Here is a 55535-nt window from a genome sequence, read left to right as displayed (position 1 = left end):
CGAACCCCGTGACCGTACGCCGCTCGAAGACCCCGCCCGCGGCCTCGAACCGGCCACGCAGCCAGCTGAGATGGACCGGCATGTCGATGAGCGGAAGCCGCGCCGCGAGACCCGTGCCGTACGGCCCCGGCACCTCCTCCGGGGCCAGCTGCCGCAGGCCAGGGACCTCCTTCGCCCACGGGCCCAACGTGTCCAGGACGGTGTCCGCGTGGACCCCGGCCACCCACCGCACCCCCGTCCGCTCCGGATCGGCGGCCAGCTCCCCGTACACCCGGAGCGAGGCGAGCGCCCAGGCCCCGGCCTGCGCCGCAGGCTCTATCCGGTACGGCCACCACAGGGCACCCGCCACGGCCGAGGTCGTCGCCGTCACCTCCTCCCGCGACCAGACCCGTACGCGCAGTCCGCGCTCCGCCAGGGTCACCGCCGTCGTCAGCCCGACGACCCCGCCGCCCACCACGATCACGTCGCTGTCCATGGCGGGGACCGTACCGGGACCGGGACATTTCCGGGACCGCACAGCCATGGATCGGGACCGGGGGCGGCGAAATACTTCAGGCATGCCGTCCGCGTACACGAACCTCGACCTCACCGGCCCTCACCGCGACACCCCCGATCTCGTGGTCGACGGCAGGCCTCTGCTCCACCGGCTCGACGACGTCGACGGTGTCGACGCCGTCTCGCCCCTGGCCTCGGACCTCCCGCCGGTGCTCCGTGCCGACACCGTCCGCACGCTGCTCCACGCCACCGGCCGCCGGATCGTCCACTCCTGCCCCGACTGCGAGGACCCGGGCTGCGGCGCCGTCACCGCCGTCGTCGAGCACGACGGCGAGGACGTCGTCTGGCGCGACTTCGTCTGGCAGACCGGCGACCTCGCCGACCCCGTAGACCTGACCCGCGACGGCTACCCGGGCATCGGCCCGTACCGCTTCCGCGGCGACACCTACCGGTCGGTGCTGCTCCGCCTCCTCGACGGGACGACGACGGAACCCCACGGCGACACACGACTCGCCGCGGCCTGACCACGGCCCGCGAGACGGGAGCCCACCCGGCCGGAGCCCGTCAGACGCGAGCCCGCCCGCCCGGCCGGAGCCGGTCCGGCCCGAGGCCGCCTGACCGGAGCGCCGTCCGGACGGAGCCCAGCTGAGCGGAGCCCGCCCCCCCCGAGGCTGCCTGACGGCAGCGCCGTCCGGACGGAGCCTGTCCGGCCTGGGCTCGGCTGAGTGGATCCCTGCCCGGCTGGAGCCAGTCCGGCTGGAGCCCGTCCGGCCCGAGCCCGTCCGGCCCGAGGCCGCGCGGCCGGAGGTGCGTCGCCCGGCCCGGGCCCGCCCCAGCTCGCCCGGGCCCGCCCGAGCCGCGTACCTTCGGCCCGGCGGACCCGGGCCCGCACGGTCGCCTAGGATTCGTACCCTCATGACTGCAACCCTCGTCGCCAAGGACCTCGCCGCCGGCCACGGCGAACGCACCCTCTTCGCCGGGCTCGACCTCGTCGTCGCCCCCGGTGACGTCATCGGCCTCGTCGGCGTCAACGGCGCCGGGAAGTCGACGCTGCTCCGGCTGCTCGCCGGGCTCGACACCCCGGAGGAGGGCGAGCTGCGGCTCTCCCCGCCCACCGCGAGCGTCGGCCACCTCCCGCAGGAGCCCGAGCGGCGCGCCGGGGAGACCGTGCGCGAGTTCCTCGCCCGGCGCACCGGCGTCCTCGCCGCCCAGACCGCCATGGACGAGGCCACCCAGGGCCTCGTCGACGGCACGCCCGGCGCCGACGACGCGTACGCCACGACGCTGGAGCGCTGGCTGAACCTCGGCGGCGCCGACCTCGACGAGCGCGCCGAGGAGGTCGCCGACTCCCTCGGCCTCACCGTCGGCCTCGACCAGCCGATGACCTCGCTCTCCGGCGGCCAGGCCGCCCGCGCCGGCCTCGCCTCGCTCCTCCTCTCCCGCTACGACGTCTTCCTCCTCGACGAGCCCACCAACGACCTGGACCTCGACGGTCTGGAGCGCCTGGAGGCCTTCGTGAAGGGGCTGCGCGCCGGGACGGTCGTCATCAGCCACGACCGCGAGTTCCTCACCCGCACCGTCACCAAGGTCCTCGAACTCGACCTCGCCCAGCAGCAGATCACCCTGTACGGCGGCGGTTACGACGCGTACCTCGACGAGCGCGACACGGCCCGGCGGCACGCCCGCGAGGACTTCGAGGAGTACGCGGGCAAGAAGGCCGCCCTCGAAGCGCGCGGCCACATGCAGCGGTCCTGGATGACCCAGGGCGTCAAGAACGCCCGCCGCAAGGCCACCGACGGCGACAAGCTCGGCCGCAACGCCCGCAGCGAGGCCAGCGAGAAGCAGGCCTCCAAGGCCCGGCAGACCCAGCGCATGATCGAACGCCTCGACGTCGTCGAGGAGCCCCGCAAGGAGTGGGAGCTGCGCATGGAGATCGCCGCCGCCCCGCGCTCCGGCTCGGTCGTGGCGACCCTGCGCGAGGCCGAGGTCCGCCGCGGCGACTTCGCCTTCGGTCCCGTCACGCTCCAGATCGACTGGGCCGACCGGGTCGCCGTCACCGGAGCCAACGGCGCCGGGAAGTCGACGCTGCTCGCCGCCCTGCTCGGCCGCCTCCCGCTGGACTCCGGCGACACGGTCGTCGGCTCGGGCGTCGTCGTCGGCGAGGTCGACCAGGCCCGCAAGCTCTTCCACGGCACCGAGAAGCTCCTGGAGGCGTTCTGCGCGGCCGTGCCCGACACCGAGCCGGCCGAGGTCCGCACCCTGCTCGCCAAGTTCGGCCTGAAGGCGGAGCACGTCCTGCGGCCCGCGACCACGCTCTCCCCGGGCGAGCGGACCCGTGCCGCGCTCGCGCTGCTCCAGGGCCGGGGAGTGAACCTGCTCGTGCTCGACGAGCCGACCAACCACCTGGACCTGCCGGCCATCGAGCAGCTGGAGTCCGCCCTCGACACGTACACCGGCACTCTGCTCCTGGTCACCCACGACCGGCGCATGCTCGACGCCGTCCGCACCACCCGCCGCATCGAGGTCGCCGACGGCAAGGTGACCGAGCTCTGATGGCGACCGCATGACGATCTCCTTCGGCTGGGGGCCCGTCGAGGCACGGGCCCTCGCCCAGGCGGCCGCCTGCGTCGTCGTGGTCGACGTCCTCTCCTTCACCACCTCCGTCGGCGTCGCCGTCGAGGCCGGCGCGGCCGTCCACCCCTACCGCTGGCGGGACGCCACGGCCGCCGCGTACGCGGACCGCGTGGGCGCCACCCTGGCCGTCGGCCGCGGCGAGGCGACCCCGGACCACCCGTGGACGCTCTCCCCGGCCGCCCTGCGCGCCGCGCCGATGCCGCCGCGTCTGGTCCTGCCCTCCCCGAACGGCTCCACGATCGCGGCGGAGGCCGAGGGGTACGGCGCCACCGTCGTCGCCGCCTCCCTGCGGAACCGCACGGCCGTCGCCCGCTGGCTCGCCGACCGGGGGTACGGCTCCGCGGACCGCCCGCTCGCCGTCATCGCCTCCGGCGAGCGGTGGCCCGACGGCTCGCTGCGCCCCGCGCTCGAAGACCTGCTCGGCGCGGGAGCGGTGCTCTCCGCCCTCGCGGGTACGGGCACCCCGACCCCCGAGGCGAGCGCGGCGGCCACGCTGTGGACGGCGACGGAGGACCCGGTCGCCGCCTTGCACGGCTGCGACTCGGGTCGTGAACTGTACGAGTACGGCTTTCCGCAGGACGTGGCCGTGGCCGCCGAGACCGATAGCTCGACGACCGTCCCCGTCCTCGTGGACGGTGCATTCCAGGAGGCATCAGCACCATGACCGACCTACTGACCCGGCTGACCGAGATGCTGGACGATCTCGACGCGGACGTCGACGAGACGATCGACCTCGCCGACGAGATCGCCGCCTCGGGTGACGCCGGCCTCCTGCCCCGCCTCCAGGCGGAGCTGGACCGCGCCCTCACCGACCGGAACGCCTACGCCCGCGAGCTCCTCGGGGGAGTCCTCGCGGCCATCGGCGGCCCGGACGCCCTTCCGGCCCTGATCCGCGCCTCCGCGGTCGACCTGGGCGACGACCAGGACGGTCTGGCCGCCGAGATCGTCGACCTGGTCCAGGCGGACCCGAACTCGGCCGCCGCTGTCCTGCGGCCCCTGACGGAGGACGACGACCTCTCCGTCGCCAACCGCGCCGAGTGGGCGCTGCGCTTCGTGCCGTAGCCCCGAACAGGTGTGACGTACGACGAGGTCGCGACCCGATGGGGTCGCGGCCTCGTCGTGCACTCAGGGCCGATGCCTACTTGCGCTTGCCGCCCTCGCCCAGGAGACCGGCCTTGCGCAGGGCGTCCGCCATCGCGCTGTTGCCCGGCGCCGGGGCCGACGAGCGGTCGCGACCGCCCCTGTCGTCCCGGCCGCCGCGCTCGCTCCGGCGGCCACCACCGCCACCGGCCCCTCCGCCCTGCCGCTGCTGCGGCGGACGGCCACCCCGGTCGGCGCGGTCGCCGCCCCGCTCGCCACGCTTGGGCGCGCCGCCCTGCGCGTCCGCGCCCGCCTCGTCGTCCAGGCGCAGGGTCAGCGAGATCCGCTTGCGCGGGATGTCGACGTCCATGACCTTGACCTTGACCACGTCACCGGGCTTCACGACATCGCGCGGGTCCTTGACGAAGGTCCTCGACATCGCCGACACGTGCACCAGACCGTCCTGGTGCACACCGATGTCGACGAACGCCCCGAAGGCGGCCACGTTCGTGACGACCCCCTCCAGGATCATCCCCGAGGCCAGGTCGCCGATCTTCTCGACGCCCTCCTTGAAGGTGGCCGTCTTGAACGCCGGGCGCGGGTCGCGGCCGGGCTTCTCCAGTTCGCGCAGGATGTCCGTCACCGTCGGGAGACCGAAGGTCTCGTCGACGAAGTCGCCGGCGCGCAGCGAGCGCAGGGTGCCCGTGTCACCGATCAGCGCCGCGACCTGGCCGCCCGTGGACTTCGCCATCCGGCGCACCACCGGGTAGGCCTCCGGGTGCACGGACGAGGAGTCGAGCGGGTCGTCACCGCCCCGGATCCGCAGGAAGCCCGCGCACTGCTCGTACGCCTTCGGGCCGAGCCGGGCCACGTCCTTCAGCGCCTTGCGGGAGCGGAAGGGGCCGTTGGCGTCCCGGTGCGCGACGATGTTCTCCGCGAGACCGGAGCTGATGCCGGAGACCCGTGAAAGCAGCGGCGTGGAGGCGGTGTTGACGTCGACGCCGACGCCGTTCACACAGTCCTCGACCACGGCGTCCAGCGAGCGCGAGAGCTTCACCTCGGCCAGGTCGTGCTGGTACTGGCCGACGCCGATCGACTTCGGGTCGATCTTCACGAGCTCCGCCAGCGGGTCCTGGAGCCGCCGCGCGATCGACACGGCGCCGCGCAACGACACGTCGAGGTCGGGGAGTTCCTGCGAGGCGAAGGCGGAGGCCGAGTAGACCGAGGCGCCGGCCTCCGAGACCATCACCTTCGTCAGGTTCAACTCGGGGTGCTTGGCGAGGAGTTCGGCCGCGAGCTTGTCGGTCTCCCGGGAGGCCGTGCCGTTGCCGATCGCGACCAGCTCGACCGCGTGCTGCTTCGCGAGGCGCGCCAACCTGTCGAGCGCCTGGTCCCACTTGTTGGCGGGGACGTGCGGGTAGATCGTGTCGGTGGCCACGACCTTGCCGGTCGCGTCGACGACGGCGACCTTCACGCCCGTACGGAAACCGGGGTCGAGGCCGAGCGTCGCCCGGGTGCCGGCCGGTGCGGCGAGCAGCAGGTCGCGCAGGTTGGCCGCGAAGACCCGGACCGCCTCGTCCTCGGCGGCCGTCCGCAGCCGCAGCCGCAGGTCGATCCCGAGGTGGACCAGGATGCGGGTCCGCCAGGCCCAGCGGACCGTGTCCTGGAGCCACTTGTCGCCGGGGCGCCCCCGGTCGGCCACGCCGAAGCGGTGCGCGACGATCCCCTCGTACGAGGACGGGCCGGGCGTCTCGGACGGCTCCTCCGGTTCGAGGTCCAGGCTGAGCACGTCCTCCTTCTCGCCGCGCAGCATGGCGAGCACCCGGTGCGAGGGCAGCGCGGTGAACGGCTCGGCGAAGTCGAAGTAGTCGGCGAACTTCGACCCCGCCTCCTCCTGGCCCTCGCGGACCTTGGCGGCCAGCCGGCCCCGGCCCCACATGCGCTCGCGCAGTTCGCCGATGAGGTCGGCGTCCTCGGAGAACTTCTCGGTGAGGATCGCCCGCGCGCCCTCCAGGGCGGCGCCGGCGTCCGCGACGCCCTTGTCGGCGTCCACGAAGGCGGCCGCGGCGGCCGTCGGCTCCACCGAGGGGTCGCTGAGCAGCCCCTCCGCGAGGGGCGTCAGACCGGCCTCGCGGGCGATCTGGGCCTTCGTCCTGCGCTTCGGCTTGAAGGGCAGGTAGATGTCCTCCAGGCGCGCTTTGGTGTCGGCGGCCCGGATCCGGGCCTCGAGCTCCTCCGTCAGCTTGCCCTGCTCGCGTACCGAGTCGAGGATCGCCGCCCGGCGGTCCTCCAGCTCGCGCAGATAGCGCAGCCGCTCCTCCAGGGTGCGGAGCTGCGCGTCGTCGAGCATCTCGGTCGCTTCCTTGCGGTAGCGCGCGATGAACGGCACGGTCGAACCGCCGTCGAGCAGCTCGACGGCCGCCTTCACCTGTCGCTCGCGTACGCCGAGTTCCTCGGCGATCCTTGCTTCGATGGACGTCGTCACGGTGTCCCGACTCGCCTTCTCGTGCCTCAAGCTTGCTAGGGGGGTGTCTCGCCGATCAGGCCGGGCTCGCGACGCCTGGCACGGCACCTCGCCGCGTTGCCGAAGCGCCCCCATAGCTCCGCTATGGGGACCCCTCCGGCGCCTTGCGATGCACCGCACCAGACGCCGCTCCCTGATCCGGCCTGATCGGCGAGACACCCCCGTGCATTGTGCCGGGTCGGTCACCCGGATGCGGCAACCGACCCGTCCCGCGCGCGTCCCCGCGCCCTCGTCGGGCGTTTGTCAGCCCTTGCCGACCAGGTCCGCGGGGAAGGCGCCGGCGACCGCCGCCGTCACGAGGAAGCCGCGCCCCAGCTCGGTGAGCCGCTCGACCCCGGTCGCGCCGAGGTGCTCGTACGGGGCGGAGTCCAGCAGGTCGGTCCGCTCCTCCAGCTCGTCTCGGAGCGCCGTGCCCGCCTCGGTGAGCTCGCCCTCGGCGTCGAGGAGGCCCCGCCCGCGCAGCCGCTCCGTCGCCGCCTCCCAGTCGGCACGCTTCCAGCCGCGCGAGCCGAGCACCCAGCGCGGAGCCATGCCCTTGCCGGTGGCGGTGTGCGAGACGAGGGCCTCGACGGGGTCGAGCCCGACGGTGAGCAGCGCCGCGAGGTGCCCGTCGCCCCGGTGCTCGCGCAGCAGGGTGGCGGCGTACCAGTAGGCGAGGTGCGGGGCCTCCGGCACCGGCAGGTCCGCGTGGGCCGAGTAGAGCGGCCGGGCGTGCCGGGTGCAGGCCTCCGTGGCGCGCAGGGCGAGCATCGCGGCCTCGGCCATCTCCGGGGAGGAGACGGTGTCCTCGCCCAGGAGCCGGCGCAGGGTCGCGTCGACGGTACGCAGCCGCGCGGCCAGGACGTCGGCGGGGGAGGCGATGTCCCAGACGGCCGGGAGGTGCCGGGAGAGCAGCTCGTGGTTGTAGTTGTAGAAGGTCGCGGCGACCGTGCCCGCGCCCACCGCGCCGAGGGCGGCGCTGCGCGCGGCGAGCCGCATCGCGCTCTGGTCGGTGAAGCCGAGGGCGCCGAACTCGCGGTCCAGGTCGGGCGAGAAGTAGAGCGTGGAGTGCAGCGGGTTGAGGGCGTTGTGGCAGCGGCGGCCGGCGCGCGGCGGCAGGGCAGTCGTCGTCATGGACAGAAGGTTACCGACTGGTCGGTACGACGGGAACAGTCGGGCGCTCCGGGGACCGGCGACGCGGTCCCTCCCGCCCATGGCAGGAAAGGTGGGGTGCGCGTCGTTGCGGACATCGCGGGGGCCGCCAAGGATGGAGGCATGACGCAGCGATCCGTTCTCGTCGTCCTCTTCGACGGCGTGCAGAGCCTCGACGTCACCGGTCCCTTCGAGGTGTTCGCCGGTGCCGCCCGCGCCGCCGGCGACCCGGACGCGTACCTCATCAGGACCGCCTCCCTGGACGGCGGCCCGGTCCGCACCCACAGCGGGCTGCGGCTGCTCCCCGACACCACCCTCGAAGAGGCGGTCGCCGAGGGTCCGCCGCACACCCTCGTCGTCCCCGGCGGCGAGGGCACCCGGGAGCCCGCCCCGGCCCTCCTCGACTGGCTGCGCACCCACGCCCCGCGCGCCGGACGCCTGGTCTCCGTCTGCACCGGGGCGCTGCTCCTCGCCGAGGCCGGGCTCCTCGACGGGCACCGGGCGACGACCCACTGGATCGCCTGCGACCACCTCGCCCGCCACTACCCCGAGGTCGACGTCGAACCGGACCCCATCTTCGTCCGGGACGGCCGCCTCTCCACCTCCGCAGGTGTCACCGCCGGCATCGACCTCGCGCTCGCCCTCGTCGAGGAGGACCTCGGCCGGGACGTCGCCCTCACCGTCGCCCGCCACCTGGTCGTCTTCCTGCGCCGCCCGGGCAACCAGGCCCAGTTCAGCGTCCAGCTGTCCGCGCAGACGGCCCACCGTGAGCCGCTGCGCGACCTCCAGCAGTGGATCACCGAGCATCCCGGCGGCGACCTCTCCGTCGAGGCCCTCGCCGCCCGCGCCCGCCTCTCGCCCCGCCACTTCGCCCGCGCCTTCCAGGCCGAGACCGGCACGACGCCGGGCCGCTACGTCGACCTGGTCCGGCTCGAACACGCCCGCCGCCTCCTGGAGGAGACCTCGCGCGGCGTCGAGGAGGTCTCCCGCACCTCCGGCTACGGCACCCCCGAGGCGATGCGCCGGGCCTTCGTCAAGGCGCTCGGCACCGCCCCGGCGGAGTACCGCCGCCGCTTCCACGTACCTGCCACCTGACCGACGAACACGACCGACACGACCGACACGAGCCGCCCAAGCCGTCCGAGTCACCGAAAGGAACCACCGTGCAGATCGCCATCCTGCTCTACGACCGCTTCACCACCCTCGACGCCGTCGGGCCGTACGAGCTCCTCGCCCGTCTCCCCGGCGCCGAGACCGTCTTCGTGGCCAAGGAGGCCGGGCCGGTCCGCAACGACCAGGGCAGCCTGGCCCTCGTAGCCGACAAGAGCCTCGCCGAGGTCCCGAGCCCGGACATCGTGCTGGTCCCCGGCGGACCCGACGCGCGTGTGGCCATGCACGACCCGGAGACCCTGGACTGGCTGCGCGCGGCCGACGCCACCAGCACCTGGACCACCTCGGTGTGCACCGGCTCGCTGATCCTCGCCGCGGCCGGCCTGCTCCAGGACCGCCGGGCGACCACCCACTGGCTCGCCTTCGACGAACTGCGCGCCCAGGGCGTCGAGCCGACCGGCGAGCGGGTCGTCTTCGACGGCAAGTACGTCACGGCCGCCGGGGTCTCCTCCGGCATCGACATGGCGCTGCACCTGCTCGGCCGGATCGCCGGCGACGAGGTCGCCCAGACGATCCAGCTGCTCACCGAGTACGACCCCCAGCCGCCCTACGACGCGGGCTCCCCGGAGAAGGCCCCGGCGGCGATCGTCGCGCACTGGCGGGGCACGGACACCAGGGACCTCGTCAAGGAGGGCTGAGGCCCCGACCCCGTACTCAGACCCCGTACGTGAAGCGGGGCGCGCGGCGCTCCAGGAAGGCGGCGACCCCCTCCGCGGTGTCGCCGCTGCCGCGTGCCTGCTCCGCCCAGTGGGCGTCCCGGTCGGCCCGCCCGTCGGCGAACTCCTTGGCGGCGGCCTGGGTCAGCAGCGAGCGGGACACGAGGACCCGGGCGAACTCGGCCACCCGCTTGTCCAGTTCGCCCGCCGGGTGGACCTCGTCCACGAACCCGGTCCGCAGCGCCCGCTCGGTGTCCATCAACTCACCGGAGAACAGCAGGTACTTGGCGGTGGAGGGGCCCACGAGGGCGGTCAGCCTGCGGGTCGACGAGGACGGGTAGACGATGCCGAGCTTCGAGGGGGTGATCCCGAAGCGGGCGCCCTCCTCGGCGAAGCGCAGATCGCAGGCGGCGGCGAGCTGGCTGCCGCCCCCGACGCAGAAGCCCCGGACGGCCGCGAGCGTCGGCTTCGGGAAGGCCGCGAGGGCCTCCTCGGCCCGTACGGCGAGGCTCTGCTGCTCGTCACCGGGCTCCCGCAGGGTCGAGATGTCCGCCCCGGCGCAGAACGTGTCGCCCTCGCCGGTCAGGACCAGGGCCCGCACCGCGCGGTCGGCGGCCAACCGGTCCAGCACGCCGGGCAGCGCGCGCCACATGGCGGCGCTCATCGCGTTGCGCTTGGCGGGGTTGGCGATGACGACGGTGGCGATCCCGTCCGTGACGCTGTCCTTCAGCTGCGGCTCCATGGGCCGGATGCTATCCGCCGTACCCGAACGTACGATCAGGAAGGGGCCGCCCCGTCTGATCGCGATCGGCGTCGGCGGCAGGCGGATCGTCGGTATGGTGACGCCGCCGGCAGAGGTACCGGGCACCGCGCCGGAGCCATCGGATCCGGGGCCTTCAGAAAGCGGACACGATCAGTCGAACAACTGACGTTGGCATACCCACCCGATCAGAAGGTGGCCGATAAGTGTCGACTTCTGGTCAGTAGGCCGGTCTGCCCGCGCGCATTGCCAAGACTCGATCCGTGGCGAGAATCGAGCACGAGGGTGGGAACCGGACCGTGGACACCCACGGGGGTGTACCCACCCGGTCACCGTCCTACGAAGGAGTCTGGCGCTTCACCGCACCCGCGGTCGACGTCTCCGTCCCGCAGGCCCGGCACGCCGTACGCGACCTGTTGGTCCGCCAGCGAGTCCCCGTCCACGACGAGATCATGGACGGCCTGCTGCTGATCGTCTCCGAGCTGGTCACCAACGCCGTGCGGCACGCGGCGCTGCTGTCGCCGGAGATAGCGGTGGAGGTCGCGATCGGCCCCGAGTGGATCCGGGTGTCGGTCGAGGACAACCACCCGTACCGCCCCAAGGCGCTGGAGGCGGACTACGGGCAGACCGGGGGCCGCGGACTGCTCCTGGTCCGGGAGGTCGCCCAGGAAGCCGGCGGAGCCTGCGACGTGGAGCACACGGCGAGCGGCGGCAAGATCATCTGGGCGGCGCTGCCCCTGGCCCCGATGGCACCGGGGCCGGGGGGCACACCTCACGTGCCGATGGTCACCAGCCCCCGGACGGACCCGTCAGCTCCCTGACGGCGGGACGCGCCGCGTCGAGCACCGTCATGAACCAGGCGGAGAACGGCGCGGCGGCGTGCCGCTCGGCCAGCTCGGCGGCGGTCACGAAGGCGGTGTCCTCGATCTCCTCCGGGTCCGGCTTCGGCTCGGCCTGCACCAGGCCGACGAAGAGGTGGTTGAACTCCTGCTCCACCAGGCCCGAAGCCGGGTCCGGGTGGTTGTAGCGGACGGTGCCCGCCTCGGCGAGCAGCGTCGGCGAGACGCCGAGCTCCTCGAAGGTCCGCCGGGCGGCCGCCGCGAACGGCGCCTCGCCCGGGTAGGGGTGGCCGCAGCAGGTGTTCGACCAGACACCGGGGGAGTGGTACTTGCCGAGCGCCCGGCGCTGGAGCAGCAGCCGGCCGGACTCGTCGAAGAGGAAGACCGAGAAGGCGCGGTGCAGCTGACCCGGCGCCTGGTGGGCGGCGAGCTTCTCCGCCGTGCCGATGGTCGTCCCGTTCTCGTCGACCAGTTCGAGCATGATCGGCGCCGGGGCTCCGGACGGCTGGACACCGTTCGACGTGATCTCCGGCGAGATCTGAGCCACTGTGGCTGGTGTGGTCGGCATACCCGTCCTTCGCTTCGGTCCTCGGCCCGGTGGGGCCACCCCAGTCTGCCGTACAAAAGCGGCTTGTCCGCACTTCGTCGGCCGGACGTCGCCGCTCCCACCGCACCGGAGTACACCGGTGTGGTGGGAGCGGAGGGACCTTCAGGAGGCCGTCAGACCCCGAAAGCCGCCGGATAGACGAGCGTGCCCGAGGGGACGGGTGCGGCGGCGTCCAGCACGAGCGCCATCATGACCTCGTCCGGAACCTCGAAACCTGGCTTGATTCCATACTCGGACGCCCGTACGAACCCGAACCGTGGGTAGTACTCCGGATGCCCCATGACGAGGACGAGGGGCTCTCCCCGGAGCCGGGCCGCGTCGAGCACTGCCCGGACGACGGCCTGTCCGGCCCCCGTCCGCTGGTACTCGGGAGCCACCGAGACCGGCGCGAGCGCCGCAGCGGGGGCGCCGTTCACCCGGCAGCGGGTGATCAGGGCGTGCGCCGCGATCGTGCCGTCCGGGGCCTCCGCCACGTACGACAGACCGGGCAGCCAGGCTTCGGCGTCCAGCCGCAGGTTGTCGACCAGATCGGCCTCCGTCTCCGACGGTGCCTCCACCGACCCGAAGGCCGTGGAGACGACCCGCCACACCCTCGGGGCGTCCTCGGCGGACTCCTCGCGGACCCTCCCCCTACGCCCGGGGGCGTGGGGGGACCCCCAGCGCGGATCGGCCGGCTTCAGGACGAAACCGGCGTAGCCGTAGTCGGAGCCGTGCTCGCGTCGCAGCGCGATCTCGGCGCGCGCCCCGGCCACGGCCTCCGCCATGCCGGGCACGGTGGTGTCGGCCGCGTCGGCGTGCTCGGCGAGCGGGACGTAGTACTCGTCCCAGTCGCTCTGCGGCTGCGGGACGGTCCCGAGGACGTGGTAGCCGGCCTCGACCGCCGCCGCCGCGTTCCCGGCGACGGTACGGAGCGTGTAGTGGTCCTCCCAGAAGGCCCGGGCCACCGGGCCCGGCTCCTCGGTGGTCCACACGCACTCGGTCAGCACGAGCGTGCCGCCGGGCGCGAGCAGCCTGCGCCACTCGGCCAGGGCCCGGTCGAAGCCGAGCACGAAGACCGAGCTCTCGGCCCAGACCAGGTCGAAGGAGCCGTCGGGGAAAGGCAGTGCGCCCATGTCGGCGCGGAGGGTGCGGATCGAGCCGTCGAGCCCGCGCGCGGCCGCGGTCTGCCGCAGTTCGGCGAGGAACGGCTCGTGGGTGTCGACGGCGGTCACCTCGGCGTTCGCCTCGGCGGCCAGGAGCAGCGCGGAACGCCCCGGACCGCAGCCCAGGTCGAGCACACGCGGACGCTCCGGCAGCTGCCCCGCGAGCGCGAGGAGCCGACGGGTGGTGGAGTCGGAGCCCGGGCCCTGCCGCGGAAGACCGTGGTGCAGGGCGAAGAAGGAGTCGTGCAATGCGTTGTCGGACAACGTGGGAAACCCTTGTGTGAGAGGGCCCCGGCCGACGACGTGACGTACCGGTGGGAAAACCGGGATCAGGTCAGCCGGTGACCCGGAAGCTGAAGCTGGACCGGGCGCTGCCGCACTGGGCAGCCTCCATCGCGACGGTCATCAACCTCAGCTCCTCTCCACACGTGTACGTACGAGGAGACTAACAGGCCGGGTGTCTCAGAGGCAGAGCTTCGCCTCGTGCTGCGCATGGCCGGCCGGCTCCAGCTGGAAGGTGCAGTGCTCCACGTCGAAGTGGGAGCCCAGGCATCCCTGGAGGTCGTGCAGCATCTTCTCGTGCCCGACCGAGTCCAGCGCGCCCTGGTCCACCACCACGTGGGCGGAGAGCACCGGCATCCCCGAGGTGATCGTCCAGGCGTGCAGGTCGTGGACGTCCTCGACGCCCGGCAGGGCCAGGATGTGGGCCCGTACCTCCGCCATGTCGACGCCCTTGGGCGCCGCCTCCAGGAGGACGTCCAGCGTCTCGCGCAACAGCTTGATCGTGCGGGGCACGATCATCAGGCCGATCACGATCGAGGCGATCGGGTCGGCGTACTGCCAGCCCGTGGCCAGGATGATGCCGGCCGCGACGATCACCGTCACGGAGCCGAGGGCGTCCGCGAGCACCTCCAGATACGCCCCGCGTACGTTGAGGCTGTCCTTCTGGCCGCGTGCGAGCAGCGAGAGGGAGATCATGTTCGCCACCAGGCCGACCACGGCGAAGGCGATGGTCAGGCCGCCCTTGGTCTCGGCCGGCTCCATGAAGCGCTGGATCGCCTCGTACAGCACGTATCCGCCGACGACGAGCAGCAGCAGACAGTTGGCCAGCGCCGCCAGGATCTCGGCCCGGGCGAAACCGAAGGTGCGGTTCCCGCTCGGCGGCCGGTTGGCGAAGTGGATCGCGAGCAGCGCCATCGCGAGGCCGACGGCGTCCGTCGCCATGTGGGCCGCGTCGGCGATCAGCGCGAGCGAGTCGGCGACCACACCGCCGATGATCTCGATCACCATCACGGAGAGCGTGATGCCGAGCGCGATCCGCAGCCGGTTCTTGTACGCGGCCCCCGCGGTGCCCGTGGGAGGGGCTCCGCCGTGGCTGTGTCCGTGGTCGTGTCCAGCCCCCATGAGATGGCCTCCCGATCGAGTCGTTCCGTCTGCCCCAGACGGCAAGTGAACTACGGGTGGGGGGTATGTGCAACACGGTACTGAACACCGTTGTCATATGCTCTGACCTGCGATGATGCCGTCAGGACCGGCCATGGCGAGAACTGGTCGGCAGGGGCCCCGCACGGCGGGCGCCGCCAGGGACCCCCAGGCCGGACCACCACTCGTCCGGGCCGATCTCCCCAGGGCCTCTCGTACCCGTGAGGCCGCGGGTGGGCCCGGGGGAGTCCTGCCCGCGAAGCCTCGGTGAACTCACGCTCCGTTCATCCGATAGCCTCAGCCGACGTGCCGCCGCCCGGCGCCGGGCCGCACCGCCGCGCCCCGGGCCGCCACGGCCCGCAGGCCCCTCGTCAGCTCCAAGGAGTGAGTTCGTCTGTCGACCGCCATCCTCACCGGCCCGCCGGCACCCGGATCCTCGCTCGACGCTGATCTGCGGTCGCTCGGCTTCGACGTCCGGATCGCCAGCGGCACCGAGGAGACCGGCACCCTGCTGGCATCCGTTCCGGCGGGCGAGCGCGTCGCGCTCGTCGACCCCCGGTTCGTCGGTCACCTCCACGCCCTGCGCCTCGCCCTCACCGACCCCCGGTTCCCGGCCGAGGCCGTGCCCGGCGCGCTCACCGCGCAGAGCGAGGCCCGCCCCGCGCTCAGCCGAGCGCTGGCCGCCGCGACGGCCGTGACCGTGCCCGCCGGGGCCTCCGGCTCCGAGGGCCCCGCCGACGACCTGACCGGCACCCTCGCCGAGGCCCTCGACGCCGAGGGCGTCGCCGTGCACCGGCCCCAGCTCGGCACCCTCGTCGCCACCGTGCCCTCCGACGCCGAGGCCCGCCGCGAGGCGCGCGCCGCCGTCGAGGCGGTCGACGAGGAGGCCGTACGCCTCCGCTCGGCCGTCAAGGCCCAGGACGGCTTCTTCACCACCTTCTGCATCAGCCCGTACTCGCGCTACATCGCCCGCTGGTGCGCGCGCCGCGGCCTGACCCCCAACCAGGTCACCACCGCCTCGCTGCTCACCGCGCTGATCGCGGCCGGCTGCGCGGCGACCGGCGAGCGCGGCGGCTACATCGCCGCCGGCGTCCTCCTCCTCGTCTCCTTCGTCCTCGACTGCACCGACGGGCAGCTCGCCCGCTACTCGCTGCAGTACTCGACGCTGGGCGCCTGGCTCGACGCGACCTTCGACCGCGCCAAGGAGTACGCCTTCTACGCGGGCCTCGCCCTCGGCGCCGCCCGCAACGGCGACGACGTCTGGGCCCTCGCGCTCGGCGCCATGGTCCTCATGACCTGCCGGCACGTCGTGGACTTCGCCTTCTACGAGGCCACCTACGACGCCACGGCGGGCAAGAGCGCCACCGCCGCGCTCTCCGGCCGGCTCGACAGCGTCGGCTGGACCGTCTGGGCCCGCCGCATAATCATCCTGCCGATCGGTGAGCGCTGGGCGATGATCGCCGTCCTCACCGCCGCCACCAGTCCCCGGATCGTCTTCTGGGCGCTGCTCGTCGGCTGCGCGTTCGCCGCCTGCTACACCACCGCGGGCCGCGTCCTGCGCTCCGTGATCCGTAAGGCGAAGAGGACCGACCGGGCCGCGCAGGCGCTGGCGGACCTCGCCGACTCCGGCCCGGTGGCGAGCCTGGTGGCCCGCGTCCTCGGCCGTCCGGGCGCCCGGGGCGCCGGGGTCGTCTTCGCCGCCGTCGCGACCGGCGGGCTGCTCTTCGCCGTGCTCGACCGGCCGTTCGGCGACCGGCAGACCGTGATCGCCGCCCTCGGCTACGCGGTCCTCGCCGGCGCGGCCGTCGCCCGCCCCCTCAAGGGCGCCCTCGACTGGCTCGTGCCCCCGCTCTTCCGCGCCGCCGAGTACACCACCGTTCTCGTGCTCGCCGCCCGCTCCGACTCCGCGCACGCCCTCCCGGCGGCGTTCGGCCTGGTCGCGGCGGTCGCCTACCATCACTACGACACGGTCTACCGCATACGCGGTGGCACCGGCGCGCCGCCCGCGTGGCTGGTGCGCGTCACCGGCGGACACGAGGGGCGCACGCTCCTGGTGGTCGCTCTCGCCGCCCTCCTGGCGGACCGCGGTGACGACTTCACCCTGGCACTGACCGCCCTCGCGGTCGCCGTCGCGCTCGTGGTGCTCGTGGAGTCCATCCGTTTCTGGGTCTCCTCCGGAGCACCCGCCGTTCACGACGAAGGAGAAACAGCATGATCGGCCTCGTACTGGCAGCCGGTGCCGGACGCCGTCTGCGCCCCTACACCGAGACGCTTCCGAAGGCCCTCGTGCCCGTGTCCGGCGAGGGCACCGAGAACGAGCTGACCATCCTCGACGGGACGCTGAAGAACTTCGCCGAGATCGGCCTCACCGAGGTCGCGATCGTCGTCGGCTACCGCAAGGAGGCCGTCTACGACCGCAAGGACGCGCTGGAGGCCAAGTACGGCCTCAAGATCACCCTCGTCGACAACGACAAGGCCGAGGAGTGGAACAACGCCTACTCCCTGTGGTGCGCCCGTGAGGTCCTCAAGCGCGGTGTGATCCTCGCCAACGGCGACACCGTCCACCCGGTCTCCGTCGAGAAGACCCTCCTCGCCGCCCGCGGCAAGGGCCAGAAGATCATCCTCGCCCTCGACACGGTGAAGAAGCTCGCCGACGAGGAGATGAAGGTCATCGTCGAGGAGGGCAAGGGCGTCCAGCGCATCACCAAGCTCATGGACCCGGCCACCGCCACCGGCGAGTACATCGGTGTCACCCTCATCGAGGCCGAAGCGGCCGAGGAGCTCGCCGACGCCCTCAAGGCCACCTTCGAGCGCGACCCCGACCTCTACTACGAGGACGGCTACCAGGAGCTCGTCAACCGCGGCTTCACCGTCGACGTCGAGCCCATCGGCGACGTCAAGTGGGTCGAGATCGACAACCACGACGACCTCGCGAAGGGCCGTGAGATCGCGTGCCAGTACTGACCCGGCTGATCCCGTCGCCGGTCGTCGTCGACATCCGCCGAGGAGCGCTGGACGACCTGTCCGCGCTCCTCGCGGACCAGCGGATCTCCAGCAACGGCAAGATCGCCGTGGCCATCAGCGGCGGCTCGGGCCTGAAGCTGCGTGACCGGTTCGCGCCCGAGCTGCCGGGCGCGGACTGGTACCCGGTCTCCGGCGGCACCATCGACGAGGCCGTGAAGCTCGCCGACGCCATGCGCGGCAAGCGGTACGACGCCGTGGTCGCCCTCGGCGGCGGCAAGATCATCGACGTGACGAAGTACGCGGCGGCCCGTGTGGGCCTGCCGTTGGTGGCCATCGCCACCAACCTGTCGCACGACGGGATCTGCTCCCCGATCTCGACCCTGGACAACGACAACGGCCGGGGTTCGTACGGTGTGCCCACCCCGATCGCCCTCGTCATCGACCTGGACGTGATCCGGGACGCGCCGATCCGCTTCGTGCGCTCCGGCATCGGCGACGCGATCTCCAACATCTCCGCCCTCGCCGACTGGGAGCTGTCCCACCAGGTGAACGGGGAGCCCGTCGACGGCCTCGCGGCCGCCATGGCCCGCAGCGCCGGCGAGGCTGTGCTCCGCCACCCCGGCGGGGTCGGCGACGACGACTTCCTCGTCACGCTCTCCGAGGGCCTGGTGATGTCCGGCATCGCCATGTCGATCAGCGGGGACAGCCGTCCCTCCTCGGGCGCCTGCCACGAGATCAGCCACGCCTTCGACCTGCTCTTCCCGACGCGGGCCGCGAGCCACGGCGAGCAGTGCGGTCTCGGCGCGGCCTTCGCCATGCACCTGCGCGGCGCCCACGAGGGCACCGCCCAGATGGTCGAGACCCTGCGCCGGCACGGGCTGCCCGTGCTGCCGGAGGAGATGGGCTTCACCGTGGACGAGTTCGTCCAGGCGGTGTCCTTCGCCCCGCAGACCCGGCCGGGCCGCTTCACCATCCTGGAACACCTCGACCTGTCCGACGACGAGATCAGGGACGCGTACGCCGACTATGCAAAAGCCATCGGTAGCTGAGCTCCGCCCGGTCGTCCACCCTCCGGGTGTGAAGGACCGGCGGAGCGGTGAGCACTGGGGTGGCCGCCTGTACATGCGGGAGATCTCGCTGCGGATCACCCGGCGGCTCGTGGCCACGAAGGTCACGCCCAACCAGCTGACCTACCTGATGACCGTCTTCGGCGTGCTCGCCGCCCCGGCCCTCCTCGTGCCGGGCATCGCGGGCGCCGTCCTCGGCGTCCTGATGGTCCAGCTCTACCTGCTGCTCGACTGCGTCGACGGCGAGGTGGCCCGCTGGAAGCAGCAGTTCTCGCTGCAGGGCGTCTGGCTGGACCGGGTCGGCGCGTACCTGTGCGACGCGGCGGTCCTCGTCGGCTTCGGCCTGCGCGCCGCCGACCTGTGGGGCTCGGGCCGCATCGACTGGCTGTGGGCCTTCCTGGGCACCCTGGCCGCCCTCGGCGCGATCCTGATCAAGGCGGAGACCGACCTCGTCGGCGTCGCCCGGCACCAGGGCGGACTCCCGCCGGTCAAGGAGTCGGCCTCCGAGCCGCGCTCCTCCGGCATGGCGCTGGCCCGCAAGGCCGCCGCCGCGCTCAAGTTCCACCGGCTGATCCTGGGGATCGAGGCCTCCCTCCTGATCCTGGTCCTCGCGATCGCGGATCAGATCCGGGGCGACCTCTTCTTCTCCCGGCTCGGTGTCGCCGTCCTCTGCGGCATCGCGCTGCTCCAGACCGTGCTGCACCTGGTGTCGATCCTGGTCTCCAGCAGGCTGAAGTGAGGCCGGCCGTGAGTTCTCCGCTCAAGGTGGGAGCCGTCGTCATCACGATGGGCAACCGCCCCGACGACCTGCGCGCGCTGATCGACTCGGTCGCCAAGCAGGAGGGCGACCCCGTCGAGGTCGTCGTCGTCGGGCAGGGCACCCCGGTCACCGGGGTGCCCGAAGGGGTCCGCACCGTCGACCTGCCGGAGAACATCGGCATCCCCGCCGGCCGCAACGTCGGCATCGAGGCCTTCGGCCCCGGCGGCACCGACGTCGACGTCCTGCTCTTCCTCGACGACGACGGGCTGCTCGCCCACGCGGACACCGCCGAGCTCGTCCGCCAGGCCTTCACGGCGGACCCGCGCCTCGGCATCATCAGCTTCCGCATCGCCGATCCGGAGACCGGGGCCACCCAGCGCCGGCACGTGCCGCGGCTGCGCGCCTCCGACCCGATGCGTTCCTCGCGGGTGACGACCTTCCTCGGCGGCGCCAACGCCGTCCGTACGAAGGTCTTCGCCGAAGTGGGCGCTCTCCCGGGGGAGTTCTTCTACGCGCACGAGGAGACCGATCTCGCCTGGCGCGCGCTCGACGCCGACTGGATGATCGACTACCGTTCCGACATGGTGCTGTTGCACCCCACTACGGCACCTTCCCGCCACGCCTCGTACCACTTCAACGTGGCCCGTAACCGAGTGTGGCTGGCACGTCGCAATCTGCCCGCGCCCCTGGTGCCGGTGTATCTCGGCGTCTGGCTGCTGCTCACCCTGGCACGTCGGCCCTCGCTCTCCGCGCTCAAGGCGTGGTTCGGCGGTTTCCGCGAGGGGTGGACGACTCCCTGCGGGCCGCGCCGCCCGATGAGGTGGCGTACGGTGTGGCGGCTGACCCGGCTGGGTCGCCCCCCGGTCGTCTGACATCGTGGTACCCGACGTGCCGCGCATCTTGAACACGAAAGTTTCGACTGTGAGTGACACACACCAGGGCGGGGCGGTCGCGACGAGCGCGCCCCCGTCCGTCGACGAGGGCCTGGCCCCGGCCGAGCTGGCCGCGAAGTACGGTCTCTCGGTCAGCGGCGCCCGGCCCGGGCTGTTCGAGTACGTACGCGAGCTGTGGAGCCGCCGCCACTTCATCCTGGCCTTCTCCTCGGCCAAGCTGACCGCCCAGTACAGCCAGGCCAAGCTCGGCCAGGTGTGGCAGGTGGCGACCCCGCTGCTCAACGCCCTGGTCTACTACCTGATCTTCGGGCTGATCCTGGGCGCCGGGCAGGGGATGACCAAGGAGGTCTACATCCCCTTCCTGGTCACCGGCATCTTCGTGTTCACCTTCACCCAGAGCTCGGTCATGGCCGGCGTGCGGGCGATCTCGGGCAACCTCGGACTGGTCCGGGCCCTGCACTTCCCGCGGGCCAGCCTCCCGATCTCCTTCTCGCTCCAGCAGCTCCAGCAGCTGCTGTTCTCGATGATCGTCCTCGTGGCGATCGTGCTCTCCTTCGGCAGCTACCCCACGCTCCGGTGGCTGCTGGTGATCCCGGCGCTCTTCCTGCACTTCGTGTTCAACGTGGGACTCGCCATGATCGTGGCCAGGATGGGCTCCAAGACGCCCGACCTCGCCCAGCTGATGCCGTTCATCATGCGGACCTGGATGTACGCGTCCGGCGTCATGTTCTCGATCCCGGTGATGCTCGCCGACAAGCCGGCCTGGATCGCCGACATCCTCATGTACAACCCGGCGGCCGTCTACATGGATCTGATCCGCTTCGCCCTCATCGACGGCTACGGCGCGCAGAACCTTCCGGACCACGTCTGGATGACCGCCCTCGCCTGGGCGCTGGTCGTCGGCGCCGGCGGTTTCGTCTACTTCTGGAAGGCCGAGGAGAGGTACGGCCGTGGCTGACCCGAACCCGAGCAACGTCCCCACCGTCATCTGCGACGACGTCCACATCGTCTACCGGGTCAACACCGGTGGCGGAGGCAAGGGCAGCGCCACCGCGGCCCTCAGCCGGATCGTCGGCCGCGGCAAGGCCGAGGTCAGCCGTGGCGTCCGCAAGGTCCACGCCGTCCGCGGCGTCACCTTCACCGCCTACCGGGGCGAGGCCATCGGCCTCATCGGCTCCAACGGCTCCGGCAAGTCCACCCTGCTGCGTGCCGTCGCCGGACTGCTCCCCACCGAGAGCGGCAAGGTCTTCACCGACGGTCAGCCCTCGCTCCTGGGTGTCAACGCGGCCCTCATGAACGACCTCACGGGCGAGCGCAACGTCATCCTCGGTGGCCTCGCCATGGGCATGAGCCGCGAGGAGGTGCGCGAGCGGTACGACGGCATCGTCGACTTCTCCGGCATCAACGAGAAGGGCGACTTCATCAGCCTGCCGATGCGCACGTACTCCTCCGGCATGGGCGCCCGGCTCCGCTTCGCCATCGCGGCCGCCAAGAACCACGACGTCCTCCTCATCGACGAGGCGCTCGCGACGGGCGACCGCAAGTTCCAGATCCGCTCCGAGGAGCGCATCCGCGAGCTGCGCAAGGAGGCCGGCACGGTCTTCCTCGTCAGCCACAGCAACAAGTCCATCCGGGACACCTGCGACCGGGTGCTCTGGCTGGAGAAGGGGCAGCTCCTGATGGACGGCCCCACGGACGAGGTCCTCAAGGCGTACGAGCGGGAGACCGCCCGCTGACCGCGCCCGATGTCTCGCGTTCCGCCCCCACCCCCGGTGGGGGCGGTTCCGTTTTCCGCGCGTCGCGTGTCCACCTGGAATGTTCATGTGGTCAACATCGGGCAGGATGAGTCCATGGCAGCGATCTCGGGGGGAAAGACCTATCATCACGGCGACCTGCGCAACGCGCTGATCTGCGCCGCCGTCGACCTGGCCACCGACGGGGGCCCCGAGCGGGTCGTCCTGCGCGAGGCCGCCCGCAGGGTCGGCGTCTCGCCCACCGCCGCCTACCGGCACTTCGACGGGCGGGGCGAACTCCTCCGTACCGTCAAAATCCTCGCCCAGTGCCGGCTCGCCGACTCCATGGAGCGGGCCGCCGCCCGCGAGCCCGGCGCCGACGACCCCGCCCTGGCCGCCGAGCGCAGGCTCGTCGCCCTCTGCCGGGGATACGTCGGCTTCGCCGTGGACCAGCCCGGCCTCTACCGGGCCGCCTTCTGCGTGCCCCGCCCCGCCGAGGCCGACGAGCCCGCCGGCGGCCGGGTGTCGCCCGAGCCGGAGATCCGTGCGTTCACCCTGCTCAGGGAGGCCCTGGAGGGCCTCGCCAAGGTCGGTGGCCCCCGGCCCGACAGCCGGCCCGCGGCCGGCGCCGCCGCGTGGTCGGCCGTCCACGGACTGTCACTCCTGCTGCTCGACGGCCCCCTGAGGCGACTTCCCGCGCAGCGCAGGGACGACGTCGTCGAATCCACCCTGGCCATGGTCGTCTCCGGCACGCGCGGACTCTGAACCCCGCCGGTCTCGAACTCCCTTGCAATGCAGGAGGGTTGGCGACCCGTACGGATGAAGTCCCGGCTCCCCGCCACCCCGGAACGACGACTGCCGTCGTACAACGTAAGCTGGACCGGTCTGTTTCGAGGCAAGTAGGGCGATACCCCACGGCCATCGGGTCGCCGGGAGACGGCCCGGCGGGCAGGAGTAGGCGGCGTGTCCGAAATAGGATGGATTGGATCGGCAGTGTAGAACGGGAGTCGTGACGGCCATGACGCAGAATCTCCAGCTCCACGAGGGTCTCGCCGTCCCTCCGGCGGGCAGTGACCTGTGACGGACACCCGGCAGGCGCGCCCCGACGCCTCCTCGCGCGCCACCCTCGGCAAGGCCGCGGACGAGAACTTCCCCGTGGCCCCCTTCTTCCTGCCCCGGGCCTGGCGTGACGACCTGATGGCCGCCTACGGCTTCGCCCGACTCGTCGACGACATCGGCGACGGCGACCTGGCCCCCGGCGGCGCCGACGCCCGGCACCTCGGCCTCGACCCCGAGGAGGCGGAGGACCGGCTCGCCTTCCTCGACGCCTTCGAGGCGGACCTCCGTCGCGTCTTCGACGGCACCCCCCGCCACCCCCTCCTCCAGGGACTTCAGCCGACCGTCCGGCGCCGCGGCCTCACCCCCGAACCCTTCCTCGGGCTGATCGCCGCCAACCGCCAGGACCAGCTGGTCACCCGCTACGAGACGTACGACGACCTCCTCGCGTACTGCGAGCTCTCCGCCAACCCCGTCGGCCGCCTCGTCCTCGCCATCACCGGCACCGACACCCCCGAGCGGATCCGGCGCTCCGACGAGATCTGCACCGCCCTGCAGATCGTCGAGCACCTCCAGGACGTCGCCGAGGACCTCGGGAACGACCGCGTCTACCTGCCGGCCGAGGACCTCAAGCGCTTCCACGTCACCGAGAACGACCTCGCCCGGCCCACCGCGGGCGCCTCCGTGCGCGCCCTGATCGCCTTCGAGGCCGGGCGGGCCCGCGACCTGCTGCACGCGGGCGCCCCGCTCGTCGGCAGCGTCCACGGCCGGCTCCGCCTGCTCCTCGCGGGCTTCGCCGGCGGGGGCCTCTCGGCGCTCGACGCCATCACCGACGCCGGATACGACGTGCTGACCGGCCCACCGAAGGCCACCAAGCCGAGCCTGATGCGCCACGTGGGAGCGGTTCTGCTCCGGGCGCGGAGAGAGGGGTGAACGCGACCGTGGAGGGACAGCCCCAGTCGTCCGCACCGGTCCTGGCCGCCTACAGCTACTGCGAGGCGGTCACCGGGCAGCAGGCCCGTAACTTCGCGTACGGGATCCGGCTGCTGCCGACCGACAAGCGTCAGGCGATGTCCGCGCTGTACGCCTTCTCGCGGCGCGTCGACGACATCGGCGACGGCACGCTCCCCGTCGAGGCCAAGCGGGAGCGGCTCGAAGCCACCCGCGCGCTGCTCGACCGGGTCCGCGCGGGCGAGGTCGAGGAGGACGACACCGACCCCGTCGCCGTCGCCCTCGCCGACACAGCCCGCCGCTTCCCGATCCCGCTCGGCGGTCTCGACGAGCTCATCGACGGCGTCCTCATGGACGTCCGCGGCGCGACCTACGAGAGCTGGGACGACCTCAAGGTCTACTGCCGCTGCGTCGCCGGCGCGATCGGCCGGATCTCGCTCGGCGTCTTCGGCACCCAGCCCGGCGCCCAGGGGGCCGACCGCGCCCCCGAGTACGCCGACACCCTCGGCCTCGCGCTCCAACTCACCAACATCCTCAGGGACGTCCGTGAGGACGCCGGCAACGGCCGCACCTACCTGCCGGCCGACGACCTCGCCAAGTTCGGCTGCGGGGAAGGCTTCGGGAGCGCGACCCCGCCGCCCGGCTCCGACTTCGACGGGCTCGTCCACTTCGAAGTCCGGCGCGCCCGTGCCCTGTTCGCCGAGGGCTACCGGCTGCTGCCGATGCTCGACCGGCGCAGCGGCGCGTGCGTCGCGGCCATGGCGGGCATCTACCGGCGGCTGCTCGACCGCATCGAGCGCGACCCCGAGGCCGTGCTGCGCGGCCGGGTCTCGCTGCCGGGCCGGGAGAAGGCGTACGTCGCCGTGCGCGGGCTCTCCGGGCTCGACACCCGCCACATCGCCCGCCGTACGGTCAGGAGGCGTGCCTGATGCGCCCGTACGCCTCCGCCCGCAGGGCAACCCGGAGCGCCGCTCCGGCGTCCCTGCCTGCGGTGCCCCTGCCCGGGGCGCTCCTCGCCGAGGTCCCCAACAGCGCGGCGTCCCTGTCCGTGGCGTTCCCGCCGACCGCCCCGACCCGAACGGAGGCCGTGTGACGACCGACGGAACCGAGCGGAACTCCCGGCAGCCCCACGCCGTCGTCGTCGGCGGCGGGCTCGCCGGCATCACGGCCGCGCTCCAGCTCGCCGAGTCCGGCGTCCGCGTCACGCTGCTCGAAGGCCGGCCCCGCCTCGGCGGCCTCGCCTTCTCCTTCCGCCGCGGCGACCTCACCGTCGACAACGGCCAGCACGTGTACCTCCGCTGCTGCACCGCCTACCGCTGGTTCCTCGACCGCGTCGACGGCGCCCGGCTCGCCCCCCTCCAGGACCGCCTCGACGTCCCCGTCCTGGACGTCGCCCACCCCCGCGGCCCCCGCCTCGGCCGGATCCGCCGCGACGCCCTCCCCGTACCGCTGCACCTCGCGCGCAGCCTCGCCACGTACCCCCACCTCTCCCTCGCCGAGCGGGCCTCCGTCGGGCGGGCCGCGCTCGCCCTGAAGAAGCTCGACCCCGCCGACCCGGCGCTCGACGGCATCGACTTCGCCACCTGGCTCGGCCGCCACGGACAGTCCCCCCGGGCCATCGAGGCCCTCTGGGATCTGGTCGGCATCCCCACCCTCAACGCCCCCGCCCCGCAGGCCTCCATGGGGCTCGCCGCGATGGTCTTCAAGACCGGACTCCTCTCCGAGCCCGGCGCCGCCGACATCGGCTGGGCCCACGTCCCGCTCGGCGAACTCCACGACACCCGGGCCGCGAAGGAGCTCGACGCCCTCGGCGTCCGCACCGCGCTGCGCACCAAGGCCGAGCGGATCTCCCGTACCGACGACGGGCGTTGGACCGTCGAGGTGCCGGGGGAGACGATCGAGGCGGACGCCGTCGTCCTCGCCGTACCGCAGGCCGAGACGCACGCCCTGCTGCCCGAAGGCGCCCTCGACGACCCCGACCGGCTCCTCGATATCGACACCGCGCCCATCCTCAACCTCCATGTCGTCTACGACCGCAAGGTGCTGAAGCAGCCCTTCTTCACCGCGCTCGGCTCCCCGGTCCAGTGGGTCTTCGACCGCACCGACTCCTCCGGACTGAAGGGCGGCGGCCAGTACCTCGCCGTCTCCCAGTCCGCCGCCCAGGACGAGATCGACGAGCCCGTCGCCGCCCTGCGCGAGCGCTACCTCCCGGAGCTGGAGCGGCTGCTGCCCGCCGCCCGAGGCGCCGGGATCCGCGACTTCTTCGTCACCAGGGAGCGGACGGCCACGTTCGCCCCCTCCCCGGGCGTCGGCCGGCTCCGCCCCGGCGCCCGCACCCGGGTCCCCGGCCTCTACCTGGCCGGATCCTGGACCGCCACCGGCTGGCCCGCGACCATGGAGGGCGCCGTCCGCAGCGGATTCAGCGCAGCGGGCGCAGTGCTCTCCACCCTCGGCCGCCGTCATGACCATCCGCTGCAGGAGGCGGCATGACTGTGAGTACCGGAACTAGAGGAGAGACCGTGCCGACTGTGCCGCCGGGTAATCCGGCCGTCGACACCGCGGACGTGTCCGCACTGCTGGAGCGGGGGCGGACCATGTCCACTCCCGTACTGCGGGCGGCCGTCGACCGCCTCGCCGCGCCCATGGACACCGTGGCCGCCTACCACTTCGGCTGGATCGACGCCGGCGGCAACCCCGCCGACGGCGACGGCGGCAAGGCGGTCCGGCCCGCGCTGGCCCTGCTGTCCGCCGAGGCCGCGGGCGCCGCGCCCGAGGTCGGCATCCCCGGCGCCGTCGCCGTGGAGCTCGTCCACAACTTCTCGCTGCTCCACGACGACCTGATGGACGGCGACGAGCAGCGCCGCCACCGCGACACCGTGTGGAAGGTGCACGGCCCCGCCCAGGCCATCCTGGTCGGCGACGCGCTGTTCGCCCTGGCCAACGAGATCCTGCTGGAGCTCGGCACCGTCGAGGCCGGGCGCGCGACCCGCAGGCTCACCACCGCCAGCCGCAAGCTCATCGACGGGCAGGCCCAGGACATCTCCTACGAGCACCGCGAGCGGGTCACCGTCGAGGAGTGCCTGGAGATGGAGGGCAACAAGACGGGCGCCCTGCTCGCCTGCGCCGTCTCCATCGGCGCCGTCCTCGGCGGCGCCGACGACCGCACCGCCGACAAGCTGGAGGAGTACGGGTACCACCTCGGGCTCGCCTTCCAGGCCGTCGACGACCTCCTCGGCATCTGGGGCGACCCGGAGGCCACCGGCAAGCAGACCTGGAGCGACCTGCGCCAGCGCAAGAAGTCGCTGCCGGTCGTCGCGGCCCTCGCCGCGGGCGGACAGGCCTCCGAGCGGCTCGGCGAGCTGCTCGCCGAGGACGCCAAGTCCAATGACTTCGACACCTTCTCCGAGGAGGAGTTCGCCTTCCGGGCGGCCCTCATCGAGGAGGCCGGAGGACGCGAGTGGACCTCCCAGGAGGCCCGCCGCCAGCACGCCGTCGCGATCGCGGCCCTGCACGAGGTGGACATGCCCGCCCACGTGCGGGAACAGCTCACCGCGCTGGCCGACTTCGTGGTCGTACGGAAGAGATGATCACCATCACCCTGATATGAGTTCGCGGTCGCCGGCCGGTGCCATCCGGCGCCGGCCGACGGCAGACCCGTAGAAGCAGAAGTAGCCGACTGCCGCAAAGGGGAAGCCATGACAGCGACGACCGACGGAAGCGCCGGGGCCGTGGGCCCCAGGGCGGCCGCGGCCAGCACCGCGCACGACACCGACGCCTCCGCGTCGGACCTCGACGAAGCCGCCGCACGGGCCGCGGAGCGCGCCGTCGAGCACCTGCTAGCCCGCCAGGACTCGGAAGGCTGGTGGAAGGGCGACCTGGAGACCAACGTCACCATGGACGCCGAGGACCTCCTCCTCCGCCAGTTCCTCGGCATCCTCGACGCCGACACTCTGCGCGCGGCGGCCCACCACATCCGCCGCGAACAGCGGGAGGACGGCGCCTGGGCCACCTTCTACGGCGGACCCGGCGAGGTCTCCGCCACCGTCGAGGCCTATGTCGCCCTGCGGCTCGCCGGGGACGCGCCCGAGGCCCCGCACATGGCCCGCGCCTCCGCCTGGGTGCGCGCCCGGGGCGGTATCGCCGCCGCCCGGGTCTTCACCCGGATCTGGCTGGCCCTCTTCGGCTGGTGGCGCTGGGAGGACCTGCCCGAGCTGCCCCCCGAGCTGCTCTTTTTGCCGAAGTGGTTCCCGCTCAACATCTACGACTTCGGCTGCTGGGCCCGGCAGACGATCGTGCCGCTCACCGTGGTCTCCGCGAAGCGCCCGGTCCGCCCCGCGCCCTTCCCGCTCGACGAGCTGCACACCGACCCGGCCCGGCCCAACCCGTCCCGGCCGCTCGCCCCGGCCACCGGCTGGGACGGGATCTTCCAGCGGCTCGACAAGGCGCTGCACGCCTACCACCGGATCGCTCCGCGCGCGCTGCGCGGGACCGCGATGAACGTGGCCGCGCGGTGGATCGTCGAGCGCCAGGAGAACGACGGCTGCTGGGGCGGCATCCAGCCCCCCGCCGTCTACTCGATCATCGCCCTCCACCTCCTCGGCTACGACCTCGACCACCCGGTCATGCGCGCGGGTCTGGAGTCCCTCGACCGCTTCGCGGTCTGGCGCGAGGACGGTCCCCCCGGGCCCGACGGCCAGGGAAGTGCCCCCACCCGCATGATCGAGGCCTGCCAGTCGCCGGTCTGGGACACCTGCCTCGCCGCCATCGCGCTCGCCGACGGAGGGCTCCCGCCCGACCATCCGGCCCTGGTCAAGGCCGTCGACTGGATGCTCGACGAGGAGATCACCCGGACCGGGGACTGGGCGGTGCGGCGCCCGGGGCTGCCTCCGGGCGGCTGGGCGTTCGAGTTCCACAACGACAACTACCCCGACATCGACGACACCGCCGAGGTGCTGCTCGCCCTGCGCCGGGTCAGGCACCCCGACCCCGCGCGGGTGGACGCGGCCGTCGCCCGGGGCGCCCGCTGGACCCTCGGCATGCAGTCGCGCAACGGCGCCTGGGCCGCCTTCGACGCCGACAACACCAGCCCCTTCCCGAACAAGCTCCCCTTCTGCGACTTCGGGGAGGTCGTCGACCCGCCCTCCGCCGACGTCACCGCCCATGTGGTGGAGATGCTGGCCTACGAGGGGCTGGCCCAGGACCCCCGTACCCGCAGGGGCATCGAGTGGCTGATCGCGAACCAGGAGCCGAACGGCGCCTGGTTCGGCCGCTGGGGCGTCAACCACGTGTACGGCACCGGCTCGGTGCTCCCCGCGCTCACCGCCGCCGGACTGCCCGTCTCCCATCCGGCGGTACGCCGGGCCGTCCGCTGGCTCGGGACCGTGCAGAACGAGGACGGGGGCTGGGGCGAGGACCTCCGCTCGTACGAGGACGAGGCGTGGATCGGGCGCGGTGCCTCCACCGCCTCCCAGACCGCGTGGGCGCTCATCGCCCTCCTCGCGGCCGGCGAGCGCGACTCGGAGCCCGTCCGCCGGGGTGTCGCCTGGCTGGCCGAGACGCAGCGCGAGGACGGCTCCTGGGACGAGCCGTACTTCACCGGGACCGGCTTCCCCTGGGACTTCTCCATCAACTACCACCTGTACCGGCAGGTCTTCCCCCTCACGGCGCTCGGGCGCTACGTGTACGGGGAGCCCTCGCCCGGCAAGGAGCGCTGATGGGTCACGAGCCGGGCCCGGGCCCGGTCTCCCGCCCCGCCACCGCGCCACCGCTGCTGATCGCCTGCGCGCTCGGCATCGAGCAGTTCGCCCTGCGCAGCGGGGACCGCGGCGGCGCCCCGGGCCCGGTGACCGTGGTGCGTACGGGCATGGGACCCGCCCATGCCCGCCGGACCGTCGCCCGGGTGCTCGGCGAGGAGCGGTGGGCGGACGCCGCCGTCATCGCCTCCGGGTTCTGCGCGGGACTCGCCCCGGGCATGCATCCGGGGGACCTGATCGTCGCGGAGGAGACCCGCGGCCCCGACGGCACGACCCCCTGCGTCGGCACCGAGCTCCTGGTGAAGGCGCTGGTCAGGGCGGTGCCCGGGCGGACCGTCCACACCGGCCCGCTGAGCGGCTCCGACCATGTGGTGCGCGGCCCCGAGCGGGCCGCGCTGCGGGCCACCGGCGCGATCGCCGTCGACATGGAGTCCGCGGCGACCCTGCGGACCGCGCGGGAGGCCGGCCGGCTCGGGAGCGGGCCGGACGCGCGCCCGGTTGCGGCCGTCCGGGTGGTCGTGGACGCTCCAGAACATGAACTGGTCCGGATCGGCACGGTACGCGGGGGAATATCAGCCTTCCGTGTCCTTCGCGCCGTCCTTCCCGCGTTCTTCGAATGGCACCGTTCTTTGCTGCTCCCCAGGAGGTGAACGAGTTATGGCCATGCCGCTCCGTCAGTCCATCAGGGTCGGGACCTACCTCTTCGAACAGAAGCTCCGCAAGCGGGACAAGTTCCCGCTGATCGTCGAGCTGGAGCCGCTCTACGCCTGCAACCTCGCGTGCGAGGGCTGCGGAAAGATCCAGCACCCGGCGGGTGTTCTCAAGCAGCGCATGCCGGTCGCGCAGGCGGTCGGCGCGGTCCTGGAATCCGGTGCGCCCATGGTGTCCATCGCGGGTGGCGAGCCCCTGATGCACCCGCAGATCCACGAGATCGTGCGCCAGTTGGTGGCGAGGAGGAAGTACGTCTTCCTCTGCACCAACGCGATGCTGCTCCGTAAGAAGCTGGACAAGTTCACGCCCTCGCCGTACTTCGCCTTCGCCGTGCACATCGACGGCCTGCGCGAGCGCCACGACGAATCCGTCGCCAAGGAGGGCGTGTTCGACGAGGCGGTGGCGGCCATCAAGGAGGCCAAGCGGCGCGGCTTCCGCGTCACCACCAATTCGACCTTCTTCAACACGGACACCCCGCAGACCATCATCGAGGTGCTCAATTTCCTCAACGACGACCTCCAGGTCGACGAAATGATGATCTCGCCCGCCTACGCCTACGAGAAGGCACCCGACCAGGAGCACTTCCTCGGCGTCGAGCAGACCCGCGAACTCTTCAAGAAGGCCTTCGCGGGCGGAAACCGGCGCCGCTGGCGCCTCAACCACTCGCCGCTCTTCCTGGACTTCCTCGAAGGAAAGGCCGATTTCCCCTGCACGGCCTGGGCCATTCCCAACTACTCGCTCTTCGGCTGGCAGCGCCCCTGCTATCTGATGAGCGACGGTTACGTCCCCACGTACCGCGAACTCGTCGAGGACACCGACTGGGACAAGTACGGCCGCGGAAAGGACCCGCGCTGCGCCAATTGCATGGCGCACTGCGGCTACGAGCCCACCGCCGTCCTCGCCACCATGGGGTCCCTCAAGGAGTCCCTGCGCGCGATCAGGGAGACCGTCTCCGGGAACAGCGCGTGAGGCGGTCGGCATGAGCGGGGAGTTCGACCTGCGGGCGCTGCTCGCCGAGCGCGGCGGCGAGCGCTACGAGCTGCACGCCAAGTACCTCAACCACCAGCTGCCACGCATGCTCCACACCATCGGCTTCGACAAGGTGTACGAGCGGGCCGAGGGCGCCCATTTCTGGGACGCCGACGGCGTCGACCACCTCGACATGCTCGCCGGCTTCGGCGTGATGGGCCTCGGACGGCACCACCCCGTCGTCCGCAAGGCCCTCCACGACGTCCTGGACGCCCAGCTCGCCGACCTCACCCGCTTCGACTGCCAGCCGCTCCCCGGTCTGCTCGCCGAGCGGCTGCTCGCGCACAGCCCGCACCTCGACCGCGTCTTCTTCGGTAACAGCGGCACGGAGGCCGTGGAGACCGCCCTGAAGTTCGCCCGGTACGCCACCGGGCGGCCCAGGGTCCTCTACTGCTCCCACGCCTTCCACGGGCTCACCACGGGCTCGCTCTCCGTCAATGGCGAGCGGGGCTTCCGGGAGGGCTTCGACCCGCTCCTGCCGGACACCGCGATCACCCTCGGTGACCTCGAAGCCCTGGAGCGGGAGCTGCTCCGGGGCGACGTGGCCGCCTTCGTCGTGGAGCCGATCCAGGGCAAGGGGGTCCACGAGGCGCCGCCCGGTTTCCTGCGTGCCGCGCAGGAGCTGCTGCACCGGCACGGCGCTCTGCTGATCGCGGACGAGGTGCAGACCGGCCTCGGCAGGACCGGCGACTTCTACGCGTACCAGCACGAGGACGGGGTCGAACCGGACCTCGTCTGCGTCGCCAAGGCGCTCTCCGGCGGCTATGTGCCGGTCGGCGCCACCCTCGGCAAGGACTGGATCTTCAAGAAGGTCTACTCGTCGATGGACCGGGTCCTCGTCCACTCGGCGAGCTTCGGATCGAACGCGCAGGCCATGGCGGCCGGGCTCGCCGTCCTGTCGGTCATGGAGGACGAGGGCACGGTCGCCCACGCCCGCCGGATCGGCGACCTGCTCTCCGGACGCCTCAAGGAGCTCGTGCCCCGCTACGAGCTGCTGCACGAGATCCGCGGGCGCGGTCTGATGATCGGGATCGAGTTCGGCCGGCCGTCCTCGCTGGGGCTGCGCGGGCGCTGGACGATGCTGCAGGCGGCCCGCAAGGGACTCTTCGCCCAGATGGTCGTCGTGCCGCTGCTCCAGCGGCACCACATCCTCACCCAGGTCTCCGGGGACCACCTGGAGGTGATCAAACTGATCCCGCCGCTGATCATCGACGAGACGGACGTGGACCGGTTCGTCACCGCCTTCACGGCGGTCATGGACGAGGCCCACGGGGGCGGCGGGCTGATGTGGGACTTCGGGAAGACCCTGGTGAAGCAGGCCGTGGCACAGCGCTGAACCGGACGGATCACCGATCCTTTGCCTCTGAGGCAAGAAACTTGCCTCAGAGGCACGATCCTGGCGGAATAGACGCATGGACCACGTCCCCGGGGAGACCTCCCCGGACCCCGCCACCCTCGACGTCCTGCCCGACGTCGCCCCACAGCTGCGCGCCCTGCGCCGCCGCCGGGGACTCACCCTGGAGGCCGCCGCCCAGCGGGCCGGCCTCTCGCCGGCCCACCTCTCCCGTCTGGAGACGGGGAACCGGCAGCCTTCGCTGCCGATGCTGCTCGGCCTCGCCCGTATCTACGGTACGACGGTCTCCGAGCTTCTCGGCGAGGCGCCGCCCGAGCGGGACCCCGTCGTCCGGGCCGGCCGCTCCGAGCCCGTCGAGGCCGACGGCTGGATCTACCGGCAGGCCGGCGGCGCCGGGCGCGCGCTCCAGTGCCTGCGCGTCCACGTGCCTTACGCCACCCGGGCCGACATCGTGCGAGTCCATCCCGGTGAGGAGTGGATCCACGTCCTGGAGGGGCGGGTGCGGCTCGCGCTCGGCGAGGCCGTCCACGTCCTCGATCCCGGGGACAGCGCGCATTTCGACTCGCTGACCCCGCACCGCATCGGCGCCGCCACCTCCGGCGGGGCCGAGCTGCTCTTCGTGCACACCCTGATGCAGAGTCCCGTCGCCGAGCTGTGCCTCGGTGACGGAACCCCGCACCGGCGCTGAAACCGCGTGATCCCGTTCGAGAAGAAAGGACCGACATGTCCGAGAAGTCCGCACCGGTCACCGGCGAAGAGCGCGGTGAAGGCAAGTTCCCCAAGGGGCTCGTGCTCCGCCTCTTCGCCTATCTGATCGCCGGTCACCTCTTCGCCGGCTTCCTCTACCTGCTCTTCATGCTGGGTGGTCAGAACCAGTAGGGGTCAGGGCCGGGAGAGGCCCTGACCCGGCGGGGTCACGCCTCGGTGAGCAGGCTCTCCCGCAGCCGCTCGCGGGTCTCGGGGGCCAGCTTGAGCCCCTCCGTCAGGTAGGTCTCCACCGAGCCCCAGGTCGCCTCGATCGTCTCCAGGGCGGCTCGCAGATACTCCACCCGCGCGTCGAAGAGCGGGCTCAGCAGCTCCATTACCTCGGGCGACATCGCGTCCGCGGCGGTGGAGCTGCGGCGTACCTTGTAGCGGCGGTGCGGGTCGTTCGACTTCACGTAGTCCGCCTCGATCGCCTCGCGCTCGACGCCGACGGCGAGCAGCGTGATCGCGATGGAGAGACCGGCGCGGTCCTTGCCCGCCGCGCAGTGCATCAGGGCCGGGACGCTCTCCTCGGCCATGGAGTGCAGGATCCGGCTGTGCTCCGAGGTCCGCTCGACCACCATCTTCCGGTACGAGTCGGACATTCGGGTCGCCGCCTTGCCGTCGCCCAGGATCTCCCGCAGCTGCGCTATGTCGCCGTCGCGCACCAGCTTCCAGAACTCCTTGCCGTCGGCCGGGTCGTTGAGGGGGATGTTCACGTTCCGTACGCCGGGGAGCTCGACGTCCGCGCCCTCGACCTTGCGGTCGGCCTCGTTGCGGAAGTCGAAGACGGTGTGCAGGCCCAGTGAGGTGAGGAAGGCGGCGTCGGTCTCGGTGGCGTGGGCGAGGTGGCCGCTGCGGAAGAGGCGGCCCGGTCGCACGGCACGCCCGTCCGTCGTCGGCAGGCCGCCCACGTCCCGGAAGTTGCGGACCTCGGCCAGCTCGGGTTCGTTCGCTTCGGTGGGCGGGACCTGCGGCAGCTGCTGCGTCACGGATGCTCCTGGGGGGTCGTCGTTCGGGGGCCCGATGCGAGATCGGTTCCTAGGGCAATCATCCAGGTGGGGCGGGTTCGGCGCACCCCCTCGGACGGGAATGGGCGATCTGTCCGAAATGGACCGTTAGGCGGAACGCGCCCTGTTTGCAGGTGAGATGGGGGGTGCCGCGTGAGCAGGGTCATAGAAGTGACGGACCGTGGCCGACGGCCCGGACCAATTGCCGTACGGAAAAAGGAATTCGAGGGACCGTCATCGACGGAGGGTGACTGGAATTCCGTGCGGAATGCGGCCCGTGTAATGCCGGGGGAAATCTGCGGCTTGTTCGCTCCGACCCGGCTCGTCTAGCGTCACCGTCAATCCGGTCGGACCGCCGAATCCTGCCACCGTCCGGAATCCGCACTCATCCCATGCGTGGCAGGAGCGGGGGACCCAGGAAGTACGCCGGTCCCGCGACAACAGGACGGCTCGGGGTGAAGCCGCGTGAGAACGCGGCCGGGCATCTCCAGTCCGAACCCGACAGCTCACCTCGTAGGCGCCGGAGAGGAATTCGCCATGCCCGCGAAGGGTAAGCACCGCCGTCCCAGGATCAACCCGCTCACGCGTGGACTCGTCGCCGCCGGAACGGGAGGCGCCGTCGTCGCGCTGCCGCTCCTCGGCGCCACCGGAGCCCACGCCGCCGAGCTGGCCGCCCCGGCCGCCGTCCCCGCTCAGGCCGTCGCCGCCGCTCAGGCGAAGGCGCCCGCTGCCCTCCAGGCCGCGCCCGCCGCCGTGAAGGCCGCGCCGAAGACGTACTCCGTCGTCAGCGGCGACTACCTGTCGAAGATCGCCACCGAGCACCACCTCGCCGGCGGCTGGCAGAAGCTCTACGCGGACAACCGCCAGGTCGTCGGCGAGAACCCCTCGCTGATCCTGCCCGGCATGAAGCTCACTCTCGGCGCGAAGAACACCGCCGCCCCGAAGAGCGCCGCGCCCAAGGCCGCCGCCCCGAAGGCGGCTCCGAAGGCCGCCGCCAAGGCCGCCCCGAAGGCCGCGAAGCAGAGCGACTCCTCGCAGGGCTCCGCCGACGAGACCCGCGCCTCCCGCAGCAGCCAGCGCTCCTCCGCCCCGGCCGCCGCCGCGCAGTCGGACGCCGGCTCCTCTTCCGCCGCCCAGTCCACCGGCTCCTCGGCCGGCTGGGTCGCCCCCGTCAGCGGCGGCATCTCCACCCCGTACCGCGCCTCCGGCTCCATGTGGTCCTCCGGCTACCACACGGGTGTCGACTTCATCGCCTCCTCCGGCACGACCGTCCGCGCCGTCGGCGCCGGCAACGTCGTCTCGGCCGGCTGGAGCGGCGCCTACGGCAACGAGGTCGTCATCCAGCACGCCGACGGCAGCTACTCGCAGTACGCCCACCTCTCCTCCCTCTCCGTCTCCTCCGGCCAGTCCGTGAGCGGCGGCCAGCAGATCGGCCTGTCCGGCTCCACCGGCAACTCCACCGGCCCGCACCTGCACTTCGAGATCCGCAGCTCGCCGAGCTACGGCTCGGACCTGGACCCGCTGGCCTACCTGCGCCAGCACGGCGTCTCCATCTGACGCACCCCGTCACCCGAGTGGCCCGGCACGCCTGTGCCGGGCCACCGGTGTACCCCGGTCTATTCCGGCTTGGCACATTCTTTATCGGTGGCATATGTCACCCGTCGTCAACCCCTCCTTACGGTCGCGTAGGTCACATCCGAAAGGGAAGGATGTGCTCCCGTGGCAGACGATTCGAGATCAAGAGACAAGAACGCATTCGGGTCGTACGCGGCGATCGGTGACAGCTTCACCGAGGGCGTCGGAGACCCCGGGCCCGACGGGACGTACGTCGGCTGGGCGGATCGCTTCGCGGTCCTGCTCGCCGACCAGCTGCCGGAGCACGACGACTTCCGCTACGCCAACCTGGCCGTACGCGGACGCCTGCTCGACCAGATCGTGGCGGAACAGGTCCCCCGGGCGAAGGAACTCGCCCCCGACCTGGTGACCTTCTGTGCCGGCGGCAACGACATCATCCGGCCCGGCACCGACCCCGACGACGTGGCCGAGCGCTTCGAGCGCGCCGTCGCGGACCTGACCTCCGCCGTCGGCACCGTGATGGTGACCACCGGCTTCGACACCCGCGACATCCCCGTGCTCAAGCACCTGCGCGGGAAGATCGCCACCTACACCGCCCACGTCCGGTCCATCGCGGACCGCTACGACTGCCCGGTCCTCGACCTGTGGTCCCTCAAGTCCGTGCAGGACCTGCGGGCCTGGGACGACGACCGACTGCACCTCTCGCCCGACGGCCACACCCGGGTCGCCCTGCGCGCCGCCCAGGTCATCGGCCTGCCGGTGCCCGCCGACCCGGACCAGCCGTGGCCGCCGCGCCCCCCGCGCGGCACGCTGGAGGTGCGCCGCGACGACATCCACTGGGCCAAGGAGTACCTCGTGCCCTGGATCGGGCGCAGGCTGCGCGGCGAGAGCTCGGGCGACCACGTCGAGGCGAAGCGCCCCGACCTCATGCCCCTCTGAGGAGCATCCCTCCGGGGGACGGCGGGCCGCCGGCCGGGATCCGCTCCAGGACCCCGCCGGCGAACACGTCGTACAGCGGCAGTGTCTCCAGGTGGACGTAGCCGATGTGGCAGTCGCAGACGGCGAGGGGGCAGGCCCGGGGGCGCAGCGCGGAGCGGTAGGAACCGTCGTAGAGGTTGCCCAGCTCGGCCTTGACGAAGTGGCAGCGCCGCACCGTCCCCTCGCCGTCCACCGAGATCACCGACTCGCCGGTACGGCACGGCAGCCCAGCCGAGCGGTGCGGCCGTCTGCTGTACGGGAAGAGCGGATCGATCCCCGTCCACTCCTCGGCCTCCGCGTCCGTGTACGTGTGGCCCTCGGCGGCGTTCACCCAGAGGTAGACGTGCGCCGGCAGCGCGGCGCGGAGCCGGCGGGCGTCCTCCCGGTGCTCGGGCAGGCCGACCACGCCCACGCTGAACCGGATGCCCCGGTCCGCCAGCTCGCGGCACTTGCCGAGGAACCGCTCGTACGGTGTCTGGCCCGGGTGGTACGTGCACCAGAGGGCGACGGTCTCCGGGTCGGCCTCCGCCAGCCAGTCGGTCCGGCAGCTCAGATTGGTCTGGATCGCCACCCGCTCGACATGCGGCAGCCGTGACAGGTCGACGAGCGCCCGCCGGTACCAGGAGCGCACCAGGCCCTCGCCCCACGGGGTGAAGAGGATCCGCAGCCGGTCGCCGGTCTGCCCGGTGGCCCACTCGGTGAACCGGTCGAGCGCGGCCCGGTCCGCGCGCAGCTGCTCACCGCTGTCCCGGCGCTTGGCGAAGGGACAGTAGGGGCAGTCGAAGTCGCAGGAGGCGAGCGGGCCGCGGTAGAGCAGCGTCAGATCCACGGCAGCCCCCTACTTCGGCTCGTACGCGGCCATGGCGGCCCGCACGTCCGGCGAGAACAGCTCCGGGCCGAGCCCGTCCGAGTACGCGAGCCCCTCCGGCGACAGCCGCAGCAGCCCCGCCGGTGCGTCCGCGTCGAGCCAGCCGAGGGCCTCGAACCGGGCCAGCTCCGCGGGGAAGTCCGCGAACGGCGAGGAGCCGAACCGCTCCTCGTAACCGGCGACCGGCATGCCCTCGGCCTGGAGGAGCGACTGGAGCAGATGGCGGCGGCGGGCCTCCTCCGCGTCGACCCACCGGCCCACCTCGACGCGGGAGAAGTCCTCGCTCTCCGTGTAGGCGTCGATGATCGAGCGGATCTCGCGCATGTCGACGGCGTAGTCGAAGGAGTAGTGCAGCGCCGAGGTGTACGAGCGGGCGCCGCAGCCCAGGCCGATCATCCCGTCCGTCTGGCACGCGTAGTCGTCGGGGCCGAGGGGAGCGGCGTCCGTCCGCCGGAACATCCGCATCGACACCTGCTCGTAGCCATGGGCCAGGAGGTGGTCCCGGCCGTACCGGTAGAGGCGCAGTCGCCGCTCGTCCCACTCGCGGTCGGCCCGCTCCCGGTCCGCCGGGGAGATCCGGCCGAGGCCGGTGAGCGGCCGGACGTACAGCGGGTAGAGGTACAGCTCCTCGGGGCGCCAGGTGAGCGCCGCGTCGAGCGAGGAGCGCCAGGACCGCTCGGTCTGCCCGTCGATCCCGTAGATGAGGTCGATGTTGAGGACGGGGACTCCGGTGTCCCGGATCCGACCGAGGGCCGACTCGACGTCCGCGCGGCGCTGCGGCCGGACCGCTGCCCGTGCCTCCGCCTCCACGAAGCTCTGCACCCCGATGCTGAGGCGCGTCGCTCCCCGCTCGGAGAGGACCGCGAGCCGGTCGGCGGTCGCGGTCGCGGGGGAGGTCTCGACGGAGAGCGGCACCGCCCGCAGATCGACCCCCATCCGTTTCTCGGCGATGTCGCACAGGCGTGACAGCTCGTCGGCGGTGAGGAAGGTGGGCGTGCCACCGCCGAACGCGGCCGTGGCGAACCGCACCGGGGCCGCGTCGCCGAGCGCCTCGCGGACCGTCGTGGCCTGGCGGTCGAGGGCGTCGAGGTAGCGGGTGGTCAGCTCGTCGGGCGCGCCGATGCGGGTGAAGAGGTTGCAGAAGCCGCAGCGGACCTCGCAGAACGGTATGTGCGCGTAGAGGGACAGTGCGTCCTTCGGCTCGTCCCGCCAGAGCGCGGAGAGGGAGGGCGCGGGGTCGGGGAGCGGGCGGTACGCCGTCTTGTGCGGGTAGGCGTAGACGTAGCTGCGGTACGGCCGCGGGGTGGTGAGGTCGCTCATGCCGAGGCCTTCCGCTCCGGGCCCGCCAGCTCGAACTGCGCGTACGGCACGGTCCACACGACCTCGTGGCCGAGCCGGTGCCCGGTGTGGCCGTCCTCCCCGTACGCGGTGCCGTGGTCCGAGCAGACGATCGCGAAGCAGGGGCGCCGGCTGCTCATCGCGCCGAAGAGCCGTCCGATGTGCCGGTCGACGTATTCGAGGGCCGCCGCGTGGGTGGCCCGGGAGTCCCCGGTCTCACGGGTCGCCCCCGGCAGGTGGAACCAGTTGGGCTGGTGCAGCGCGGAGACGTTGACGAAGAGGAAGAGCCGCCGGTCGTGGGGGAGCGCGGCGACGACCTCCTCGGCGCGGGTCACCTGGGACTCGAAGGAGGTCGGGGAGGCGACGCCGAAGGACGGCTCCCAGTGGCTCTCCTGGAAGAGGCCGGGAAGCACGGAGCCGAGGGGCGGCTGGTTGTTGAAGAAGCCCACCCCGCCGACGCAGACCGTCCGGTAACCCTCGCCGGCGAGCGCCGAGACCAGGTCCGGGGTGTCGTGGACGTAGGTCCCGTCGGCGGTCGACTCGCTGCCCGCGAAGCGGGCCGCGAACAGCCGTGGGTGCGGTCCCGGGGCGTCCGGCGTCGGCAGGAAGCCGGCGAAGATCGCCTGGTGGGAGGCGTACGTGAAGCTGCCGGGCGCGTGCCGCCGCTCCCAGACCCCGCCGGGCAGATGCCGGGCCAGATGCGGGATGCGCCCCTCGGCCGCCAGCTCGGCCGCCACGTCGTACCGCAGCGTGTCGAGGGTGACCAGGAGCAGATCGTGGCTGCCGACGATCGCGTTCATGTCGGGCTGGTTCACGTGGTGCTCGTTCCTGTGGTGCTCGTTCGTTTCGTGGGGGAGACCGCGGGGGAGACCGCGGGTGCGGTGCGGGCTTCGGGGAACTGCGCGGCGACCTGCGCCGCGTAGGTGTCGAGGCCCTCGGCGGTGCCGCCCGGCAGACCCGTGAGCCCGGGCAGCAGATCGCCGAAGGCGTTGACCTCGCCCACCGCGAAGCGGCGCCAGCCGGTGGCCGGAAGCAGGTCGACGCCCACGCACCGGGTGCCGGGGAAGGCGGCGGCGGCCCGCTCGCACACGCCGAGCGCGTCCTCCCACCGCCCGCCCGCCGAGCCGATCGCGGCCCGGGCGGCGGCCAGGTCGCCCCGGGCGCCCCCCAGGTGCAGATTGGTCATCGGGGAGCGGCTGGTACGCACGACGGCATGGGTGGCCCGACCGTCGATCACCACCACCCGCAGGTCGGCGGCCCGGCCGTCCTGCGTGGCCTTCGGCAGCCAGCGCTCGACGTGCAGCCCGTCGGGGGCGAGCGCGTCCACGATCGCGGCGACCTCCCGCTCGCCCGTGTAGCGCCGTACCCGCAGGGAGTTGAAGAGGCGCCCGTCCGGGCCGCGCTCCACCGAGGTCGTCGCCTGGATCCTGCCCGCGCCGTTCGTCTCCACCGCGAGCACTCCCGAGGCGGAGGAGCCGTGCGCGAGCTTCACGAACACCCGCCGGAGACCGGCCGCGTCGAGCAGCGACCGGAGGTCCGCCCAGCCGCCCACGGCCGGGGCGGCGGGCCCCGAGGTCGGCGACTCGGGCACCGGCACACCGGCCGCCCGCAGCCGGCCGTGGCTCAGCCGCTTGTCGAAGAGGACCGCCAGCTCGCGGGGGTCGTCGACGAGCGCGGCTCCCGCGTCCCCGACGGTCTGCGCGAGTCCCGCGACGGCGGCGGTGAACCGGGCGTACCAGCGACCGGAGCCCTCGACCCGGGCCGGGTCGTCGACCCCGCGCAGCAGCCGGTCGGCCTCCGGGTCCTCGCCGGGCGAGTCCAGCCGCACGGTCTCGCCGGCGGTGAACCGCGCCCGGCCGCACAGGACGTCCGGCCAGGACACCACCCGCGCCCCGGGCAGCCCGGCGGCCCGCAGCGCGTCCTGGAAGAACGCGACGCGGCGGCCCGCCGGATCACCGACGACGACAAGGCGCGGGCGGTCGGTCATTCGGCTACCGCGACGTACCGGTAGACCTCGCCGTCACCGTCGTCGTCCGGCTCCTGGGCGTCGTCGAGGACGACCGTCACGCCGTGCGGGACGAGCGCGGCGCGCACCCGCTCGCTCATCGCCTCCGACAGGTAGTGGTGGGAGAGGTCGAGGTGGGTGAGGTGGGTCAGCGGCTGCCCGTCGAGCAGGGCGGCCGCGCCCTCGTCCGTGAGCACGCCCATGGAGAGGTCGAGCCGCTCGATCCGGGCGACGACCGGGGCACCGGCCACGGCCGCGGCGATCGCGTCCTGGATGACGCTGTTGCACAGGCCCAGGCGGCGCAGGGCGGGGAAGCCCGTCCCGGCGAGCAGCGGCGCCAGGTCCTCGGTGGTCGCGTCGCCGCCGTACTCGTCGGTTCCGAGCCAGAGTTCGAGGTTCTCCAGGGCGGGCAGCTCGCTGCCGACGATCCCGCGTACGACCGCGGCGGGCAGGCCGCCCGTCTCGACCGCCAGGGTCTCCAGACCCTCGTGCCGGATCGGGGGGAAGAGCAGGTCGGTGCCCCCGCGCACCCCGAACTCCCGCAGCGCCGGGTAGGCGGCGAGCAGCGGCGTCACATCGGACTGCACGATCCACGAGATCTCGCAGTCCTCACCCGTCATGTCCCCGAGGAACACCGCCCGCAGGCCCGTGAGCCGGTCGCGGGCGGCGACCAGCGCCGCGACGACGAAGGCGGACGAGGTCTCGTACGGCTCGTCCCAGCCCCCGACGACCAGCGCGCGCACCCGCTCCGCGTCGACCGTCTTGAGGAACCGCTCGAAGAGCGGCTCCCAGTGCTCGTCCCCGGGGTCGCTGTACGTCGGGGCGGAGATCCGCCAGGCGACCGCTTCCGCGTCGGGCAGCCCGGTGGACGCGGTCGTGCCCTCGTCGGGGTCTGCGAGCACGCCCGGGAAGTCGAACACGGGAAGGCCGTGGAACTCGTGCTGGTATTTCCCGATGGTCATGACAGTGCTCCAGACAACGGATGACGTTGAGTCGGCTGATGCCAAGAGTTGTACCAAGCGGCACCGACAACGCCCTTCGCCGGGGCCGCTCCACCGGGCCAGGGGCGATTGTCAGACCCTGCCCCTAGCGTCGTTCTCGTGTTCGGCCGATCGATGCCGAACGGGGAGGGGAGAGCCATGTACCGGCAGGGAGACGTGCTGATCGCGCCCGTCGACGAGACGGCCGTACCGGCCCGGGCGAAGGCCGCGGCGGGGGAGCCGAGAGACGCCAGGGGCCGCCTGGTCCTCGCCCTCGGCGAGGTGACCGGACATGCCCACGCGATTCCGGGGCCCGGCCGACTCGTGCGGGAGCCGGGGCCCTTCGGCCCGCTGCTCCTCGAACTGCCCGAGGGCGGCCGGGTGGTGCACGAGGAACACGCTCCGATCCCGCTGCCCAAGGGCTGGTACCGGGTGGTGCGCCAGCGGGAGTACGTGCCCGGCGCCTACCGGATCGTCGCGGACTGACCGAGAGAGAGACCTGGGGGACACCGACATGAACCACACCACCGCACAGGACAAGTGGCGGGCCGTCGCCGCGGCCACCGGACCGGCCGACCGCGCCGCCGCCGAGGCCGGGGTCCGGCTCGCCTACCGCACGGCGGGGCTCGCCGAGCCCGGACGCGTGCTCTGGGCGGACTCGCCGCTCGCGGCCGTCGCGCTCGTCAGAGGGCTCACGGACCCGGGCCGTTCGGTACGGGACGAGGTGCGCACCCGGCCCTGGGCCGAGGAGCGGCGACGCCTCCACGACGCGCTCGGCCCCGCCGGCTGGGCGGCGCACTGGCAGGCGACCGGCGCGGGCCTCTGGGACCTCACGCGGGCGCTCGCCGAGCGGATCCGGGCCGGGGTGACGGAGGCCGCCACGGTCGACAGAGCCACGGCGGAGGAGACCGCCGCGGGTACGGGGGCCGGCGCGTCCGGGCCGGAGGCGACCGCCGTGCGGCTCGTGCTGCTCGACGCGGTGCTCGGCCAGCACGACGCCGCCTGGCTGGCCGCCTTCGACGGGCGGGGCGAGCGGCTCGCGGGGCTCGCCGCCGTCGCCGAGCACGCGGGCTGGTGGTGGCCCTTCGAGAACGTCGCGGTGGTCTGCGAACGTCCCGTCGAGCTCCACCGGGACGAGGCCGGCCGCCTCGACCGCGGCGACGGACCGGCCCTCGCCTACGCCGACGGCTTCGCCCTCCACGCCTGGCGGGGCATGCCGGTCGCCGCCGACTTCCTGGCCGGTCTCGCCGACCTCACCCCCGAGCGGATACGGGCGGAGGAGAACGCCGAACTGCGGCGCGTGATGCTGGAGTACTACGGCTACGACCGCTACCTCGCGGTGTCCGGCGCCCGGCACGAGCACCGCGACGAGACGGGCGTCCTGTGGCGCGTCGAACTCGCCGACGACGAGGACGTGGTGATGGTCGAGGTGGTCAACTCCACGCCCGAACCGGACGGCAGCCACCGCACGTACTGGCTGCGGGTGCCGCCCTCGACCCGGACCGCCCGGGAGGGCGTGGCCTGGACCTTCGGACTCGCCGCCGAGGCGTACGAGCCGCTCGTCCAGACCTGAGCGGGCACGGGGCCAGGGCACGGCTGGTACGGAGAGGTGAAGGGCGCGGCCGGTCAGGAGTGGCGTGCGGGAGGCGGCGGTGTCGGGTGCTGGGATGTGCCCGCCGGAGCCCCGGCACCCACCCCCGAAGGGACCGCCTGTGACGACCAGCCAGCCCCGGACCGCCTGCACTTCCACGACCGCCCATGCCCCGACGACCGCCCGCACCTCCACCGCTCGTCCCTCGACGACCGCCCGTGCCTCGACGACCGCCCGCGCCGCCCGTCTGTTCGCCGCCACCGCCGTGCTCGGCGGGCTGCTCGTCGGTACGGCCGGCCCCGCCCTGGCCGCCGCGCCCGAGCGGACCGCCCTCCGCACCACCGCCCAGGAGGCCGCGCCCGCCACCGTGAGTGTCACCGGGAGCGGCCGGGCGGCCGCCGCACCGGATCTGGCGATCCTGTCCGTCGGGGTCGAGGCGACCCGTAAGACGGCGAAGGAGGCCATGGCCGCGCAGAGCACCGCTGCCAAGGCCCTGCTGGAGGTGGTGCGCAAGGAGGGGATCGCCGACCGGGACATCCGGACCGACAGCCTCTCGCTGTCTCCGGTGTACACGCAGAACACGCAGGGGGAGAGCAAGGTGACCGGGTACCAGGCCGGTCAGTCCTTCTCCGTGAAGGTCCGCGACCTCGACAGGACCGGGCAGGTCATCGGCGCGGTCAACGACGCCACGGGGGACGCGGGCCGGACCAACGGCGTCGTCTTCGACGTCGCCGACCCCTCGGCGCTGCGGGTGAAGGCGCGTGAGGCCGCCTTCCAGGACGCGTACGAGAAGGCCTCGCAGCACGCGCGGCTCAGCGGACACCGACTCGGCCGGCTGGTCTCGCTCAGCGAGGGCGACTCGGTACGCCCCGGCCACGGCGCCGTCCCCTCGATGCCCGCGGACGAGCCGGGTGTCCCGCTGGCTCCCGGCGAGATCGAGGAGCAGGTCACCGTCTCGGCGGTCTTCGAGCTGGTCTGAGGCTAGGAGCCGGGCGGTCCCGCCGCCCCGTCCTGGCCGTTCTCCCCGGTTCCCCCGTTCGCCTCGTCCTCGTCGTCCTCGCCGTTCTCCTCGTGTGGACCGGCCGCGCCCGGCGCGGCCGCGAGGGCGCCGCCCACCGTCTCCTCGGGCAGGCCGAGTTCCCGGGCGAGGGCGGCGTCCGCCCAGCGCAGCAGCGTGGCGCGCGGGAGGGAGCCGGTGTACGCCGTCGTCTGCACGGCGAGCCCGTCGAGGAACGCGGTGAGCCGCCAGGCCGCCGCGGTCGGGTCGGCACAGCGGAACTCGCCGGCCTCCACCCCCTCCGCGATCACCCGGGCCAGTGCCGCCTTCCACTCCCGGTCCAGCGAGGCGGCGACCTCGCGCAGCCCGGGGTCGCGCAGCGAGGCGGCCCACCCCTCGATCCACAGCCGCCAGCCCTTGGCCTGCCCCGTCGGCGCGTACCAGCGGACGGCTGCGCGCAGTCGGCGTTCCGCCGTGGAGCGCCGGCCGAGCAGTTGGCGCAGGCGGGCGAGGTCGCCCTCGGCCGCATGCGAGAAGGCGGCTGCCACCAGCTGTTCCTTGGTGGAGAAGTGGTAGAGCACCAGGGCGTTGCTCACGCCGAGTGCCGAAGCCACGTCGGAGATCCGGACGGCGGTGACGCCCCGGGCCTCGATCTGGTCGACGGCGGCCCGCAGCAGCTCCTCCCGCCGCTCCGCCACGCTCAACCGCACTCTCGCCACGCGGAGCAGCCTACACAGCACATGACAAAGGCATGATCATCTACGGCCGGGCCGAACACCGGCCGGAGCGCTCAGTACCAGCCGTAGCGCTCGGCGATCACCGGCAGCCGCTCCGCGACCAGCGCGTGCGCCGCCGCGCGGGGGCTCGTGCCGTCCGTCGCGGCCCGGTCGAGCATGCCGCCCACCAGCTCGCGCATGGACCGGCGTACCCGGTCGAAGGCCTGCTCGGCGTCGGCCTCGATGTCACCGAAGAGTGTCCACCACCACCAGGCGTTGGTGCACGAGTTCACGACCACGTCGGGCAGCACGGTCACCCCGCGCGCGGCGAGTGCCTCCTCGGCCTCCGGCAGGACCGGCATGTTGGCCGCCTCTGCGATCCAGCGGGCCGTGATCCTCTCCTGGTTCCCGGCGCCGATCGCGTACGAGACGGCCGCCGGGACCAGGACCTCCGCGTCGACCGCGAGCCAGGCGTCCCGCGGTTCCTTCCGGTCGCCGGGCCGCAGCGCCGCGCGGTCGACCGTGCCGTGGTCGTCGCGCGCGGCGAGCAGTGCCTCGACGTCCAGGCCGTCGGGGTTCACGATCGTGCCCCGGACGTCGGCGACGGCCACCACGCGCAGCCCGGCCCGGGCCAGGAACCGGGCGGTCGCCCCACCCATCGTGCCCATCCCCTGCACCGACACCCGGGTCCCGGCGCGCTCCCGACCGGCCCGGTCGAGGGCGACGAGCACGGACTCCGCCACTCCGAGACCGCCGACGAGGGCGTCGAGCCCGATGCCGTCCACCTCGATCGCGAACGCGTCGGCGAGCCGCTTCCGCGCCGTCGCCTCGTCGTCCAGGAGCGGGTAAACGGCCTGCACGGAGGAGACGAGCCCGGCCTCGGCGGCGGCCCGGTCCACCAGGTCCTGGGTCAGCCCCAGGTCCTCCCCGGTCGTCCAGCACCGCTCGATGTACGGCCGCATGGCGCGCAGGTACCGCACGAGGACGCCGTACGCCTCGGGGGAGCGGGGGTCGCAGTCGATGCCGCCCTTGGCGCCGCCCAGCGGGACGTACCGCGCGGCGGGGTCGTAGTGCAGGGCCTCCTTCATGGTCATGCCGCGGGCGAGCCCGGCGACCTCCGCCGCCGTGCACCCCTCGCGCATCCGCAGACCGCCGCTGGCCACCCCGCGCACCAGCCGGTCGACGACCAGATGGCCCCGGCGGCCGGTCACGTGGTCGGTCCAGTCGACGGACAGGAGCGGGGTGGGGCTCATCGCGGGTCTCCTCGTGCGGGGCTCTTACTGAACAACGATTCAGTATGACCGGTCTCCCCGACCGTACGGGTCGTGGGCCGCCCATAATGGAACGACCCCCCTCAGAGATCAGGAGGTCCAGTGACCGGTACCGGCTCCGACCGTTCCCCACGGGCCCGGCTGCGCGCGCTGCGCCCCGAGGCCTTCGGCGCGGACCCCGCGGGCGAGCGCCTCGCCCGCATCCGCCGCTCGCCCAACTTCGCGGACGGGATCTTCCAGAACCCCGAACCGGCCCGCCGCGGGCCCTCGGGCTCCACCCTGGAGTTCGCCAAGATCTACTTCGAGAAGGAAGGACGCGCGCGCCGAGCCCCCACCGGCACGATCCCCGTCCACCCCACCACCGTCGCGGACCTGGCCAAGGTGCCGGCCACCGGGCTGCGCCTCACCTGGATGGGGCACTCCGGGGTCCTCTCCGAGATCGACGGGCACCGGGTCCTCTTCGACCCCGTCTGGGGAGACCGCTGCTCGCCGTTCCCCTTCGCCGGCCCCAAGCGGCTCCACCCGGTGCCCGCGCCGCTCGCCGCGCTGGGCCCGGTCGACGTCGTCGTGATCTCGCACGACCACTACGACCACCTCGACCTGCCGACGATCAAGGCGCTCGCCACCACCGACACGATCTTCGCGGTGCCGCTCGGCGTCGGCGCGCACCTGGAGCGCTGGGGCGTGGCCCCCTCCCGCCTCCGCGAGCTGGACTGGGACGAGTCCACCGAGATCGGCGAGCTGCGGCTCACGGCCACCCCGGCACGCCACTTCTGCGGCCGGGGCATCCGCAACCGCCAGCACACGCTCTGGGCCTCCTGGGTCGTCCAGGGCCCCGAGCACCGGATCTTCCACAGCGGGGACACCGGCTACTTCTCCGGCTTCAAGGACATCGGCGCGGCGCACGGTCCCTTCGACGCCACGATGATCCAGATCGGCGCCTACTCGGAGTTCTGGGCCGACATCCACATGACGCCAGAGGAAGGCGTTCGGGCCCACCTGGACCTCCAGGGCGGTGCGGCGGCCGGCGTGCTGCTGCCGATCCACTGGGGCACCTTCAACCTCGCCCCGCACCCGTGGGCGGAGCCGGGGGAGTGGACGAAGGACGCGGCCGAGGAGGCCGGCCAGGCGGTGGCGTTCCCCCGGCCCGGCGAGCCGTTCGAGCCCGCGGGGAAGCTGCCCGGCGATCCGTGGTGGGCCTCGGTGTCCCGGCCGATCGCCCACCCGTGGCGCCGCCCCCGTGTCGCCGAGGTCGCGGCCGAGACGCGCAGCGACGATCTCGACCTGGCGGGAGAGCGGTGACGTCGATCGGGACCGGTCCCGCCGTGGCCGTGGCCGTGGCGCGGGACCGCGTGGTCGCGTGCCTCTGACGGGGCGGTCCGGAGAGCGGACGCAGCTGTCACTGAGCGGAACGGGTGAGGCGCGGGCCCTTCCCGACTGGCGGGTGCTCGTCGTCGGGGGCGCGTCGGGGATGGGGAAGACCGGTGTCGGCCGGGCCTTGGCGCGACGTTACGACGTCCCCGTCGTCGAGGTCGACGACATCGTGGAGGCGCTTCTCGCGGTGACCCTGCCCGAGCACCTGCCGGAGGTCCACTTCTGGCGCACTCACCCGGAGGCCGCCGGTCAGGCGCCCGAGTCGGTGGTCGAGCGGCAGATCGCGATCGCCGAGGCGCTGGCGCCGGCGATCGAGGCGGTGGTGGCCAACCATGTGGGCACCGACACCCCGGTGATCCTGGAGGGGGACTACGTCCTGCCGGGACCGGCGACGCCCGGAGGCCCGGTCCGTGCCGTCTTCCTCCACGAGGACGACGAGGCGCAGGTGACGGCCAACTACCTGAGCAGGGAGCCGGACGCCGGACCGCAGCGCCATCGCGCCCGCGTCAGCGTGCTGTACGGCCGGTGGCTCGCCGCGCGGGCCCGGGCGGCCGGCGTGCCGGTCGTCGCTCCCCGTCCCTGGGGGAACCTGGCCTACCGCGTCGCCGAGGTGCTGGGGCCCGCTCGCGGCGAAGCCGCCGGTCGTCGGCACGACGGCGGTCCGGGTCGCGGCCGGGCGGCGGGAGATGATGGGGAGGCAAAGACGGAACACGAGGTCAGGAGCCTCCATGGCGAAGCGGGTTCACCAGCCACGTGAGGACGCGGAGTTCGATTTCATCCTCGGGATGAGCGGATCCCCGGTCCTCGCGTACTTCATCGGGACATGGCCCAAGGCGATCGAGCCCTGTCGGGAGATGGATCTCGTCGTGGGTGGCGTCGCCGACGGGTACGCGGGCCGTCTGGTGGTCGTCCGTACCGACATGACGCGCTGTCCGGCCGCGACCAAGCGATACGGGATCGCCGGTGCGCCGTCCTGCGTCCTGCTGAAGGACGGAGAGGTGGTGGCCCAGGGCGCGGGGCCCCTGACCACCGCCGAGCTCGAGGGGATCCTGGACGGCCACCTCTGAGACCCCGCACCGTTTCCGCCGCCGACGCCCGAGCTCGCCGGTCGGGCTCATCGGGCGCGGGCGGTGTCGTCGCGGGGGCAGGCGTCACGCACCCGGGCCGCGGGGGACGGGGGAGGCGGTCAGTTCGTCGACGAGACGGGCGAACTCGGCGCGTTCCCCGGCGGTCAGTGCGGCGTAGAGGGGGGCCTGCAGCTCGTCGGTGAGCCGTTCGGCGCGTCGCCACAGCGGAATCACCTGCGCGGCGGCGGGTTCCGGCCGCTCCCAGCCGTAGGAGGTCGCCTGCTCCACGCCGAGGTCGACGACCATGGCCGTGCGCGCACTCAACCCGCACATGCGCACCGCCGCCAGGTGGCAGGCGCCGCGATGTTCCCGCAGGACGTGGACGCGCTGCATGGCCGCGCCGACCGGGTCGTTGTCGGGGCAGGGCTGAGCGCGCCAGCCGGCGAACAGGGGCAGCGCGTCGCCGTCCGCGGCCTCGATCAGCCGGTGCGCCAGGTGGTTGAAGTGCTCCACGTCGACGTCGGCGGGAATGTGCGCGCGCCCCCACTGCCGGACGGCACCCGCGTAGCACGCGGCGGCCTCCGCCGCCGGCATCACGGCTCGCCCCGCCCGCCAGCCCGCGGTGACCAGGCCGGGGCCGAGGAACCCCTGGACCGACCGGACCACCTCCTCCGGTGCTTCGCCGAGCACGCCGAACCGGCCGCGGCAGTAGAAGGCGCGGCCCGGGGGGAAGCCGGCGCGCAGACCCACGGCGGCGGTCGCTTCGTCGGACATGAACTCGTCGCCGAAGTCGTGGATGGGGCGGGCGACCGAGGTGACGCAGTCGATGATCTCCATGCGCCGAAGGTCGCCCACCGTGACCCAGCAGGTCAAGAGGATGATTCCTGACGGGACCCTTTAGGTAATCTATCGATTCATGCTGGATGTCCGCCGCCTGAACATGCTCAGGACCGTCGCCGCCCGGGGCTCCATCACCGCGGCCGCCCACTCGCTCGACCTGACCGCCGGGGCCGTGTCCCAGCAGCTGGCCGCACTGCGCAACGACGTGGGCGTCGACCTCCTGCGCCCCGACGGACGCACCGTGACGCTGACCGAGGCCGGCCGGGTCCTCGTCGAACACGCCGACCGGATCCTCGCCGCCGTGCGGGAGGCCGAGAGCGCCGTCGCCGCGGTCAAGGGCAGCGTGGGCACCGCCACGACCCTCGCCGCCCTGCCGTCGACCGTTTCCCGCATCGTGGCCCCCGCGCTGACCGCGCTGGGGGCGCAGCACCCTCTGCTCACCGTGACCTGTCTCGTCACCGACCAGGCGCAGCTACGGGAACTGGCGCTCGGCACCGTCGACGTCGTCCTGGGGCAGCGCTACCACCACCTGCCGGAAGCCACCCCCCAGGGCGTCGAGATCTCGCCGCTGCTCGACGATCCGCTGCTCGTCGTCACGGCGGCGGACCGGATCGGGGAGCGGCCACTCGCCCTGCGGGAACTCGCCACCCACAGCCTCGCCGTGCCACCATCCGGCACGGACTGCGGGCAGGCCGTCCTGCAGGCCTGCCGCCAGGCCGGCTTCGAACCCGCGGCGCGTTACGTCACCGCCGACATCTCCGCCCAGCTCGCCCTCGCGCGCGCCGGCCTCGCCACCGCGCTCGTCCCCCGGACGGCCGTCGACCCGGACGCACCCGGAATCCGCACCGCGTCCATCGAGGATCGCCCGATCGTTCGCCGGCTGTTCGCCGCGACGCGTCGGACCGAGAGCGCGGACCCCACGACGGCCGCCGTCGTCGCCGCACTGCGGACGGCCGCGCGCGGAGTCCGGGACGGTTCCGCTCTCACCGACGGTCACGAGCGGCGTGGTGCCGCAACCGGCGCGAACGCGAATCCGGGTAGCGGACGGATGCCCGGGGAACCCGGCGGCGACGCCGGTCGCGGGGTGCCGGAGGGCGTCCGTACGCCATGACGGCTGTGCGGACGGACGGGTCCGCGCCGCCTCCGGGGGATTCCGGTGGGAGGCCGTTTCCGCAGAGGGCGGGGGTGCGCGAGCGCCTCCGCCCTCTTCCGTTCCTGCCGCTCGCCGGTCCGACGGAACAGAGCCGTCGAGTTTCGGCCAGAGGGTTCTCGGCCTGTCGTGCGAACGGCGATACCAGACCGGGTCGCTCTACGGGTAAGTTTGCCAACTGCGCACCGCACATGAACGGTTGACGACTACAGTGTGTGGTTGGTGATCATCGGTAGGCTCATCCCACCCTCGTAGTACTCCGCGCACGACACCCCCGCACAGCACCCCCGAACGACCCCCTGAACGACTCGTCCGAAGCACTCCGAAGTCCGCCCCCTGTACCCCGCAGTACGCCGATTCCTGGGCACGTACCAAGGACACTCATGTCTCAACTTCGCGCACCCGCCTCGCGGTCCGATCGACGCGAGGGCGGGCGGCACGGCCGGTCGGGCGCCCGCTCCGCCCCCGGCACCCCCGGCACACCCGGCACCCCCCCGGCGTCGCAGACGCCCGCGCCGCTCCCGACGGAAGCCCGCATACGCCCCCAACTCCTGCGCACCTCCGTGCTCCCCGCCGTCGCGGTGGCACTGGGCGGCGCGGCGGCCGTCCTCTTCACCATCCGCTCCACGGGAGCCAGCCCCACGCCCGGCCTCTGGGCCGCGCTGACCGGTGCGGCCGCCCTCACCGTCGCCTCCGTGACCGCCGCGGCGCTCGGCGCCGACCGGGCGGCCAAGGCGGTCCTGGACCGCTGTAACGCCCTGCGCCGCTCCAGCGCCCGCGGCCAGAGCGAACTGCGTACGATCGTCGAACAGTTGCGCAGGGGAGAGGGGCTCCCGCCCCGTCCCGCGCTCTCGTCCGGCCCCGCCGCAGGCGACGAATTCGACCTGCTGTCACAGGAGTTGAACCGCTCGCACGAGGCCGCCGTGGCGGCCGTCGTCCAGGCGTCCCGACTCTCCAGCAGCGTCGGCAACGAACAGAAGGTCGAGGTCTTCGTCAACCTCGCCCGGCGCCTGCAGTCCCTCGTCCACCGCGAGATCCAGCTCCTCGACGAGCTGGAGAACGAGGTCGAGGACCCTGAGCTGCTCAAGGGCCTGTTCCACGTCGACCACCTGGCCACCCGCATCCGCCGGCACGCCGAGAACCTCGCCGTGCTCGGCGGCGCCATCTCCCGCCGCCAGTGGTCGAACCCGGTCACCATGACCGAGGTGCTGCGCTCCTCGATCGCCGAGGTCGAGCAGTACCCGCGCGTGAAGCTCGTACCGCCGATCGACGGTACGCTCCGGGGCCATGCCGTGGCCGACGTCATCCACCTCCTCGCCGAACTCGTCGAGAACGCGACGCTGTTCTCCGCCCCGCACACCACGGTGCTGCTGCGCGCCCAGTACGTCACGGCCGGCCTCGCGATCGAGGTCGAGGACCGCGGCCTGGGCATGCCCGTCACCGAGCAGAACAAGATGAACGCCCTGCTCTCGGACCCCGACCAGGTCAACGTCGCGCATCTGCTCCAGGACGGCCGCATCGGCCTCTTCGTCGTCTCGGCGCTCGCGCGCCGCCACGGCATCGCCGTACGCCTCCAGTCGAACATCTACGGCGGCGTCCAGGCCGTCCTCGTCCTGCCGCAGGGCCTCCTCGGCGCCGACCCCGAGGGCCTGGCACAGCACGAGCGCCAGGCCGCCGCGGCCGTCGGCTCCACGGCGGTCCCGCAGGGCCAGGTGCAGATGCAGCCCCAGCCCCCGTCCCCGCAGGCACAGGCGCCGGAGCCGGTCCACGCCCCCGAGCCGGTCCACGCACCGGCACCGGTCCACGCTCCGACCCCGGTCCAGGTCCCGGCGCACGCCCAGGGCTCCATGCCGATGGCCGCGTCCGCGCCCCGGCCCGCGCCCTCCCCGGAGCGGATCGTCGCCCGTCACGAGGAGGCTCCGTCGGCCGACCCGCTCGCGTACCCCGGTACGAGCACGCACCTGAACGGCCACCTCAACGGCCACGCGGACACCGGTTCCACCCCCTCGATACCGGTGCAGTCGCTCGGCGCCGAGCACCAGGCCCCCCTGCTGCCCCCGGCGCCCGTGGCCTCTCGGTCCGAGCCCTCCGGCCGGCCCGTCCTCCCGAAGCGCCGCGCGCAGGAGCACCTCGTCCCGCAGCTGCGCGACGAGCCCGTGGCCCGCAAGCCCGAGGACCACGCCCTGCACGACCCCGGTCTGATGGCCGCCTTCCAGCGCGGAATCGGCCTTGCCGAATCCCAGCCCGCCCCCCACGAACCGCTGCGTCCAGGCGACGCGCACAAGGAGTAGATGCACCATGGCGAGCAATGTGCCGACCGGCCATTCCTCGGATCTCGACTGGCTGCTGAGCGGACTGGTCCAGCGGGTCCCGTACACCCGCAACGCCGTTCTGCTCTCCTCCGACGGCCTCGTGAAATCCGTCCACGGTCTCGACCCCGACGCCGCCGACCACATGGCGGCCCTGGCCTCCGGCCTGTACTCGCTCGGCCGGAGCGCGGGCGCCCGCTTCGGCGACGGCGGTGAGGTCCGACAGGTGGTCGTGGAGCTCGACTCCACGCTCCTGTTCGTCTCCACCGCCGGTTCGGGCACCTGCCTGGCCGTCCTCGCCGGGCGCGAGGCGGACGCGGCCGTGCTGGGCTACGAGATGGCGATGCTCGTCAAGAGCGTCCGTCCGTACCTGATCACGCCGGCCCGGCAGGCGGCAGGCGCGGCAGGTGGCATCGGCATCGGGCAGTGAACGTGACATCCCATAAGGAAGGGCCCTGGCTCGACGACGCGGCGGGCCGGTTGATCCGGCCGTACACCGTGAGCGGCGGCCGGACCAAGCCCAGCACCACGCTGGACCTGCTCTCGATGGTGATGGCGACCGGCTCGATCCCGCAGGCCCACATGGGCCCCGAGCACAGCCTGGCACTCGGGCTGTGCGACGGGCCCACCTCGGTGGCCGAGATCGCGGCGCACTTACGGCTGCCGGCCGTCGTCACCAAGGTCCTGCTCTCCGACCTCGTGGACTGCGGGGCGCTCACCGCCAGGGCCCCCCGGTTCCACGCCAACCCAACCGACCGTTCCTTGCTGGAGGCAGTGCTCGATGGCCTACGACAACGGCTCTGAGCGCCACGAGAGTTTCGCGACCGACCCCTTCCCCACCGCGCTCAAGATCCTCGTGGCGGGCGGGTTCGGCGTGGGCAAGACGACCTTCGTGGGCGCGGTCAGCGAGATCGAACCGCTCAGCACCGAGGAGCTGCTGACCTCGGTCAGCGCGGCCACCGACAGCCTGGAGGGCGTGGAGTCCAAGACCACGACCACCGTGGCCATGGACTTCGGGCGGATGACGCTCGACGACCGCCATGTGCTGTACCTGTTCGGCACCCCCGGGCAGGAGCGCTTCTGGTTCATGTGGGACGAGCTCTCCGAGGGAGCGCTCGGCGCGGTCGTCCTCGCCGACACCCGCAGGCTCCAGGAGTGTTTCTCCGCCGTGGACTTCTTCGAACGGCGGGGCATCCGGTTCGTCGTGGCGGTCAACGAGTTCGACGGTGCCTACCGCTACGAGCCGGACGAGGTGCGGGCCGCGCTCGACCTCAGGCCGGATGTGCCGGTCGTCGTCTGCGACGCCCGGATCTCCAGCTCCGGCATCCGCACCCTGCTGACCCTCGTCCAGCATCTGATCACCAACATCCCGGCCGCCGTGCCGAGCTTCGGAGCCACGCCATGACCTACGACCCGACCGGTCATCTCCTGCTGACCCCCATCGACAAGGACGCACCCGCGCGGGTGCAGCGGCTGCGTGAACTCGGGCTCGGGGAGCGGCCGGACGCTGCGTTCGACGAGTTCGCCCACCGGCTCGCGGACGTGACCGGGGCGCCGTTCTCGATGGTCAACTTCATCGACGAGAACCGGCAGTTCTTCGCCGGCCTGCACACCCCCGAGGGCACCCACTCGGGCAGTGACCTGGGCGCCGCCGCGGCGAACACCGGTGGCGTCGGCCGCTACATGGCCCGCGACCACGGCTACTGCCCACACGTGGTGGTCCGGCGCAAGGCGCTCGTCCTGGAGGATGTCTGCGACTACCCGCGCTTCGCGGGGAACCCGGTCGTCGACGAGATCGGGATCCGCTCCTACATGGGGGCGCCGCTGATCGACCGCTCCGGCATCGCGCTGGGCACGATCTGCGTGGTCGACACCGACGTCCGGCCGTGGGGGCGCGCCGGTCTGGAGACGATCAAGGCGATGGCGGCGGAGCTGGTGGAGCAGATCCACCGCCGCGAGGACAGCATGTTCTGATCCGTACGGACAGAAGA

The 55535-nt window shown here is 72.8% G+C and carries 56 protein-coding genes and 1 riboswitch (1 of these 57 running past the window's edge); of the genes, 40 read left to right on the top strand and 16 right to left on the bottom strand.

Annotation, left to right across the window (positions count from 1 at the left end):
- Positions 1 to 475, bottom strand: partial view of an FAD-dependent oxidoreductase gene (locus SGA01_RS26055; RefSeq protein ID WP_141298957.1) — the 5' portion only. 482 nt of this gene lie to the left of the window's left edge; the window shows 475 of its 957 coding nt (coding positions 1-475); its start codon is at positions 473 to 475; its stop codon lies off the left edge, out of view.
- Positions 476 to 557: 82 nt separating this feature from the next.
- On the opposite strand from SGA01_RS26055, the gene SGA01_RS26050 reads away from it, so the two are divergent.
- The 4 genes from SGA01_RS26050 (at position 558) to SGA01_RS26035 (ending at position 4191) form a co-directional block, all read left to right on the top strand.
- Positions 558 to 1019 carry a hypothetical protein gene (locus SGA01_RS26050; protein WP_141298955.1) on the top strand — a complete coding sequence of 154 codons (462 nt, stop codon included), beginning with the start codon at positions 558 to 560 and terminating at the stop codon, positions 1017 to 1019.
- A 391-nt stretch (positions 1020 to 1410) separates the two neighbouring features.
- Entirely contained in the window at positions 1411 to 3048 is a 1638-nt protein-coding gene (locus SGA01_RS26045; protein WP_141298953.1) for an ABC-F family ATP-binding cassette domain-containing protein, read from the top strand.
- 10 nt (positions 3049 to 3058) lie between these two features.
- The gene (locus SGA01_RS26040) at positions 3059 to 3793 is read left to right on the top strand and encodes a 2-phosphosulfolactate phosphatase (RefSeq protein ID WP_141298951.1); all 735 of its coding nucleotides are present in this window, start codon (positions 3059 to 3061) and stop codon (positions 3791 to 3793) included.
- Positions 3790 to 4191, top strand: coding sequence for a hypothetical protein (locus tag SGA01_RS26035; protein WP_141298949.1), 402 nt, complete (start codon positions 3790 to 3792; stop codon positions 4189 to 4191). Before SGA01_RS26040 ends, SGA01_RS26035 begins: the two co-directional genes overlap by 4 nt.
- A gap of 76 nt (positions 4192 to 4267) precedes the next feature.
- On the opposite strand, the gene SGA01_RS26030 is transcribed toward SGA01_RS26035, so the two are convergent.
- Entirely contained in the window at positions 4268 to 6694 is a 2427-nt protein-coding gene (locus SGA01_RS26030; RefSeq protein WP_141298947.1) for a Tex family protein, read from the bottom strand.
- A gap of 282 nt (positions 6695 to 6976) precedes the next feature.
- Positions 6977 to 7846 (bottom strand): SCO6745 family protein, encoded by an 870-nt coding sequence (locus tag SGA01_RS26025; protein ID WP_141298946.1) that lies wholly within the window; start codon positions 7844 to 7846, stop codon positions 6977 to 6979.
- 141 nt (positions 7847 to 7987) lie between these two features.
- Between SGA01_RS26025 and SGA01_RS26020 the strand changes: the two genes are divergently transcribed.
- Both SGA01_RS26020 and SGA01_RS26015 read left to right on the top strand, forming a co-directional pair.
- On the top strand, positions 7988 to 8959 hold the full coding sequence (locus tag SGA01_RS26020) for a GlxA family transcriptional regulator (RefSeq protein WP_141298944.1): 972 nt from the start codon (positions 7988 to 7990) through the stop codon (positions 8957 to 8959).
- Positions 8960 to 9027: 68 nt separating this feature from the next.
- Positions 9028 to 9672 carry a DJ-1/PfpI family protein gene (locus SGA01_RS26015; protein ID WP_141298942.1) on the top strand — a complete coding sequence of 215 codons (645 nt, stop codon included), beginning with the start codon at positions 9028 to 9030 and terminating at the stop codon, positions 9670 to 9672.
- Between the two features lie 16 nt (positions 9673 to 9688).
- Here the strand turns inward: SGA01_RS26015 and SGA01_RS26010 are convergent, their stop codons facing one another.
- Positions 9689 to 10432 (bottom strand): enoyl-CoA hydratase/isomerase family protein, encoded by a 744-nt coding sequence (locus SGA01_RS26010; protein ID WP_141298940.1) that lies wholly within the window; start codon positions 10430 to 10432, stop codon positions 9689 to 9691.
- A gap of 317 nt (positions 10433 to 10749) precedes the next feature.
- Between SGA01_RS26010 and SGA01_RS26000 the strand changes: the two genes are divergently transcribed.
- Positions 10750 to 11271 carry an ATP-binding protein gene (locus tag SGA01_RS26000; protein WP_218037848.1) on the top strand — a complete coding sequence of 174 codons (522 nt, stop codon included), beginning with the start codon at positions 10750 to 10752 and terminating at the stop codon, positions 11269 to 11271.
- Here the strand turns inward: SGA01_RS26000 and idi are convergent.
- From idi to SGA01_RS25985, 3 genes are all read right to left on the bottom strand, one after another.
- Entirely contained in the window at positions 11237 to 11857 is a 621-nt protein-coding gene (gene idi, locus SGA01_RS25995) for an isopentenyl-diphosphate Delta-isomerase (protein WP_141298936.1), read from the bottom strand. The two genes, SGA01_RS26000 and idi, sit on opposite strands and share 35 nt — an antisense overlap.
- 152 nt (positions 11858 to 12009) lie before the next feature.
- Complete coding sequence (locus SGA01_RS25990; RefSeq protein ID WP_141298934.1) at positions 12010 to 13302, bottom strand: bifunctional class I SAM-dependent methyltransferase/N-acetyltransferase; 1293 nt, start codon at positions 13300 to 13302, stop codon at positions 12010 to 12012.
- A 198-nt stretch (positions 13303 to 13500) separates the two neighbouring features.
- The gene (locus SGA01_RS25985; RefSeq protein WP_141298931.1) at positions 13501 to 14442 is read right to left on the bottom strand and encodes a cation diffusion facilitator family transporter; all 942 of its coding nucleotides are present in this window, start codon (positions 14440 to 14442) and stop codon (positions 13501 to 13503) included.
- Positions 14443 to 14854: 412 nt separating this feature from the next.
- Here SGA01_RS25985 and SGA01_RS25980 point away from each other — a divergent pair, with 412 nt between their 5' ends.
- The 19 genes from SGA01_RS25980 to SGA01_RS41185 all read left to right on the top strand — a co-directional run bounded on the left by SGA01_RS25980 (position 14855) and on the right by SGA01_RS41185 (position 33610).
- Entirely contained in the window at positions 14855 to 16675 is a 1821-nt protein-coding gene (locus SGA01_RS25980; RefSeq protein ID WP_141298929.1) for a DUF5941 domain-containing protein, read from the top strand.
- On the top strand, positions 16672 to 17424 hold the full coding sequence (locus SGA01_RS25975; RefSeq protein ID WP_141298927.1) for a phosphocholine cytidylyltransferase family protein: 753 nt from the start codon (positions 16672 to 16674) through the stop codon (positions 17422 to 17424). Before SGA01_RS25980 ends, SGA01_RS25975 begins: the two co-directional genes overlap by 4 nt.
- Positions 17412 to 18473 (top strand): iron-containing alcohol dehydrogenase family protein, encoded by a 1062-nt coding sequence (locus SGA01_RS25970; RefSeq protein WP_141298925.1) that lies wholly within the window; start codon positions 17412 to 17414, stop codon positions 18471 to 18473. The genes SGA01_RS25975 and SGA01_RS25970 overlap by 13 nt, the downstream gene beginning before the upstream one ends.
- Positions 18451 to 19230 (top strand): CDP-alcohol phosphatidyltransferase family protein, encoded by a 780-nt coding sequence (locus SGA01_RS25965; protein WP_141298923.1) that lies wholly within the window; start codon positions 18451 to 18453, stop codon positions 19228 to 19230. The genes SGA01_RS25970 and SGA01_RS25965 overlap by 23 nt, the downstream gene beginning before the upstream one ends.
- A gap of 47 nt (positions 19231 to 19277) precedes the next feature.
- A complete protein-coding gene (locus tag SGA01_RS25960; protein ID WP_174867498.1) occupies positions 19278 to 20123 on the top strand; it encodes a glycosyltransferase family 2 protein in 846 nt (281 codons plus the stop codon).
- Between the two features lie 49 nt (positions 20124 to 20172).
- On the top strand, positions 20173 to 21102 hold the full coding sequence (locus SGA01_RS25955) for an ABC transporter permease (protein ID WP_141298919.1): 930 nt from the start codon (positions 20173 to 20175) through the stop codon (positions 21100 to 21102).
- On the top strand, positions 21095 to 21880 hold the full coding sequence (locus SGA01_RS25950) for an ABC transporter ATP-binding protein (protein ID WP_141298917.1): 786 nt from the start codon (positions 21095 to 21097) through the stop codon (positions 21878 to 21880). Before SGA01_RS25955 ends, SGA01_RS25950 begins: the two co-directional genes overlap by 8 nt.
- A 114-nt stretch (positions 21881 to 21994) precedes the next feature.
- Positions 21995 to 22642: a TetR/AcrR family transcriptional regulator gene (locus SGA01_RS25945; RefSeq protein WP_141298915.1), complete on the top strand. Its 648-nt coding sequence runs from the start codon at positions 21995 to 21997 to the stop codon at positions 22640 to 22642.
- 312 nt (positions 22643 to 22954) lie between these two features.
- Positions 22955 to 23866: a squalene synthase HpnC gene (gene hpnC / locus SGA01_RS25940; RefSeq protein ID WP_141298913.1), complete on the top strand. Its 912-nt coding sequence runs from the start codon at positions 22955 to 22957 to the stop codon at positions 23864 to 23866.
- The gene (gene hpnD, locus SGA01_RS25935; RefSeq protein WP_055640442.1) at positions 23863 to 24813 is read left to right on the top strand and encodes a presqualene diphosphate synthase HpnD; all 951 of its coding nucleotides are present in this window, start codon (positions 23863 to 23865) and stop codon (positions 24811 to 24813) included. The genes hpnC and hpnD overlap by 4 nt, the downstream gene beginning before the upstream one ends.
- Positions 24813 to 24977, top strand: coding sequence for a hypothetical protein (locus SGA01_RS41190; protein ID WP_167534181.1), 165 nt, complete (start codon positions 24813 to 24815; stop codon positions 24975 to 24977). The genes hpnD and SGA01_RS41190 overlap by 1 nt, the downstream gene beginning before the upstream one ends.
- Positions 24974 to 26374 carry a hydroxysqualene dehydroxylase HpnE gene (gene hpnE, locus SGA01_RS25930; RefSeq protein ID WP_141298911.1) on the top strand — a complete coding sequence of 467 codons (1401 nt, stop codon included), beginning with the start codon at positions 24974 to 24976 and terminating at the stop codon, positions 26372 to 26374. The genes SGA01_RS41190 and hpnE overlap by 4 nt, the downstream gene beginning before the upstream one ends.
- The gene (locus SGA01_RS25925) at positions 26371 to 27471 is read left to right on the top strand and encodes a polyprenyl synthetase family protein (RefSeq protein WP_141298909.1); all 1101 of its coding nucleotides are present in this window, start codon (positions 26371 to 26373) and stop codon (positions 27469 to 27471) included. Before hpnE ends, SGA01_RS25925 begins: the two co-directional genes overlap by 4 nt.
- Positions 27472 to 27579: 108 nt before the next feature.
- Complete coding sequence (shc, locus tag SGA01_RS25920; protein WP_141298907.1) at positions 27580 to 29598, top strand: squalene--hopene cyclase; 2019 nt, start codon at positions 27580 to 27582, stop codon at positions 29596 to 29598.
- Complete coding sequence (locus SGA01_RS25915) at positions 29598 to 30287, top strand: phosphorylase family protein (RefSeq protein ID WP_141298905.1); 690 nt, start codon at positions 29598 to 29600, stop codon at positions 30285 to 30287. The genes shc and SGA01_RS25915 overlap by 1 nt, the downstream gene beginning before the upstream one ends.
- A gap of 7 nt (positions 30288 to 30294) precedes the next feature.
- The gene (gene hpnH, locus SGA01_RS25910) at positions 30295 to 31317 is read left to right on the top strand and encodes an adenosyl-hopene transferase HpnH (protein WP_055640437.1); all 1023 of its coding nucleotides are present in this window, start codon (positions 30295 to 30297) and stop codon (positions 31315 to 31317) included.
- A gap of 10 nt (positions 31318 to 31327) precedes the next feature.
- Positions 31328 to 32713 carry an aspartate aminotransferase family protein gene (locus SGA01_RS25905; protein ID WP_141298903.1) on the top strand — a complete coding sequence of 462 codons (1386 nt, stop codon included), beginning with the start codon at positions 31328 to 31330 and terminating at the stop codon, positions 32711 to 32713.
- A 76-nt stretch (positions 32714 to 32789) separates the two neighbouring features.
- A complete protein-coding gene (locus SGA01_RS25900; protein WP_055640435.1) occupies positions 32790 to 33419 on the top strand; it encodes a helix-turn-helix domain-containing protein in 630 nt (209 codons plus the stop codon).
- Between the two features lie 35 nt (positions 33420 to 33454).
- Positions 33455 to 33610, top strand: coding sequence for a DUF6126 family protein (locus SGA01_RS41185; RefSeq protein ID WP_167534180.1), 156 nt, complete (start codon positions 33455 to 33457; stop codon positions 33608 to 33610).
- Between the two features lie 35 nt (positions 33611 to 33645).
- Here SGA01_RS41185 and SGA01_RS25895 read toward each other — a convergent pair whose 3' ends face one another.
- Entirely contained in the window at positions 33646 to 34467 is an 822-nt protein-coding gene (locus SGA01_RS25895; protein WP_167534179.1) for a tyrosine-protein phosphatase, read from the bottom strand.
- A gap of 388 nt (positions 34468 to 34855) precedes the next feature.
- Positions 34856 to 35018: riboswitch (cyclic di-AMP (ydaO/yuaA leader) on the top strand.
- Between the two features lie 4 nt (positions 35019 to 35022).
- Here SGA01_RS25895 and SGA01_RS25890 point away from each other — a divergent pair.
- Complete coding sequence (locus SGA01_RS25890) at positions 35023 to 36042, top strand: M23 family metallopeptidase (protein WP_141298899.1); 1020 nt, start codon at positions 35023 to 35025, stop codon at positions 36040 to 36042.
- 162 nt (positions 36043 to 36204) lie between these two features.
- Positions 36205 to 36999 carry an SGNH/GDSL hydrolase family protein gene (locus SGA01_RS25885; protein WP_055640432.1) on the top strand — a complete coding sequence of 265 codons (795 nt, stop codon included), beginning with the start codon at positions 36205 to 36207 and terminating at the stop codon, positions 36997 to 36999.
- Here the strand turns inward: SGA01_RS25885 and SGA01_RS25880 are convergent.
- From SGA01_RS25880 to SGA01_RS25860, 5 genes are read right to left on the bottom strand one after another with little or no spacing between them, the layout of a single operon-like run.
- Positions 36986 to 37867, bottom strand: a complete 882-nt coding sequence (locus tag SGA01_RS25880) for an STM4011 family radical SAM protein (protein ID WP_141298897.1) — start codon at positions 37865 to 37867, stop codon at positions 36986 to 36988. The genes SGA01_RS25885 and SGA01_RS25880 overlap by 14 nt on opposite strands.
- Positions 37868 to 37876: 9 nt before the next feature.
- On the bottom strand, positions 37877 to 39226 hold the full coding sequence (locus tag SGA01_RS25875; protein WP_141298895.1) for an STM4012 family radical SAM protein: 1350 nt from the start codon (positions 39224 to 39226) through the stop codon (positions 37877 to 37879).
- Positions 39223 to 40044 carry an STM4013/SEN3800 family hydrolase gene (locus tag SGA01_RS25870; RefSeq protein ID WP_141299050.1) on the bottom strand — a complete coding sequence of 274 codons (822 nt, stop codon included), beginning with the start codon at positions 40042 to 40044 and terminating at the stop codon, positions 39223 to 39225. The genes SGA01_RS25875 and SGA01_RS25870 overlap by 4 nt, the downstream gene beginning before the upstream one ends.
- A gap of 11 nt (positions 40045 to 40055) precedes the next feature.
- The gene (locus SGA01_RS25865) at positions 40056 to 41231 is read right to left on the bottom strand and encodes an STM4014 family protein (RefSeq protein ID WP_174867494.1); all 1176 of its coding nucleotides are present in this window, start codon (positions 41229 to 41231) and stop codon (positions 40056 to 40058) included.
- Positions 41228 to 42211: an STM4015 family protein gene (locus tag SGA01_RS25860; RefSeq protein ID WP_141298893.1), complete on the bottom strand. Its 984-nt coding sequence runs from the start codon at positions 42209 to 42211 to the stop codon at positions 41228 to 41230. Before SGA01_RS25860 ends, SGA01_RS25865 begins: the two co-directional genes overlap by 4 nt.
- Before the next feature lie 177 nt (positions 42212 to 42388).
- Between SGA01_RS25860 and SGA01_RS25855 the strand changes: the two genes are divergently transcribed.
- From SGA01_RS25855 to SGA01_RS25845, 3 genes are all read left to right on the top strand, one after another.
- Positions 42389 to 42715, top strand: a complete 327-nt coding sequence (locus SGA01_RS25855; protein ID WP_141298891.1) for a DUF8820 family protein — start codon at positions 42389 to 42391, stop codon at positions 42713 to 42715.
- A 28-nt stretch (positions 42716 to 42743) separates the two neighbouring features.
- The gene (locus tag SGA01_RS25850) at positions 42744 to 43802 is read left to right on the top strand and encodes a DUF6745 domain-containing protein (RefSeq protein WP_141298889.1); all 1059 of its coding nucleotides are present in this window, start codon (positions 42744 to 42746) and stop codon (positions 43800 to 43802) included.
- A 139-nt stretch (positions 43803 to 43941) separates the two neighbouring features.
- On the top strand, positions 43942 to 44799 hold the full coding sequence (locus tag SGA01_RS25845) for an SIMPL domain-containing protein (protein ID WP_268257669.1): 858 nt from the start codon (positions 43942 to 43944) through the stop codon (positions 44797 to 44799).
- Between the two features lie 2 nt (positions 44800 to 44801).
- On the opposite strand, the gene SGA01_RS25840 is transcribed toward SGA01_RS25845, so the two are convergent.
- Both SGA01_RS25840 and SGA01_RS25835 read right to left on the bottom strand, forming a co-directional pair.
- The gene (locus SGA01_RS25840; RefSeq protein ID WP_141298887.1) at positions 44802 to 45536 is read right to left on the bottom strand and encodes a TetR/AcrR family transcriptional regulator; all 735 of its coding nucleotides are present in this window, start codon (positions 45534 to 45536) and stop codon (positions 44802 to 44804) included.
- A 71-nt stretch (positions 45537 to 45607) separates the two neighbouring features.
- Positions 45608 to 46786 carry a glutamate dehydrogenase gene (locus SGA01_RS25835; protein WP_141298885.1) on the bottom strand — a complete coding sequence of 393 codons (1179 nt, stop codon included), beginning with the start codon at positions 46784 to 46786 and terminating at the stop codon, positions 45608 to 45610.
- Between the two features lie 120 nt (positions 46787 to 46906).
- Here SGA01_RS25835 and SGA01_RS25830 point away from each other — a divergent pair, with 120 nt between their 5' ends.
- The 3 genes from SGA01_RS25830 (at position 46907) to SGA01_RS25820 (ending at position 49245) form a co-directional block, all read left to right on the top strand.
- A complete protein-coding gene (locus SGA01_RS25830) occupies positions 46907 to 48106 on the top strand; it encodes an MBL fold metallo-hydrolase (protein WP_141298883.1) in 1200 nt (399 codons plus the stop codon).
- A gap of 169 nt (positions 48107 to 48275) precedes the next feature.
- Positions 48276 to 48935: a hypothetical protein gene (locus tag SGA01_RS41180; RefSeq protein WP_167534178.1), complete on the top strand. Its 660-nt coding sequence runs from the start codon at positions 48276 to 48278 to the stop codon at positions 48933 to 48935.
- A complete protein-coding gene (locus SGA01_RS25820) occupies positions 48907 to 49245 on the top strand; it encodes a thioredoxin family protein (RefSeq protein ID WP_141298879.1) in 339 nt (112 codons plus the stop codon). Before SGA01_RS41180 ends, SGA01_RS25820 begins: the two co-directional genes overlap by 29 nt.
- A gap of 84 nt (positions 49246 to 49329) precedes the next feature.
- On the opposite strand, the gene SGA01_RS25815 is transcribed toward SGA01_RS25820, so the two are convergent.
- A complete protein-coding gene (locus tag SGA01_RS25815) occupies positions 49330 to 50082 on the bottom strand; it encodes an SCO6745 family protein (protein WP_141298877.1) in 753 nt (250 codons plus the stop codon).
- 79 nt (positions 50083 to 50161) lie between these two features.
- Between SGA01_RS25815 and SGA01_RS25810 the strand changes: the two genes are divergently transcribed.
- The 6 genes from SGA01_RS25810 to SGA01_RS25785 all read left to right on the top strand — a co-directional run bounded on the left by SGA01_RS25810 (position 50162) and on the right by SGA01_RS25785 (position 55518).
- Complete coding sequence (locus tag SGA01_RS25810; RefSeq protein ID WP_141298875.1) at positions 50162 to 51196, top strand: LysR family transcriptional regulator; 1035 nt, start codon at positions 50162 to 50164, stop codon at positions 51194 to 51196.
- Between the two features lie 422 nt (positions 51197 to 51618).
- Entirely contained in the window at positions 51619 to 53526 is a 1908-nt protein-coding gene (locus SGA01_RS25805; protein ID WP_141298873.1) for a sensor histidine kinase, read from the top strand.
- A 7-nt stretch (positions 53527 to 53533) separates the two neighbouring features.
- Positions 53534 to 53974 carry a roadblock/LC7 domain-containing protein gene (locus SGA01_RS25800; protein ID WP_055640421.1) on the top strand — a complete coding sequence of 147 codons (441 nt, stop codon included), beginning with the start codon at positions 53534 to 53536 and terminating at the stop codon, positions 53972 to 53974.
- Positions 53971 to 54348, top strand: coding sequence for a DUF742 domain-containing protein (locus tag SGA01_RS25795; RefSeq protein WP_371866153.1), 378 nt, complete (start codon positions 53971 to 53973; stop codon positions 54346 to 54348). Before SGA01_RS25800 ends, SGA01_RS25795 begins: the two co-directional genes overlap by 4 nt.
- Entirely contained in the window at positions 54326 to 54949 is a 624-nt protein-coding gene (locus SGA01_RS25790) for a GTP-binding protein (RefSeq protein WP_055640419.1), read from the top strand. Before SGA01_RS25795 ends, SGA01_RS25790 begins: the two co-directional genes overlap by 23 nt.
- Positions 54946 to 55518, top strand: coding sequence for a GAF domain-containing protein (locus SGA01_RS25785; RefSeq protein ID WP_055640418.1), 573 nt, complete (start codon positions 54946 to 54948; stop codon positions 55516 to 55518). Before SGA01_RS25790 ends, SGA01_RS25785 begins: the two co-directional genes overlap by 4 nt.
- Positions 55519 to 55535: the final 17 nt, after the last annotated feature.

This window comes from Streptomyces gardneri (assembly GCF_006539185.1).
Classification (GTDB): domain Bacteria; phylum Actinomycetota; class Actinomycetes; order Streptomycetales; family Streptomycetaceae; genus Streptomyces; species Streptomyces gardneri.
This window is presented reverse-complemented; position numbering and strand designations above follow the sequence as displayed.

Excerpts from the sequence above, each read along its gene's own strand:
- SGA01_RS26050 (WP_141298955.1), top strand. The coding sequence starts at position 558 with ATGCCGTCCGCGTACACGAACCTCGACCTCACCGGCCCTCACCGCGAC.
- SGA01_RS26045 (WP_141298953.1), top strand. The coding sequence starts at position 1,411 with ATGACTGCAACCCTCGTCGCCAAGGACCTCGCCGCCGGCCACGGCGAA.
- SGA01_RS26040 (WP_141298951.1), top strand. The coding sequence starts at position 3,059 with ATGACGATCTCCTTCGGCTGGGGGCCCGTCGAGGCACGGGCCCTCGCC.
- SGA01_RS26035 (WP_141298949.1), top strand. The coding sequence starts at position 3,790 with ATGACCGACCTACTGACCCGGCTGACCGAGATGCTGGACGATCTCGAC.
- SGA01_RS26025 (WP_141298946.1), bottom strand. The coding sequence starts at position 7,846 with ATGACGACGACTGCCCTGCCGCCGCGCGCCGGCCGCCGCTGCCACAAC.
- SGA01_RS26020 (WP_141298944.1), top strand. The coding sequence starts at position 7,988 with ATGACGCAGCGATCCGTTCTCGTCGTCCTCTTCGACGGCGTGCAGAGC.
- SGA01_RS26010 (WP_141298940.1), bottom strand. The coding sequence starts at position 10,432 with ATGGAGCCGCAGCTGAAGGACAGCGTCACGGACGGGATCGCCACCGTC.
- idi (WP_141298936.1), bottom strand. The coding sequence starts at position 11,857 with ATGCCGACCACACCAGCCACAGTGGCTCAGATCTCGCCGGAGATCACG.
- SGA01_RS25985 (WP_141298931.1), bottom strand. The coding sequence starts at position 14,442 with ATGGGGGCTGGACACGACCACGGACACAGCCACGGCGGAGCCCCTCCC.
- SGA01_RS25975 (WP_141298927.1), top strand. The coding sequence starts at position 16,672 with ATGATCGGCCTCGTACTGGCAGCCGGTGCCGGACGCCGTCTGCGCCCC.
- SGA01_RS25965 (WP_141298923.1), top strand. The coding sequence starts at position 18,451 with ATGCAAAAGCCATCGGTAGCTGAGCTCCGCCCGGTCGTCCACCCTCCG.
- SGA01_RS25960 (WP_174867498.1), top strand. The coding sequence starts at position 19,278 with ATGGGCAACCGCCCCGACGACCTGCGCGCGCTGATCGACTCGGTCGCC.
- SGA01_RS25945 (WP_141298915.1), top strand. The coding sequence starts at position 21,995 with ATGGCAGCGATCTCGGGGGGAAAGACCTATCATCACGGCGACCTGCGC.
- SGA01_RS41190 (WP_167534181.1), top strand. The coding sequence starts at position 24,813 with ATGCGCCCGTACGCCTCCGCCCGCAGGGCAACCCGGAGCGCCGCTCCG.
- SGA01_RS25925 (WP_141298909.1), top strand. The coding sequence starts at position 26,371 with ATGACTGTGAGTACCGGAACTAGAGGAGAGACCGTGCCGACTGTGCCG.
- shc (WP_141298907.1), top strand. The coding sequence starts at position 27,580 with ATGACAGCGACGACCGACGGAAGCGCCGGGGCCGTGGGCCCCAGGGCG.
- SGA01_RS25915 (WP_141298905.1), top strand. The coding sequence starts at position 29,598 with ATGGGTCACGAGCCGGGCCCGGGCCCGGTCTCCCGCCCCGCCACCGCG.
- hpnH (WP_055640437.1), top strand. The coding sequence starts at position 30,295 with ATGGCCATGCCGCTCCGTCAGTCCATCAGGGTCGGGACCTACCTCTTC.
- SGA01_RS25905 (WP_141298903.1), top strand. The coding sequence starts at position 31,328 with ATGAGCGGGGAGTTCGACCTGCGGGCGCTGCTCGCCGAGCGCGGCGGC.
- SGA01_RS25900 (WP_055640435.1), top strand. The coding sequence starts at position 32,790 with ATGGACCACGTCCCCGGGGAGACCTCCCCGGACCCCGCCACCCTCGAC.
- SGA01_RS41185 (WP_167534180.1), top strand. The coding sequence starts at position 33,455 with ATGTCCGAGAAGTCCGCACCGGTCACCGGCGAAGAGCGCGGTGAAGGC.
- SGA01_RS25890 (WP_141298899.1), top strand. The coding sequence starts at position 35,023 with ATGCCCGCGAAGGGTAAGCACCGCCGTCCCAGGATCAACCCGCTCACG.
- SGA01_RS25875 (WP_141298895.1), bottom strand. The coding sequence starts at position 39,226 with ATGAGCGACCTCACCACCCCGCGGCCGTACCGCAGCTACGTCTACGCC.
- SGA01_RS25870 (WP_141299050.1), bottom strand. The coding sequence starts at position 40,044 with ATGAACGCGATCGTCGGCAGCCACGATCTGCTCCTGGTCACCCTCGAC.
- SGA01_RS25865 (WP_174867494.1), bottom strand. The coding sequence starts at position 41,231 with ATGACCGACCGCCCGCGCCTTGTCGTCGTCGGTGATCCGGCGGGCCGC.
- SGA01_RS25860 (WP_141298893.1), bottom strand. The coding sequence starts at position 42,211 with ATGACCATCGGGAAATACCAGCACGAGTTCCACGGCCTTCCCGTGTTC.
- SGA01_RS25855 (WP_141298891.1), top strand. The coding sequence starts at position 42,389 with ATGTACCGGCAGGGAGACGTGCTGATCGCGCCCGTCGACGAGACGGCC.
- SGA01_RS25850 (WP_141298889.1), top strand. The coding sequence starts at position 42,744 with ATGAACCACACCACCGCACAGGACAAGTGGCGGGCCGTCGCCGCGGCC.
- SGA01_RS25835 (WP_141298885.1), bottom strand. The coding sequence starts at position 46,786 with ATGAGCCCCACCCCGCTCCTGTCCGTCGACTGGACCGACCACGTGACC.
- SGA01_RS41180 (WP_167534178.1), top strand. The coding sequence starts at position 48,276 with ATGGGGAAGACCGGTGTCGGCCGGGCCTTGGCGCGACGTTACGACGTC.
- SGA01_RS25820 (WP_141298879.1), top strand. The coding sequence starts at position 48,907 with ATGGCGAAGCGGGTTCACCAGCCACGTGAGGACGCGGAGTTCGATTTC.
- SGA01_RS25815 (WP_141298877.1), bottom strand. The coding sequence starts at position 50,082 with ATGGAGATCATCGACTGCGTCACCTCGGTCGCCCGCCCCATCCACGAC.
- SGA01_RS25810 (WP_141298875.1), top strand. The coding sequence starts at position 50,162 with ATGCTGGATGTCCGCCGCCTGAACATGCTCAGGACCGTCGCCGCCCGG.
- SGA01_RS25805 (WP_141298873.1), top strand. The coding sequence starts at position 51,619 with ATGTCTCAACTTCGCGCACCCGCCTCGCGGTCCGATCGACGCGAGGGC.
- SGA01_RS25800 (WP_055640421.1), top strand. The coding sequence starts at position 53,534 with ATGGCGAGCAATGTGCCGACCGGCCATTCCTCGGATCTCGACTGGCTG.
- SGA01_RS25790 (WP_055640419.1), top strand. The coding sequence starts at position 54,326 with ATGGCCTACGACAACGGCTCTGAGCGCCACGAGAGTTTCGCGACCGAC.
- SGA01_RS25785 (WP_055640418.1), top strand. The coding sequence starts at position 54,946 with ATGACCTACGACCCGACCGGTCATCTCCTGCTGACCCCCATCGACAAG.